The organism is Pseudomonas sp. LBUM1658 (assembly GCF_059716055.1).
In genome coordinates this window covers 1,724,778-1,782,448 of record NZ_CP166798.1, presented here as the reverse complement: position 1 = coordinate 1,782,448, position 57,671 = coordinate 1,724,778, and the positions used below count along the sequence as shown (strand labels likewise).

Sequence of the window (57,671 nt, the reverse complement as noted above, 5' to 3'; positions counted from 1 at the left end):
AATTGCCGCAACAGGTCAGCGTACGGGAAGTCAGCCCACTGCTACGGGCGGTGCTGGAACCCATGGCTATGGCCGGCTTCGACACCGACTGGGATCAAGGGAAATACGCCCATCTATTGGCGCTGTGCCTGTATGAAGTTCGCGAAGCCGCGCAGCAGCCGATGCTGCTGCCATTGCCACGGGACAAACGCCTGGCAGCGCTGCTCGCCGCACCCGAACAGCTGCCGCCGGAGCTTCAGGTGCTGGTGACCCGGGTCGGCGCCAGCAGTAAAACCATCGGGCGGATCTTTCAACGGGAAACCGGTATGGGCTACCAGCAATGGCGCCAACAATGGCGCTTGATGCGTGCCATCGAGCTGCTCGCCACCGGCCGCAGCATCGCCTACAGCGCCTTCGAACTGGGTTTTGCCAGCGACAGCGTGTTCATTGCCTTCTTTAAGGGCATGACCGGCACCACGCCCAAGGCCTGGTTCAAATAACGTCTCGCTGACGTGCACCTGATGACTGGTAGAGAAATTTACTTGTGACTGAATATTACATACGTCATATTATACACGTAATATAAGTCTGATTCCACAGGTGTCCTCCATGACCAGCTTCACTGCAGTTGAAGAACCCGCCGTCGCTGCCGCATTGACCCCACCGTGGCCGGCCCTGTTCAAACGCCTGCTGCTGTTGCTGTTGGTGGCTGCCGCGCTGGGGCTGATCGGGCTCTATGGATTGCATTGGTGGACCAGCGGACGCTTTATCGAAGACACCGACGATGCCTATATCGGCGGCGATGTCACGGTGATCGGGCCCAAAGTGCCTGGTTATATCGAGCAGGTGCTGGTGACCGACAACCAACAGGTGCATGCCGGTGACTTGCTGATTCTCCTCGACTCTCGGGACTACCGTGCCAGCCTGGCCAAGGCCGAGGGTGCGGTGGCCGCCGAAGAAGCCTTGCTGGCCAACCTCGATGCCACCGAACAACTGCAGCAAGCGGTGATCGCTCAGGCCCGGGCCGGGATCGACGCGACCGCTGCGGAGATGTCCCGTTCGCGGGACGATAATGCGCGCTACAAGCGTCTGGTCGGCAGCTCCGCGGTGTCGGTGGAAAGCGCGCAACGGGCCGATGCCACCTTCAAGACCGCGCAAGCCCTCAGTGCTCGGGCGCAGGCCGAACTGCTCGCCAGCCAGCGTCAGCTGATGGTCATCGCCACCCAGAAACAGCAGGCCAGAGCGGCGTTGATCCAGGCCCAGGCCGAGTGCGATATCGCCCGCCTGAACCTGGGCTACACCGAGTTGCGCGCACCGATTGATGGGGTGATCGGCAACCGGCGGGCGCGAGTCGGTGCCTATGCCCAGGCCGGTTCGCAATTGCTCTCGGTGGTACCGGCCAGTGGCCTGTGGGTCGATGCCAATTTCAAGGAAGATCAACTGGCGCACATGCTGCCCGGTCAAAGGGTCAGTATCCACGCCGATGTGCTGCCCGGGCGTGAATTCCACGGTCATCTGGACAGCCTGGCGCCGGCCACTGGCGCACAGTTCAGCGTGCTGCCGCCGGAAAACGCCACCGGTAACTTCACCAAAATCGTCCAGCGAGTGCCGGTGCGCATCATCCTCGACCCGGCCGACGCGGTGTTGGGCCAACTGCGTCCGGGCCTCTCGGTGACGGCTTCGGTCGATACCAAAGCCGAGGGTAAACAGCCCTCCCCAGCGCTAACCCAGGCCAGCGCACCATGAGTCGCGCCCTCGCCGCAGCGGCTGCGCCCTTCGATGCCACGACCATGGCGACCGCGACCAAAGTGTTCGCCTTCGCCACCATGTGCATCGGCATGTTCATTGCGCTGCTGGATATCCAGATCGTCTCGGCCTCACTGCGCGACATCGGCGGCGGGCTCTCGGCCGGCACCGACGAAACCGCCTGGGTGCAAACCAGTTATCTGATCGCCGAAATCATCGTCATCCCGCTCTCGGGCTGGCTGTCCCGGGTATTTTCCACGCGCTGGCTGTTTTGCGCCTCGGCGGTCGGTTTCACCCTGGCCAGCCTGCTCTGCGGCGCGGCCTGGAACATCCAGAGCATGATTGCCTTTCGCGCGCTGCAAGGGTTTCTCGGCGGTTCCATGATTCCGCTGGTGTTCACCACTGCGTTCTTTTTCTTTACCGGCAAGCAACGGGTGATCGCCGCCGCCACCATCGGTGCCGTGGCATCCCTGGCACCGACCCTGGGACCGGTGATTGGCGGCTGGATCACCGAGATCTCGTCCTGGCACTGGCTGTTCTACATCAACCTGGTGCCGGGGATTTTCGTCGCGGCAGCGGTGCCAATGCTGGTGAAAATCGACCAGCCGGAACTGTCGTTGCTCAAGGGCGCCGACTACTTGAGCATGCTGTTCATGGCGCTGTTTCTGGGTTGTCTGCAATACACTCTCGAAGAAGGTCCGCGCTGGAACTGGTTCAGCGACAGCACCATCCTCAGCACCGCGTGGATCTCCGGGCTGGCCGGCCTGGCCTTTATCGGCCGCACCTTGCACGTGGCCAATCCGATCGTCGATCTGCGTGCCTTGAAAGATCGCAACTTTGCCTTGGGCTGCTTTTTTTCCTTCATCACCGGCATTGGCCTGTTCGCGACCATCTACCTGACGCCGCTGTTTCTCGGCCGGGTGCGCGGCTACAGCGCGCTGGACATCGGCCTGGCAATATTTTCCACCGGAGTCTTCCAGATCCTGGCGATTCCGCTGTATGCCTTTCTGGCCAATCGCATCGACTTGCGCTGGATCATGATGACCGGCCTTGGACTGTTTGCCTTGTCGATGTGGGATTTCAGCCCGATCACCCACGACTGGGGCGCCAGGGAACTGATGCTGCCACAAGCCTTGCGCGGTATCGCCCAGCAATTGGCCGTACCGCCAGCCGTGACCCTGACCCTCGGCGGGCTGGCCCCCTCGCGGTTGAAACACGCTTCGGGGCTGTTCAATCTGATGCGCAATCTCGGTGGCGCGATTGGTATCGCCGCGTGCGCGACCATCCTCAATGACCGCACCAACCTGCACTTCACCCGGCTGGCGGAGCACTTGAACAGCAGCAATGAAGCGCTTAACCAATGGCTGACGCAGGTGGGCAGCAACTTTGCCGCCCTTGGCCAAAGCGCTGACCAGGGCGTCACCGCCAGCCTGCATCAGCTATGGTTGCTGACCTACCGTGAAGCCCAGACGCAAACCTATGGCGACGCGTTTCTGATGATCATGGCCTGCTTCATCATCGCCACGGCGATGGTGCCCTTGATGCGTAAGGTGCAACCACCCGCCGCGCCGTCAGCAGACGCTCATTGATCGCGGATCAGGCCTGCGGCATTTTGCGAAAGCCCACCGCCAGGCGATTCCAGGCGTTGATGGTGGTGATTGCCACCGTCAGGTCGACCATTTCCTTGGCATCGAACTCGGCGCTCAACTGCGCGTAATCTTCATCCGGTGCGTGAGTTTCGCTGAGCAGCGTCAGGGATTCGGTCCAAGCCAGGGCCGCACGTTCACGTGGAGTGAAGAAGGGTGTTTCACGCCAGACCCACACCGCATAAAGACGGCGTTCGGTCTCACCGCCCTTGCGCGCATCGGCGGTGTGCATGTCGACGCAGAAGGCGCAGCCGTTGATTTGCGAAGCGCGCAGCTTGACCAGTTCGATCAGCGTTTTTTCCAGCGGCAGTTTCGTCACCGCGGTTTCCAGCGCGATCATGGCTTTGAGGGCATCCGGCGAGGCGGTGTAGAAATCGATACGAGGTTGCATGATGTGCTCCATAACAAGAGGGGGTGCAGCTACGTTATCCCCGCCTGTGGTTTGCACAAATAGCCAATTATTGGGAAGTTGAGGATGCCAATTACAGCGGGCGAGCCAACCTCGGGTACCTGTCAACTCTGACAGTAGCCAGGGTTTTTTTTTCAAGGTCTACTTGGAAAACAACGTGAAACATCCGCGAAAAAAACTGGCTAATGCCCTATGCGCAGTGCCTTCATTGCATGCCTGAGTATCGTCTGATGAACTCGCCCACCATCAACCCACGAATTCTCGGCGAAGCCGCTGACTGGCTGGTGCAACTGCACTGCGGCACAGTCACAGCCGCCGATCATCAGGCAATTCAGCAGTGGCGCAACCGAAGCGCCGAACACGCCGAGGCCTGGCAACGGGCCGAAGCAATCCTTGGGGACTTTCGCAATGAGCCTGCCATGCAAACCTTGCAGCAGGCCGCCCGCCGCGTAGGCCTCAGCCGCCGTCAGACCCTACACCGCCTGGGTCTGCTGTTAATGGCCGGGCCACTGGGTATTGCCTGGCAGCACACACCGTGGGAGCAATGGACGGCCGATCAACGGACTGCCGTGGGTGAACAGAAGAATTGGCAACTACCGGATGGCAGCCAGGTGCTACTGAACACCGCAAGCTCGGTGAACATCGCCTTCTCCACTAAAGAGCGTCGGCTCCGGCTACTCGCGGGCGAAGTGCTGATCAGGACCGCCAAGGACTCCAGCGCCCGGCCGTTTATCCTCGAAACCCCACAAGGTACGACCCATGCTTTGGGCACGCGCTTCTGCGTGCGGATCAACGGTTCACGCAGCCAGGTCTCGGTGCTCGAAGGCGCGGTGCAAGTCCTGCCGCAACTGATGAGCCAGGGGCCGACGGTCAATGCCGGTGAGCGCCTGAGCTTTAAATTGGACCGGTTCGAACCACTGGAAAGCTTCGATGCCAGTGCGCTGACTTGGGACAACGGCATGCTGATGGCCAACAACATGCGCCTGGATGAATTGCTCGGCGAGCTGGCGCGCTATCGCCCAGGGGTATTGCGCTGCCATCCGGATGTGGCAGCTGTGCGGGTCTGCGGGGCATTTTCCCTGCGTGACAGCGACGCCAACCTGCGCCTGCTCAGTGACACCCTGCCGCTGAAAGTCAGCAGCCTGACGCGCTATTGGGTATCGGTGGAGCCACGGGCTTGAGGTGAGATACACCGCTGACTACTGTAGGAGCGAGCTTGCTCGCGATGGACTCAAGGGACTCGCGCCTACAGAACAAGCCCGGGAAAGCGTCAGACCAGACACCAGAAAAACACCAGGCAGTCCCTAAGTCCTGCTGCGCAACCACTGCAAAAAGCCCTTCTTCTCCACCGCTTTCGGCACTTCCCGGGTCAGGGTTTGCGCGGTATGCAGGCGGTAATCCAGCAGGGTTTTCATCGCATCGCCGATGTCACGACGGGCATCCAGGCAGGGTTTGAGGTATTCCTTCTCGATGCGATACAAGGTGCAAAAGGTCTTGGCCGAGAAATCCGCGGGCATCGCCCCTTCTTCGAGGATCCCGGCTTCGCCGATCACCTCTCCCGGCCCCATACGTCCCGCTTCGAATTTACTGCCGCCGCGGCTGAGCGCCACCGACACCACTCCGGATTCGATAATGAACAGATGATCGCTGACTTCGCCGCTGGGCAGGATCATCTCGCCGGCGCGAAAGGTTTGCAGCTTCATGTTCTGGCTGAAGATGTCTTTCTCCTCCTGGCGCAGGGTCGAGAAAATATTCGAGCTTTCCAGTAACGCCCGGGGCCGGGAAAAGTTGGCCGGCGCAGCGCTCTCCACCGTCGACAGCAGGCTCACCCCTGACGCCTTCAAGTGCCGATACGCCAGATCGAACAGCTGATTGCGCACTTCGCGCTTCTGCCCCATGGACGAGACAAATCCGCTGATTTCGTATTCCACCCCGCCGCTGCCGGAGCTTTTCAGCGTCACATTCGGTGCGGGTTTGCCGAGCAACTGCCGGCAGCCCTGCATGGCACGCTCCAGCGCCTCGATGACCGTTTGCGGGCGGGCATGAGGACTGATCTGCAGGCTGACGGACAGCCCGTGCATGTCGCTGGGTCGGCTGAAGTTGATGATCTTGGCCTTGGCCGCCAGGGAGTTGGGGATCACTGCCATGCTGCCTTGGGCAGTTTGCAGACGCGTCGCCCGCCAGTCGATATCGGTCACCCGACCTTCGGTGCCGTCGATGGAGATCCAGTCATCCAGTTGATAGGGTTTGGTGGTGTTCAGGACGATGCCGGAAAACACATCGCTAAGGGTACTTTGCAACGCCAGACCGACAATGATCGCCACCGCCCCGGAAGTCGCCAGCACGCCCTTGACCGGTAAATCCAGCACGTAGGCCAGTGCGGCGATGATCGCGATCAGGAAAATCACCGCGCCAAGCAAATCCTGCAACAGCCGCCCGGTATGCCCGACCCGCTGCATCATCAAGGCGCCCCCCAACACCGTCAGGGTCCGCGCGCCGAACAGCCACCAAGCGATCTGCAAGCCAGTGGCGGCCAGGTGCAACGGCACATTCTCCGGCCAGGGCGGCGGTTGCATCGGGTTCATGCCCTCGTTGAACAGCAGCACGCTGAACAGCGAGAAAATCACCAGCCGCACCGCCAGTCTCCAGTTGCTGCCACTGGCCGTGATCAGCCGCCACAACAGCAGGTCGAGAAGAATCAGGACCAAGGCACAGATCAGCGGGTGATTGGTGAGAAAGGACGGCATCAAACAACTCCGGCAAAGCCAATGGTGCGACGATGCCACACAGTGTAGGAGCTGGCGAAGCCTGTGATCTTTTGGCGATCATCCATTTATCCGGAGATCAAAAGATCGCAGCCTGCGGCAGCTCCTACGGGGCGATTGGAGTTCGCCGTTGATGATGCGGTCGGGCTATTTACTGTTGCTGAGGCTGTCGTAGCTGGTCATCAGGTTGCGGTAGTCGGGAATGTGGTTGGAGAACAAGGTGCCCAACCCTTCCACATCATTGCGCCAGTCGCGGTGCAACTCGCAGGCCAGGCCGAACCAGGTCATCAGCTGTGCGCCGGATGCCGACATGCGGTCCCAGGCCGATTGACGGGTGAGTTCGTTGAAGGTGCCGGACGCATCGGTGACCACGAACACTTCAAAGCCTTCCGCCAGTGCCGACAGCGCCGGGAATGCCACGCAGACCTCGGTCACCACACCCGCGATGATCAGTTGTTTCTTGCCGGTAGCCTTGATCGCCTTGACGAAGTCTTCGTTGTCCCAGGCGTTGATCTGCCCCGGGCGAGCAATGTACGGCGCATCCGGGAACAGTGCTTTCAACTCCGGTACCAGCGGGCCGTTGGGGCCGGTTTCGAAACTGGTGGTGAGGATGGTCGGCAGCTTGAAGTACTTGGCCAGGTCGGCCAGGGCCAGCACGTTGTTCTTGAACCGGTCCGGCTCGATGTCGCGCACCAGAGACAGCAGGCCAGCTTGATGATCGACCAACAGAACGGCGGCGTTGTCTTTATCCAGACGTTTGTAGGAGTTAGCCATTGTAGTAGTCCTCGCTTCTTATCGATGCCGAGTGAAATTCGGCGTGGGGTACTCGGTTAGCGCTGGGAGTCCAGCACTTCGTGTTCGTTCGCCACTTGCTGAGCCTTGAGGTAGCTCTCGATCAGCAATTGATAATGGGGCATGGCCTGGGCATAGACGGCGGCCCACTGCTCGGCGTCCGGGCGGTTCCACGAGCCTTGCAGCTCAGATAGCGTAGCCATGATGTCGATCGGCACCACTTCGGCTTGGGCCAATCGAGCGATTGTCAGATCAGTGGCAAGTTTCGAATGGAGTGTTTTATCGGCCGTGTATCTCACCGAACCGGCCGGACTGGAAGTCGGCGAACGCCTGATGGATTTCCTGCTCGGTGTTCATCACGAACGGGCCGTGGCCGACGATGGGTTCGTCGATCGGTTCGCCGCTGAGCAGCAGCGCCACTGCATCGTTATTAGCCTCCAGGCTGAGCTGGTCGCCGTTGCGTTCGAACAAGGCCAGCTGTCCTTCGCGAACCGTTTCCAGGCCGTTGACCTGAACCGTGCCGCGCAGCACCACCAGCGCCGTGTTACGGCCTTCGTGCAGGTCCAGGGTCAGCGCCTTGCCGGCGTTCAGGCGAATGTCCCAGACATCGATCGGGGTGAACGTGCGCGCCGGCCCGGTGTGGCCGTCGAATTCCCCGGCGATCAGCCTCAGGCTGCCGGCCTGATCCTTGAGCGGCAGGTTCGGGATATCGCCATCGAGGATGGTCTGGTAACCAGCGTCGGCCATCTTGTCCCGGGCCGGCAGGTTGACCCACAGCTGGACCATTTCCAGGGTGCCACCGCTGCGGGCGAATGCTTCGGAGTGGAATTCCTCATGCAGGATCCCCGAAGCGGCAGTCATCCACTGCACATCACCGGGGCCGATCTTGCCGCCGCTGCCGGTGGAATCGCGGTGCTCCAGCTCGCCTTTGTAAACGATAGTCACTGTCTCAAAACCACGGTGCGGATGCTGACCAACGCCACGCCGCTGACTGGTAGGGGTGAATTCGGCAGGGCCGGCGTGATCGAGCAGCAGGAATGGGCTGATGTGCTTGCCCAGGTTGTCGTAGGAAAACAGCGTGCGAACCGGAAAACCGTCGCCTACCCAATGGGCTCTTGGGCTGGTGTAGATACCGATGATGTTCTTCATGTCGGGCCTCCAAGTGGTTGAGTGAAACCATGGACACACCTTAAATCCGCTACCTTTGCTGCGCTAGACTGCAAAAATCACTCTTAGCGTTCTATTTGGAGAACGATGGTGGAAGACCTGAACACCCTCTACTACTTCACTCAAGTGGTGGAACACGGTGGTTTCGCCGCCGCCGGGCGTGCGCTGGACATGCCCAAGTCGAAACTCAGCCGGCGTATTTCACAGCTCGAAGAACGCCTCGGTGTGCGGCTGATTCACCGCACCAGCCGGCATTGTTCGCTGACCGAGATCGGTCAGGAGTACTACCAGCGTTGCCTGGCCATGCGGGTCGAAGCCGAAAGCGCGGCGGAAGTCATCGAGCGCAACCGCTCCGAGCCCCAGGGCCTGGTGCGCATCAGTTGCCCGACGGCGCTGCTCAATTCCTGGGTCGGGCCGATGCTGACCCGCTACATGCTCAAGTACCCGCGGGTGGAACTGTTTATCGAAAGCACCAACCGCCGGGTCGACCTGATTCACGAAGGCTTCGATATCGCCCTGCGCGTGCGCTTTCCGCCGCTTGAAAGCAGCGACCTGGTCATGAAAGTGCTGGGCAACAGCACCCAATGCCTGGTGGGCAGTCCGGACTTCCTGACGCGCCTGTCGTCACCGGCCTCTCCCGCCGACCTCAGCGGCCTGCCAAGCCTGCACTGGGGTGGGGCGCAGCGTGAATACCAGTGGGAACTGTTCGGCCCGGACGGCGCCAGCGCGGTGATCCGCCATCATCCGCGAATGGTCACCGATGACCTGATCGCCCTGCGTCACGCGGTGGTGGCCGGTATCGGCATCGCCCACCTGCCGGGCGTGGTGGTGCGCGAGGACCTGGCCGCCGGCAGGCTGGTCCAGTTGGTGCCGGGCTGGACGCCAAAATCCGGGATTATTCATGCAATCTTCCCCTCCCGACGTGGCTTGCTGCCGTCGGTGCGGACCTTGATCGACTTCCTGGGCGAGGAATTCTGCCACAGCGACATAGCCTGAGTCGCTGTAAAAGAGGTCGAATTGTCCGATTTGTGGCGGTTATGCCACTGGATCATATTATATTCCGGTCATAATATTTTCCTCTAGCTCTTCACTGAACCGCAGAGGAACTCTCCATGCAAAGCCCTACCCGCGAAGCAACCCTGGCCCAGTGGATCGCTCAGGAACAAGCCGTGCGCGCCCGTCTGGCCGAGCCCGGCAGCCTGTCCATGGCCAAAGTCGTAGCGTTGTCGCCAACGGAGTTTTTCGAGGGCATCGGTAACGGCGAGCTGCCCTCGCCGCCCATTGGAACGTTGCTGGACTTCATCCCCATCGAATGGTCCGCGGGGAAGTTCATCTTTCAAGGCACACCCGACTCTCGACACTACAACCCGCTGGGCAGTGTGCATGGCGGTTACGCCGCGACCTTGCTGGATTCCTGCATGGGCTGCGCGATCCACACCCAACTGAAAAAGGGTCAGGGCTACACCACCTTGGACCTGCGTATCAGCTATGTCCGCGCCCTCACCGGCAACAGCGGACCGGTACGCGCCGAGGGCAAGATCGTCCATCTGGGGCGGTCGACGGCCTTGGCCGAGGGGCGGATTTATGATGTGGATGGCCGGTTGTATGCGACCGGGTCGACGACTTGCATGATTCTTGAGGATCGGGGGTAAAGGCTGGATCAAAAAATCGCAGCTTGCGGCAGTTTTGGCGCGAAGCGCCGTCAGAAATAGAAGAGCCTGAAACAGAACCCTGTGGGAGCGGCGGTGCGGCGATCTGACTTGCTCGCGAAGCAGGCGATGCAGTCTTTCAGGTACGCCGCGTTATCGTTCTTCGCGGGCAAGCCACGCTCCCACAGGTTTTTGCGCCCTCACCCCAACAACTTACTCATCTGCCATTCTGCGCATAGGGCGCCGTTGCGCCTCCTTCACCGAGAAATATCTGCGGCGGCAACTTGAAGCCCCGCAACTTGAGCAGGGCCAGGATCACACCGGTCAGCAACAGCAGGCCAACCAACACACCCATCCCTACAGAGCGTCGAAACTGCATTCGAGATTCCTATTTCGAAAGTGGTGACACCGGCATCAACACCGTGCCCCAGAGTCCGGCCGTGGCAGCGCTGCCACCACTGAAAATGAATTGCGGCCCGGCGCCGCGCTCAATCGTCTGCGCCGCGGCAGCGATGGCCAGCCAAGGTGATGCTTGCCCCGGATGCCCAAGCAATGCATCGAGGTTGCACAAACCCTGCGGCTGCTTGACCGGCATGGGGACGTCAACCAACACGGTCGCAATGGCGGCATGACGTTGTGGATCGATACCCACCCGCCAGGCCTTCTCGATTGACTTCGCTTCAAGCGGCACCCAGTCGAGAGCTTGACGCGTGGCGTAGAGCAGATCCGCGTCGGTGGGCTTGCGCTCCTGCTCAGGACGGTGGAGGTAGGCGATCGGCGCCAAGGTGGTTTGCGTCAGACGATTGCCGAACAACAAGCCGACGGCGACTTCTGCCGTGCCCTCGGGCTTTTCCGTTGCAAGCTGCACTGCCAGCACCAGCAGCAAGGCCTGATCGCCGATGCGCTGGTCGAGCCACTGATCCAGCGCGGCCAGTCCTCTTCCCTCGACGGGTACCGTCGATTGGCGGATGCCGGACTCTCGCCATATCTTTCGCCACGCAGGGCGCCACTGGTCCTCTGGTAACCTGCAGTCGACCTCCAGTAACAGGGCCAAAGGTTTATCGTCAGACACTTGCGCCAGGATCGGCGCCAGTTCAGCGAGCCTCTGCTCCAATACACTCAACAGTACCGCTTCCAGGTCTTCACCTGAGTCTTCAAGTAAGCGGCTGTGACTCACAGTTGCACCGTCCATCCTGGACGGTTGGGCCTTCAGCGCCTCGGTCCCGCTTAGCAAAGCTTCGAGTTGGGCGGTTGGCTCGTCCGCTAAATCATGCAAGGCGGTATGCAAGCTCACCCCCAACACCTGCTGCGAGCGTCGCCCCTGACGAATCTTGCGGATCATGTCTTCTTCGCGGGCTTCATCCCAGCCATCGGCAGCAGACTGTTCGCCGATGTGAAATAGCACTCGCACGAAACCCAGCACACACCAGCCCAGGATCGGTAGGCATAAGGCCAAGCTCCAGAAATCAACAGGCCGCTGGCGCAATGGTTCATCGCCTAACAATAACGTCCCTCCCACACCCAGCAAAAAACACAGCAACAGCAAGCCGAGCCAAAGCCAGATGCGAGGTCGGGCAGGACGCAGCGCGAGAGCAGGTACTTTATCCAGTCTGACGGGCATGACTAACGCGCCCTCTTCCGGATGACACCTCTGGAGCACGAAGGCGCCGAAACGAATATCAAGTGCCGTTTATTCTTCACCACAGCCATCTACCTCATTAAAATTCAACGTCTCTTGCGATACCCACGCATCAGTTACTATTTTCCCGTGATAACGAACCTTAAACCACTCCCCATCACTATCAGAGTCAAGCACTGAGACAGCATCACCCTTAACAACATATGATTTTGTAATATCTAATAAAGAAGGAGACATTGATAAATATGCACGTTCTGAGGATACGCAGGCGACAGCAGCTGTACTTGTACCTAGGAAATTTATCGAAAATTTTGCTCCTCCGCTTTTATCGTAAGTTGTTACTCTCTCCAAGTCGGAATTTATAGCTTCCCTGAGTTTGTACCGATAAAACTCACCACGCTCACCCTTATACATTTCCACTTTTGAAAAAGGGCCATCATGCTTAACACTTACCAATTCCCTTTGATTATTAAAGTACGGCGAGCCAAAGACCTCGACGTGCTCAGAGAAAAAGACCAACCCATCTTTTAATTCGGTAATAAATAGAGCATACGTATTATTCGCACCAGCCTCGAACAACTTAACAAACACATCATTAATACTGTCGTCATTGACATCCATAAACAATACTTCCTTCGCCTCCCCCCTTCCAGAACACCACCCTTTAGCAAGATCCATTCATTATTACCCAACCGGTACCAATATCTAGCGCTTTCATACTTTACTTGGACCTCATAACCCTTCGCTAGCACCGAGCTAAAAACTTTAATATTTTTTTCGTCACTTGCAAAACACGGCATGCCTGACTGAAGAAGCAACAACAATAAAAATGAGAGAATGCTATTTTTTGAGTATTTCATCGTTTTCACCAAAATACCGCTTCCATATACTAAGCCCTAACGCACTCCCCATTAACGAGCCCTCTAAAATCTTGTACTTTTTAAACTTCCTCAATCCGTGTACCGGACAGGAAGCTTGAGGTCTGACTCCAACATTTCACATTCCTCATTAAGCTTCTTGCCAACTCGTTTATATAAAAAGATTGCGCACTAAAAAATCTCCCTATGTGACTGGACTATCTGGATTGAAGTCACTGCTAGCAACAACAAGTGAAACCCCAAAAAAAGGTAGAAAAATATGCTGTCAATCCCAACAGTCGCATTTAAACCTTCCCAAAAAGTCTAGCCTCACCTTCTCGGCGAGATATTAATCCCCCGAGCCCCGCGCGCACTCACTGTTGTTCGAAAGGACTGGAACAATGGAGGCTGCTCATTTTCCCGTTTGCGATTGGGATGGAGCATTTTCGTAGCTGCTCTCCCGTAGGCTCCAGCGGCGTAACGCTTAAAATTAAGTGAATCCCATCTTTTTCAAAGGTAATATCTTGGAATCCAGCGTAAGCAAATCCTGTTGAAAAAGGCTTGTCTTCGAAACTGCATAAATTCATGCGTTCTAACACTTTCAGTTTATCGTGAACATTTATGATTTCGATTACCAGGCATTCGTTTTCAAATGTTTTTATGTAGCGAGCAAGTACCCCTCCACTTCTACCCGAATTTATCTCTGATGCACTTGAATAATTTACCGTATCAGCACTTGCAAGATTAAACGGCGCTATAATCAAAAAAAGCAACAACCCTAATCGTATCACTTATTGACTCCTCATGTATTGAGCGCGCTTGTTAAATCTATCAGCCGGGACCGAGATCCAATTTTCACGAGCGCAAATAGCCTCTGAAAAACTAGCCAAGTCATTTTCAGCTATAAATAGCTGTATGATTTTTCTCGCCCCACCAGTATAGTCCCCTCGATATATCAGGTCGATTGACATATCTTTTATTTTCTCACTCAGTGTTTCCCACTTCACATCACCATACATTCTCGCGACATCTTCCTTGCGCGAAATGCGCAAAACTTCAGCCTTCATAAATTCATATATTGGAATAAATAGATCGTATTGCTGCTTCCGAGTAATAAAAGTGGCTTTTATCTCAGCGCTTGCACTATCCATGTAGCTTTTCGCTGCTTGACCTTTGAGTCCTTTGGCACCGATGAGCCAACTAAATAACGGCTCAGCTATACCTGCAGATAACAAATCTGCTTGGGGCGAGGGACGCTGCCCGAGGTCATACCCTCGTCCAATCGTCACTCCCGATGCGTCGCCAGGCCAATGTACTTTTCGACTGAAATAACGATGCCCAATGTGTGATGGATCTTCGATGTCATTGCCTTCCACATCGAAAGTAAGTTGGCCGTAAGGTACTTTTAACCACTTCAAATCATTGTCATCACTAACTGCAGAGAAGCACCCCACCAACCCCACCGGATGAAAGTGATACGCCTTCCCCCACGACGGCAACCCCACTTTCTCCGCGACCTCTCCCCACCAACTCAGTTGCTCGATCCGCTGCTTCTCCGCCAACCAGTTCAAGTGCGGAGTCGAGCCGCTATGGCCGAGCAATTCATCCAGCGCGTCCCACTTCTGCGGCTGGTGAAACCATTCGCTTTCTTTGCGGATGATCAACTGCGAGATCGCTTGCGCGTGGGCTGGTAGGTGGAGGACCGCTTGCAGTTCTTCGGCGGTCATCTTGCCGTCGCGGTTGCGGTCGATGATGTCGTACAACCGGCTCTTCATCGGCCCCTGGTCGTCTTTGTCGGCCAGGGGACGATAGCGTTCGCGTTGCGGCTTCGCTGAAGTGGACGACAGCACTGAGAAACGAGGCCATGGCGTGCTTGGGCGTGCTGTAGTCGAAAATAACGTCATAGCCCTCCCACGACCGGGGACTGAGCCAAGGCGTGACGCCTACTTCTTCGCGCACCCAGCCGTCGAGCAGCTTGTTGTCCGCGTCGTGCAGCAGCCCCTCCAGGCGAAACCAGTTGCTGGCTTTGCGGCCATCGTTCGCGGCCACCTGGATTTTTCTGTCGGCCGGCAAACCATCAAGCAAGCTTTTGGGGACTAGCAAGTCGGCAGCACTGAGTGGGCTGGCTGCACTCAACATTTTCAGTTGTGCGGCAGTGGCATTTTCTTGATGAGTCACCACAGCGGTGCCTTGGGCGAGCTTCAACCAGGTTCTGTCTTTTTCCGGCAGGCGCTGGGCCCAGGCGCGACTGGCTTCGATGAATAAATCGATGTCATTGCCACTGAATACTTCCAGATGCAGCTTTTTTTCCGGGCGGTCCGCGCCGCTGTCCTGATACCACCCGAGGTGACCGATCAACGCACCGGCCTTGATGGGAACAGGCTGGTCGAGCACCACCACGCGATCCGACGCCAGCGGTTCCTGCGCGCCTTCCAGCGAGGCGAAATGCACGTACTGGTTGATGCGCTCCAGTTTGCGGAAATCGCCCTCACCGCTGACCGTGACTACCGTGCCAGTCGGCAGTTCTATAAGTACCTGACTAGGAATGACAGGTTCAGCGCGAACGTAGACCCACTTTTTCGACGACGTGATGCGGTACTCGTTGCCGGCAATCGGTTGCAGAAGGCTGGCGGCGAGGTAGCCCTTTAGCGAACCATCGGCGTTGATCAGGTCGGCCGGGCCAAGACTGTTTTCCAGCTTGCGGTAGTCCCCGGTGCCACTGACGGTCACTTCTGCACCGCGCGGCAGGAGGTCAATCACCTTGCCCTGCCAATCCTTGTTGAACACATTCAGGCCAGGCTGCTCAAGTTGGCCGGGGCGGACATGGTTCACCGTCTGCTTGACGCGAAGGGTCGGGCTCTCGGGCCAGAACGCCGGGCGGGCCAGGGCGGCATCTTCCTGGTAAACCGCCCAGTCCTGCAGGTGCAGGTACAGGCTGTAGAAGGTCAGGCTCGGTGGTGTGTCCGGGCTGCCCTCGAGCTTCGGCGCTTCCAGGCGATGGCGGACCAGCACGAAATTGCGCGAGAAGGGTTTCTTTACGGACAGCTTGTGGACCCAGTAGGCCGTGGTCGGCGCGTGCTGGTCGATGCGATAAGCCACCACCTCTCCATCGGCCAGGCACTGCACGCTGGATTGATCCAGGCCGTTGGCGGTGCCGCTGTCGAAGTGCACGCCGCCGTGCCAGAGGCCATTGATCCCCAAGGGGTAGTAGCCCGCCGTCGCCTTGGCCAAGTGGGTCAACTGCTGCAGCGGGTTGCGCGGGTCCTTGAACGGATGGCTCCAGTTTTTCAGCGGTTGCAGTGCATCGGCGCCTGGTTCCGGGGACAAAGATGCGCGGACCGGGCCTGTGTCGGGCGTCGGCAGGATCGGGGCATCGCGCACATCAAACACAGAGTTCCGGTCAGTGTAGCGCCGGCCAAAAAGCCAAGTGGACAAGTTGCTCATGGGGTGTTCGCTCCTTGCAAAGGGGTTAGCCAGAGATATCCGTATGCCTCAGGGACTCGGTTGCATGCTCGGTCAAGTGAGGTAAAGGCTGCATTTCCAGTACCTTTCTGGCTGGGCCTTGAGCTTCGAAATGCGCCGCCTTGATGCTGTAGTCGCCTGCCGTGCCCGCTTCGATGCTGTGCGGATCGAGGGTGATGTAGCTGCCGCCGGCGTTGAGGGTGATTTTCTTCTTGGCGACGATGTGGATTTCGTCCTCGGTGCTGGTGATGTCCAGCCCGTGGCGGGCCAGCAGTTCCAGTTTGTCGTTTTGCGCCTGAACGCTCACCGGCCCCTGGTTGGCGATCAACTTGATGCCCAGCTTGCGCACGAACAGGCTGAGCCCCTTGCCCCACGCCGACGAACAGGCGCTTGACCACACTGATATCGGCCTCGGCGCCGGCGTTGAGCATCAGGTTGTGTTGCGCCGCCAGTTGCAGGTGCTGGCCGCTGCTCAGGGCGATGCCCTGGGGTGCGCTGAGCAGCAGGACGGAGGATTTGAGCTGCTCCAGGTCTTGCTTCAGCAGGTTCAGTTGCGCCTGCACATCCGCCGGATCGGCCTGGCTGGCCTGGGCATCGACCGAGAGGTTTTGCAGTTGTTCGCCCGCCTGTTGCAAGCGGCCTATCGCGGCGCTCATGTCGAGCACCTGGACTTGAGCTTTGGCCTGCCCCTCGGCACTGATGAACAGGCCCTTGCCAGCGCGAATCGCCCCCCAATCGTCAGTCCGCAACTCAAAGCCTTCACCACGTTTCTGCTTCTGCGTATCCACCACATGCCCCAGGTTCAGCTGGCTCTTGCCGCCGTACTCGGTGCTGAGCTTGATGTGCTCCTGGCCGCGGTTGTCCTCCATGCGCAGTTTGTTGTTGGCCGGGGTGCGCAGCACATTGCGCTTGTAGTTTTGCAAGGTGACGTGATCGGGGTGCTGACTGTCGTGCAGGGCGTGGGCGATGTAGGGGCGGTCCGGGTCGCCTTGTTCAAAGGCCACTGCCACTTCGGTGCCGGCGATCAGGGGCAGGTGCAGGCCGTGGGTGTCGCCGGCGTAGGGTCGCGCCAGGCGTAGCCAGCAGCTTTCACGGCCAGCGGGCCACTGATCGCGGTCGAACAGGAACTGCACCCGGTAGCGCCCTTGCAGGTCGATTTCGGCGTAGGGGTCGTGTGCCTTCGGGCTGCTGATGCGGGCCGGGACGGTGCCGGCGATTTGCGGTTTGGCCGGCAGCGGCGGGCGGAAGCACACGCTTTCCGAGTAGGGGATGGCCTCGAAGCTGGCTTCGAAACTGGCATCGCGGGCGGCGCAGGTGCTCAGCCGGGTGATCACCGCCCCGGGGGCGAAGGCTTGCGGCGCGCCGCCGGAGATTTTCAGCACCTGGCCGGGGGCCAGGCTGGCGCTGCTGCTGGTCCCGCTGAGTCGGGTCTGGTCGTTGAGGTAACGCTCGTGGCGCAGGCGCGCGTAGAAGTAGCCGCTTTCGCTGTGCAGGTCTTCGTCCAGGGCCAGCGGATCGCCGAGCACGCGGTAGGGTTCGGCGTAGTGGTAGGCCTCGCCGTAGGTGGTTTTCGCGCCGCGGCTGTGGTCGATGTCGCCGTCGAGCCAGGCGCGGGCGTCGTTGGCGTGGTAGGCGCGGATGTTGACGTGCTGTTCCACCACCTGGTGCTGGGTCTGCAGCTGCCACACGCCGTCCTGGCCGCTGCTCAGTCCGGCGGGCGGGCGGTACGGCAGCTTGACGTCGAACTGGTAGGCGCGCTGGTCGTCGTGGAACTCGACCACGTCGATGTTCAGGCGTTCGTCGCTGGTGAAGCGGTACCAGATGCCGACCTCGGCCAGCAGCCGGGTGATGAAGGCCAGGTCGCTTTCGCCGTACTGCATGACCTGTTCGCGCCTGGGGTATTCACGGTGCAGGTCGAAGAAGAAATCCTGGCCGCGGAAGTCGTGGCGGCTGCGCAGGATCTGGTCGACGATCTCCGGCACCGACTGGTGCTGGTAGAGACGAAACTGCCGGCCGCGGCCGAGCAGCGCCAGGCGCGGCTCGAGGGTAATTTCGTAGCGGGCTTCGTCGACGGAGCCGGACAGGCGCTTGAAGCCGCTGATCACTCCGTGCAGCGTGCGCAGCGGCTTGACTTTGGGCACGGGCAGGCCGAGGAACGGCAGCTTTTGCGGCGCGGCGTGCAGGCTGAAACGGGCGTCCTTGCCGAGCAGCTGTTCGGCGGCCAGGTCCTGCTGGGGGCAGGTGAATTCCACGCTGTAGTGGAACGGCTGGCTCAGGCATTCTTCGCCGTGGAAGGTCAGGACGTCGAGCGCTGCCTCGACATTGCGGACCCAGAGTTGATGCCGGCTGTGGTCGAAGAAAGTGCGCAGTGGGCTGGACATGTTCAGGCCTCCTTGGCGGCGGGCGACGCCACGCCCGGTGTGTGGGTGAAATGCTGAACTTCGTCATTGGCCAGGCACTTTCCATCGTCAGTTTCAGACGCGGAGAAAGCCCGGCCAAAACGCGGTCGAAGTTGTTCTGGTTAATAGTGACGGAGAACGGGCGCGGCTCTTTTTCATGGCCGCGCAGCTACTAAAAAGTTGCCGGCCACAGCACTCAATCTTTTTGCAAATACACGGGAAAGGTACCCACAAACAGTCACTGGTCGCGTCCCTTCAACCAACTATGAATCACCTTCAGCGACCGCTCTACCCCCTGAAGTATCAACAGGATCGTTCCTATGACCTTCGCCGAATGAGCCTACAATCGGTGGCTAGTTGAATGGGATGCCGCATTATTTTCGCGTGATCGCAGTAAGCCGGGCGCCTGCGAACAAGTCCAAAAGCATTAAGTGGCCGTTACCGCAGAAATGGATAGGTACACCAGCGAGAGATGGGGTGGCTGTCAGGTTGCCATCGCAGGCAAGCCAGCTCCCACATTTGATCGGTGTACATCCGCGAGAAACAGGCAGGCTGCCAGGCCGCCATCGCGAGCAGGCTCGCTCCCACAGTTGATCTGGGTATTTCCGGGAGGGACAGGTCGGCTATATGGCGAGCAAGCTTGCTTTTGCCGGGGGGTGATCTTTGCGGCCCGATTCGTGACTTGCGGTAAACATTGCTTTGCCATTTCGGCGGTTTTTCCAAGGGGTGCAGGCGGGGATACTCGTAGCCATTCCCACTGCAACCCCTGGAGTCATGCATGTCTATTCCCGCGTTCGGCCTCGGCACTTTTCGCCTGCAGGGCCAGGTGCTCATCGATTCGGTGAGCAACGGCCTTGAACTCGGCTATCGAGCGATCGACACCGCACAGATCTACGAGAACGAAGCCGAGGTCGGCCAGGCCATCGCCAACAGTGGCATCCCTCGCGAAGAGCTGTTCATCACCAGCAAGATCTGGGTCGCCAACTTCGCCCGGGACAAGCTGATCGACAGCCTCAAGGAGAGCCTGCAAAAACTGCAGACCGATTACCTGGACCTGACCCTGATCCACTGGCCATCACCGGAAGACCAGGTACCGGTTGCCGAGTTCATGGGCGCGCTGCTCGAAGCCAAGGAGCAAGGCCTGACCCGGCAGATCGGTGTTTCCAACTTCACCGTCGACCTGATGAAGCAAGCCATCGCGGCCGTCGGTGCCGAGAACATCGCCACCAACCAGATCGAACTGCATCCCTACCTGCAAAACCGTACCGTCGTCGAGTTCGCGCAAAGCCAGGGCATCCACATCACTTCCTACATGACCCTGGCCTATGGCGAAGTATTGAAGGACCCGCTGATCCAGCAGATCGCCGATCGACTTCAAGCCACCCCGGCGCAAGTCACACTGGCCTGGGCCATGCAGTCAGGTTACGCGGTGATCCCCTCCTCCACCCGCCGTGCCAACTTTGCGAGCAACCTCAAGGCCTGTGCCCTGACCTTGAGTCCGGCCGACATGGCGCTGATCGCCACCCTTGAACGGGGCCAGCGGCTGACCAGCCCCAAAGGCATTGCGCCGATCTGGGATTGACCCCCTCACCCGTCGCGATCAGCGCTGTTGCAGGAACAAAGCCAGGCGTTCCATAGCCTGTTGCAAGGCCGTGACCGCCTGGGTCAGCGACGCCATATCGTGCCCGCCAATGGCCGCTTCCAGACCTTCGCAACAGAGGATCAACTGCTGCGCCTTGACGATTCGGGCGCCGCCCTTGATCCGGTGCGCCAGATCCCTTAGGGCTCGGCGGTCATGGTTGGCGTAAAAACCCTGGAGCTGAATCAGGTCTTCTTTGTTGCTGGAAGCCAGGTCATCCAGCAGATTGTCGATCAGCGTCCGGTCAGCGCCGACCCATAGCTCCAGACCGCTCAGGTCAATTTCAGCGGATGTTTGCCCGGTGCTCTCTTCAAGCGGTATCGAGATTGTGCCTGGCGCTCTGGAGGCCAGTCGGGCGCTCAGGTCCTGCAGGCTGATGGGTTTGAACAGGCAGTCATCCATCCCCGCTTCCATGCAGCGAAGCTTTTCTTCGCGCTGGGCATTCGCGGTAAAACCGAGGATCAGGCAAGCCTCGAGACCCCGGGCCTGTTCTTCATCGCGAATGGCAGCGGCCAGTTCGTAGCCGCTCATGAGCGGCATATTGCAGTCGGTGATGACCACGTCGAACTGATGATTGCGCCAGCATTCAAGTCCCTGTTCGCCGTCCTCGGTTTCCACTATGCGATGGCCCAGATAGCTCAGTTGCTGGGTCAACAACAGACGATTGGCCGGGTAATCATCCACCACCAGGATATTCAGTGGTTGAACGCCCAGCAGATCATCCATGACCGGCAGCGTCGGTCGGGCCAGCGCCCGCAGCACCGGCACCTGCAGCCTGACTTCGATCTGCGTCCCCTGGCCGAGGACGCTGCTCAGTTGCAAGGTGCCCCCCATCATTTCACACAACGAACGGCTGATGACCAAGCCCAGGCCCGATCCACTGCGCCCCGATTGAGCAGGGTTGCCGACTTGCGTGAACGGACTGAACAATCGCTGCTGGTCGTGGATGCTGATGCCGATTCCCGTGTCCTCGACCCGCAGACAAATAGCCAGATGCCCCGGGTGAATGCCCGGTTCGACTTGCACCCTCAGGCGCACTTCACCTTTGTCGGTGAACTTGATGGCATTGCTCAGCACATTGGAAACAATCTGCTTGAAGCGCAGCGGGTCAATCAGCACCTCGCGGTCACTCTTGTGGTCCAGCTCCAGCACCAATCGCAGGTGTTTGTCCCGCGCCAGGCCTTCGAAGACTCTTACCACAGACTCGACCAGTGTCCGGAAATGGGCCCGCTCCGGGGTCAACGAAAGGTGCCCCGATTCGATCCGCGCGATGTCCAGAATGTCCCCGATCAAGCCCAGCAGGTCCCGCGCCGCGGCGGAAGCGACCCCTATCGAAAAGCGGTCCGTGATGCCCTGCGCGGCCCGTTTTGTGGCCAGTTCGAGCATACCTATCAACGCGTTCATCGGGGTTCGGATTTCATGGCTCATCGTTGCCAGGAACCGGGTCTTGGCCCGATTGGCATCGTCCGCGGCATCCTTGGCTTCTTGCAGCTGCTGCAACAGCTGCTGACGCGTGCGGATCAGCCGACGCTGATAGGCAATCCAGCTCAATGCCAGCAATAGCAATCCCGCAGCCAGCGCAAAACCCTGGACGATCGCCGTACGATTGCGCAACCAGTAGCTGTCGGCCACCGCCACTTCATTACGCCAGCGATTAGCCAGCTCATCCATTTCTTCCGGTGGAATACTCAACAATGCCTTGTTCATAATCGAATACAGCTCAAGGGCACCGCGGTTGGTGGCAAAGGAAATACGCGCAGGCTCAGTGCCCACGGTACTGGTGATGCGCAAGCGGTCTCGGTAGCGCCGGGAAATCATGTAACGCGCACTGATCAGCGAATTCAGCGCGGCATCCGCCTCTCCACTGGCTACCCGTTCCATCGCCTGGGCCTGACTTTGCACATCAATCAAGCGAATGCCTGGAGCCGCGGCCAGAATAAACTCACGCAGCCCATTGCCGCGAACAAGCGCCAGACTCTTGCCAGCCATATCGTCCAGAGTGTTCGGACTTGCGGCGCGAGTACTGGTGACTAACACAAAGGGGTTGACCAGGTAGGGCCGAGTGAAACGCAATTCGGCCTCACGCTCGGAGCTCGGGGTAATAGCTGCCAGCAGATCGGCTTCGCCGTCCTGTACCTTCTCGATTTGCTCGTTCAACGAACTGCCCCGCAGCACGTCGAACTTCAACCCGGTGCGCAGGCTGATCCTGGCCAGGACCTGGGCACTGAGCCCAAGGAACTTACCCTTTTCATCAACAAATGAAAGGGGCACAAAGTCATCGATAATCGCTACTTTCAGCCGCGGATGTTCTTCCAGCCAACGTTGCTCGCTGGCACTGAAATGCAACATCTGCTGGCCGCTGAAGCTGGTACTGCCGGAGCTCCAGCGGCGCAGGATGGTCATCCGCTCGCCGATTGGAATCACCGCCAGCGCTGCGTCGACAATTCGCCGCAGGCGCTGGTTTTCACGATCCATGGCGAAGGCAAAAGGGTTCATCTCCAGTCGGGAGAAGTCTGTCAGCTGGACATTGTTCAGATAATTATTGTTGATCAGATAATTGGCGCTGATGGAGTCGCCGAGGTAGACGTCGGCCTGACCAAAAGCCACCGCGCCGATGGCGCTCAGGGTCGAGGGGTAAAGCTGCAGACTGGCATCGAGGTAAAAGTCGCGCACGGCCTGAGGCGGCAGGTAGTGGTTGAGCATGGCCACGCGCTTGCCTGCCAGGTCGGGTGGCAACTCGCTGCTGTCGCCAATACGAGTGACCAGTGTCGGCAAATCTTCGGCGTACGCCTGAGACATGGCCAGCTGCGGGTCGGCGGCCTCGAAACCATTGGCCGTGCCTAACAGATCCAGCTCCCCGCGCTTCAATGCGCCAATGACCGCCTCACGTGACTCATAGCGCAGCACGTCGATCCTGATGTGCAGCAACTGCGCGAGCAGGTCTGCGTAGTCCGCGGTGATCCCTTCAAAGTCCTGGTTGTTGAGGGTCAGATCGAACGGCGCATAGTCCGGTGCCGAGGCTCCCAACCGTAACTCCCCTTTGCTTCTCAACCAGCGCCAGTCAGCCTCATCGAGCTCGACCCGGTAATCCTGAACCTTCGAGCGACCCAGCAGATGCAGGGCTTGCGACTCGGCATCGGCGCCGGACGAAAGCAACAGTTGGCCAAGCAGTATCCAGGCAGTCAGCCCCTTGCGCAGGATGGTTTTCATTCAGATCAGATGATTACGTATGGCGTAATCGCGCAAGTGGACCAGCGACGTGACCTTGAGCTTTTCGATCAATCGGGTTTTGTAAGTGCTGATGGTCTTGTGGCTCAAGTGCATCGAATCGGCAATGTCCTTATTACTCAGACCTCGCGCAAGGCCCTGGAAAATCGTCAGCTCACGGTCGGACAGTTTCTCGATCAGCTGCATTTCCGTGTAGTGCAGGTCGCCCAGATGCACCGAGCTGCAAGACAATTGAGGAAAGTAGGTATAACCCGACATCACTGCACTGACCGCTTTGCTCAACTCTTCGAGATCATTGGTTTTGGAGATGTAACCGAAGGCTCCATTACGCATGCAGCGCGGGGCATAGAAAATTGCCTCAAGGGCGGTATACACCAGTATCCGGCCGGACGACTGCAGATCCTTTAGCCGCCTCAAGACTTCCAACCCGTCCATTTTGGGCATGCTGATATCCAGTACCACAAGGTCGGGCGTATGTTCTTTGGCCGCTTGCACGGCCTCTACGCCGTTGCAGGCTTCCAGAATCTTCTGGAATTTTTCCTTCTGGAGAACCATTTTGACTGCTGCCCGAATGACTGGATGGTCATCCACAACCAGGGCTTTCAGGGTCTTCGAATGTTTATTCATTTGATCTCCTACAAAAACGCCGGTCTGTATCGGTGGCGAAAACGTCTTTGCCCCAACAGGCTTCAGCGGCTCAGCCGCGGGCGCTTGACAGGCTGGGCAACGCGTCAATCCCACGCCCTGCGCGGTTAATTTTCCCACGACAGCATTTGCTGCATCTACCTGTCAGAAATGACAGTTCAGACGAACGGCAACCTCAAAACTTGCGGGTTCAGAGGCGAAATGGCGAGAGATCAGGTGGGGAATACGACCTGAAGAAGGGAGGGTGAACAGGCCAGCCTGACCCCTTAGCCCGCATTGCTCTGGCAGGCATCGCGCAGCCGGGGCGTCGCTGCTACTTCGGCATATTGAGTGTGGGGATCGATATTTTTCATCAAACGCCTGACCGACTCGAAGTCCGGCGTGCGTGCCAGGCTTACCTGGATCTTCTGCCGGTGACGAGCCTGGATCGGTGCCAGTTGCGCGTGCTGGCCATCATAGATAAACCCGTGCCGAATCTGCTCGTTGTCGACGCAGAACGCCAGCAAGTCGAGATCGAATCCGGCGGTCATTGACGCACTCATCATCAGCAGATCGAACGGTTCACAGCCATATTCGACCAGGGATAAAAGCTCTTCGACGGTGTTCACCGGGGCTATCCGGAAATAGCCCAATTGATTCAACAGCCTCTCGACTTTCATTCGATGAAAATGCTGCCCATCGGCAATCAAGATGCGTAACGCTTTATTAAACATATTTGGCAACCAGGGCAATGACGTTCCAGCAGACCCGTGCCTGCCAACTTCCGATAGAAACCTAGGCTATGCGAGACCTTGCGGATTTAATGTAGGACTTTTCTCAAAAGCTCAGGGCATTTCCTTACGCGCGGGCCTCACCACCTGGACACAAGGTGGATGACCGGTGCAGTTGCACGCCATCAACCACTTTGCGAACCCGAGGCAGGCAGTAGTGGCGATTGGGGCGGCGGCTCGCGGAAGGACTTATTCCGCTGGCTTGTAGGAGATTTTCCAGTGAAAGGCTTTAGACGCTCATTGACCTGGGACCACTACTCAGTAGTACTCGGACTCCAGAACGCCTGCACCACCAGCGTCGAAGTGGAGATACGCGCCACCAGTTCATCCAGCTCGTCGCCGTCGACCGAAGTTGTGGCCAGGGTTGCTTCGATCTCCACCTCGTCCGCACCGAACGCATGCACGTCGACATCGCTCGCCGGGTAGTTGCAGCGTTCCAGCTCGGTTTCGAGCAACGCCAGCACAGCCTTTTGTTGCGAGCGCCGGGCGATGACGTAGACGATATTGGTCACCTCGGTCGACACCACATCCAGTGGCTGGCGGTTGATGTTATTGACGATCGGCCGCAACAAGGTGTTCGCCGCGAGGACGAACAAGGTGCCCAGCAGCGCTTCCAGGACCAGGTCGGCACCGGCACAGGCACCGACTGCCGCCGAAGCCCAGAGGGTCGCCGCAGTGTTCAGGCCACGGACGTTGCCCTCCTCGCGCATGATCACCCCGGCACCGAGAAAGCCGATGCCCGAGACCACGTACGCCACCACCTGCACCGCCCCTTCGGCGCCTATCAGCCGGTTGGCCATGTCGACGAAAATCGCCGCGCCCAGTGCCACCAGCACGTTGGTCCGCAAGCCGGCGGTGCGCTGGCGATACTGACGTTCGAAGCCGATCAGCCCGCCTAGAATGAAGGCCGCACTGAGGCTGACCAGAGTGTCGCCCAGTGAGGTCAAGTTGATGTTGTTGAGTGCTTGCATGGAAACATTTCTCCTTGATCGCCAAGGCTCTTTGTATCCCTCGAGCAACAAATCACAGTCCCGTCGATGGCGCTGCGATGACAGCACGAAGCCGTGCATCACGCCTGTTCAGCGTCGATGAGCAGGACGTCGGGATGCCGGTCGGGGACTTCCCACTACGGGTCTGTGCAATTGATGAAAACGCGCGATGCTTATGCCCCGATTTTCAGAGAGTAGACCGTTGAAAAGTGTCCGTAAGGCGAATCGAAAGATTCTTCAGGAAGGGTTCAGGTAGCAATATCCAGGTCGGCCGCAAAAAGATCGCAGCCTGCGGCAGCTCCTACACCGACCTCGTACATCCGCGAAATGGCAGGTGTACGAAAATCCTGTAAGAGCTGCCGCAGGCTGCGATCTTTTCAAGATTTCATCAATCTCAGCTGGCAGTCGCCAACAACAAATCCCGCACCGAACGACTGTGTCCGCGGGCCTTGCCATGCTCATACAGCGAAGTCGCAATCTCATCCGCACGGATCGGCAACACCGAGAGCAAGGTGTCACTCAACCCGTGACTGGCCTGGCAAAAGCCCTGCATGTAGATCCCCGCCTTGCAGCGCTCATCGGTGAGCAGCCGATAGTTGCGGTCCACCTCGAAGTCGCCCAGATATGCTTCAAGCGGTGCAAGCAGTTTGCGGTGCATCTGCCGCTCATAACCGGTGGCGAGCACCACCGCGTCATAGTGGCGAACATTCAGTTCACCGGTGGCGTTGTTGCGCACCGTCAGTTGCACCCCATGTTCGGTCGCCGTGGCTTTTTCCACGGTGGTCAGGGTATGGAAGGCGTGGCGGGCGATTCCGGAAACTTTCTGCCGGTAGAAGATGCCGTAGATACGTTCGATCAGGTCGATATCGACCACCGAATAGTTGGTGTTGTGGTACTCGTTGACCAAGCGTTCGCGCTCGCTGCTGGCTTGCTGGAACACCAGATCAGTGAACTCCGGCGAGAACACCTCGTTGACGAACGGGCTGTCATCGGCCGGTTTCAATGCCGAGCCGCGCAGGATCATATCGACCTGCACCGAAGGGAAACTGTCGTTCAGGTCGATGAAGGCTTCTGCCGCACTCTGCCCGCCGCCGATGATCGCGATACTCATCGGTTGGCCGTTGACGCAGGGTTGTTCGGCCATGCGCTCCAGGTACTGCGAATGGTGGAATACCCGCCCGTCATCCTTGAGCGCCTTGAACGCTTCGGGAATCCGTGGCGTGCCGCCGGCGCTGACCACCACCGCACGGCTGGTGCGGACGAACTCCTGACCCTGGGTATCCCGGGAGATCACTCGCAGCGCTTCGACCTGCTGGTTATGCAGGACCGGCTCGATGGCCAAAACCTCTTCCCCGTAGCGGCTCTGTTCGCGGAACTGCCCGGCGACCCAACGCAGGTAATCGTTGTACTCCATGCGGCACGGATAGAAGGTGCCCAGGTTGATGAAGTCCACCAGGCGACCGTGGGTTTTCAGGTAATTGACAAAGGAATAAGGGCTGGTGGGATTGCGCAGCGTCACCAGGTCCTTGAGAAAGGAAATCTGCAATTCGCTCTGGGTCACCAGGGTGTTGCCGTGCCAGCGGTAGTCAGCCTGCTTGTCGATAAACAGCACATCCAGCGCGCCTTGAGCCGGCCCGCGCTCTTGCAGCGCGATGGCCAGCGCCAGGTTCGAGGGGCCGAAACCGATGCCGATCAGATCGTGAACGAGAGTCGATGCAATTGCCTGTGTCATTTCCAGTGTCCTCTGGATAAGCCCCCCTCAACGCGGGGAGAAAGCCGTAGTGACCTGACCGGCCTGTGACAGGACAGCAGATCGTCTGTTGAGAGGAACGAGGACGATGAAAAAAAATTTAGCTGCCGCGGCTCAGTGTGCGTCCCACTGCTTTACCCGTACCCGGCAATGTTTCATGGCATTGACGATGTGCTTCTCCACCAAGCTGCGGGAGATACCCAGGCGTTCGGCGATTTCCGGATGAGACAGACCTTCGATCTTGCGCAGCAGGAAACTCTCGCGACACAGCGCGGGCAACTCGGCCAGCGCCCGTTGCAGCATGTCCAGGCGTTGTCCGTGATCGAGGGAGGTCTGGGGTGAAGGCGTGAAGAAACGCTCTTCAGTGTCGAGCACTTCCAGCGATTCGACCTGGCGCAAGGCATTGCGCCGGTGGCCGTCGATTACCAGATTCAGTGCCGTGCGATAGAGGAATGCCCGCGGCTGCTCGATCGGCGTGGCGCTGGAGCGCTCCAGCACCCGGACATAAGCGTCATGCACCACATCTTCGGCCACCTGCAGGTTGCCCAGCCTGGCGTTGAGGTAGCACACCAGTTCGCGATAGTAGTTTTCCAACATGACTCCCGGCCGCAGTCGGTGCGGCTGTTGTCCTTGAGCATGACCGACTGCCCCGAAACCTCCGGTGCAAGATGATGGCAGTTTGAAGTCGCGTAATTTATAGTAATTCTCATGTAGATTTAAAGAGTTGGTTACAAATGCTTGCGATATCCTCGGATAAACGGCGCTAACCACCTATATGAACAGCTAAATTCCAACCCCTCGTCCTCGTTTACCTGACAGCTCCCCGTATCTGTCGGTCCACCGACAGCGTTCAACGCTGCCTGAAGCCTGAACGACGGGCCGACTTCCATTGGCCGGAACCCTGCATGAAACGTCCCCGAAAAACCCGACGCGCCCTGCTTGTAACGCTCTGCCTGCTCCCCGTGATTGCCTTCGCCGCCTGGCAAGTCATCCCGCCGGGCCGCGACAAACTCGCCACCGTCCAGGTCAGCCGTGGCGACATCGAAAGCAGCGTTACCGCCCTTGGCACCTTGCAGCCGCGACGCTATGTCGACGTCGGCGCCCAGGCTTCCGGGCAGATCCAGAAGATCCACGTCGAAGTCGGTGACGAGGTCAAGGAAGGCCAACTGCTGGTGGAAATCGATCCGTCCATGCAAAAGGCCAAGCTCGATGCCGCGCGCTTCTCCATCGAGAATCTCAAGGCCCAGTTGCAGGAACAGCGCGCGCAATATGATCTGGCCCGACAGAAATACCAGCGTCAGCAAAACCTCGCTGCTGGCGGTGCCACTCGCGAAGAAGACGTCCAGACCGCCCAGGCGGAAGTGCGCGCCACCCAGGCGCGGATCGACATGTTCCAGGCCCAGATCCGTCAGGCCCAGGCCAGCCTGCGCAGTGACGAAGCCGAACTCGGTTACACCCGCATCTACGCGCCGATGTCCGGCACAGTGGTGGCCGTGGACGCCCGGGAAGGCCAGACCCTCAACGCGCAACAGCAGACCCCGCTGATCCTGCGTATCGCCAGACTGTCACCGATGACCGTCTGGGCCGAGGTTTCCGAGGCCGATATCGGTCACGTCAAACCGGGGATGAACGCTTACTTCACCACCCTCAGCGGTGGCAGCCGGCGCTGGACCAGCAACGTGCGGCAGATCCTGCCGATCCCGCCCAAACCCCTGGAGCAAACCAGTCAGGGCGGCGGTAGTCCGAGCAGCACCAGCAAGAGTGGCAGCGCTCGGGTAGTGCTGTACACCGTGTTGCTGGATGTCGACAACGCCGACCAGGCCTTGATGGCCGAGATGACCACCCAGGTGTTCTTTGTCGCCAATCGCGCGCAGAACGTGTTGACCGCGCCCATCGCCGCCTTGCAGGGCAGCTCGAAGCCGGACAGTCAGACCGCCCGGGTGGTCGCCAAAAACGGTGATATCCAGGCCCGCGAAGTGCGTACCGGTATCAGCGATCGTATGCGGGTTCAGGTGCTTGAGGGGCTCGATGAGGGCGAGCACTTGCTGATCGGTCCTGCCGCCGGCAGCGGAGGCTGAATGCAAACGCCGCTGATCGACCTGCGTGACATCCGCAAATCCTATGGGGGCAATGACAGCCCCTTGGTCGAGGTGCTGCGCGGCATCGACCTGTCGATCCATGCCGGAGAGTTCGTGGCGATAGTCGGCGCCTCAGGCTCAGGCAAATCGACCCTGATGAACATCCTCGGTTGCCTCGACCGCCCGACTTCCGGCGAATACCTGTTCGCCGGCGAAAACGTCGCGCAACTGGACAGCGACGAGCTGGCCTGGCTGCGGCGCGAAGCCTTCGGTTTCGTGTTCCAGGGCTACCACCTGATCCCTTCCGGCTCCGCCCAGGAAAACGTCGAGATGCCGGCGATCTATGCCGGCACCCCGGCAGCCCAACGCCACGCCCGCGCCGCCGCCCTGCTGGATCGCCTGGGGCTGGCCGAACGTACCGGCAATCGCCCGCATCAACTGTCGGGCGGGCAACAGCAGCGAGTGTCGATTGCCCGCGCCTTGATGAACGGCGGCCATATCATCCTCGCCGACGAACCCACCGGCGCCCTCGACAGCCATAGCGGCGCCGAGGTCATGACCCTGCTCGACGAACTGGCGAGCCAGGGCCATGTGGTGATCCTGATCACCCATGACCGCGAAGTCGCTGCCCGCGCCAAGCGCATCATCGAAATCCGCGATGGGCTGATCATCAGCGACACCGCCCGGACCGATGCCGGAGTGTCAGTCCCGATCAATCCCGGAGCGCTGCAAGCCGTCGATCTGCGCAAGCGCCTGAGCGAGGGCAGCGAAGCCACCGGCGCCTGGAAAGGCGAACTGCTGGACGCGGTGCAAGCCGCCTGGCGAGTGATGTGGATCAACCGTTTCCGCACCGCATTGACCCTGCTCGGAATTATCATCGGTGTCGCTTCGGTGGTGGTCATGCTGGCCGTGGGCGAAGGCAGCAAGCGTCAGGTCATGGCGCAAATGGGCGCCTTCGGCTCGAACATCCTCTACCTCAGCGGCTCCTCACCCAATCCACGCACGCCGCCGGGCATCATCAAGCTTGACGAAGTCGCCGCCCTGGCCGCCCTGCCCCAGGTCAAGCGGATCATGCCGGTCATTGGCAACGAAGCCGTGGTGCGCTTCGGCAACGTCGATCACACCGCCTACGTCGGCGGCAACGACACCAACTTCCCGGCGATCTTCAACTGGCCGGTAGTTGAAGGCAGCTACTTCTCCCAGGCCGATGAAAACACCGCAGCCGCCGTGGCGGTGATCGGGAAAAAAGTCCGCGACAAGTTATTCAAGGATGTCGCCGATCCGATCGGCCAATACATCCTGATCGAGAACGTGCCATTCCAGGTGGTCGGCGTGCTGGAAGAAAAAGGCGCCAGCTCCGGTGATCAAGACAGCGACGACCGGATCGCCATCCCCTATTCGGCCGCCAGTATCCGGCTGTTTGGCACCTATGATCCGGAATATGTGGCCATCGCCGCGGCCGATGCGCGCAAGGTCAAGGAGGCCGAGCTGGCCATCGACCAGTTGCTGCTGCGCATGCACAACGGCAAGCGCGACTTTGAACTGACCAACAACGCCGCGATGATCCAGGCCGAAGCCCGCACCCAGAACACCCTGTCGCTGATGCTCGGCTCGATTGCCGCGATCTCGCTGCTGGTAGGTGGCATCGGGGTGATGAACATCATGCTGATGACCGTCCGTGAACGCACCCGCGAGATCGGTATCCGCATGGCCGCCGGCGCCCGGCAACGGGACATCCTGCGCCAGTTCCTCACCGAGGCGGTGATGCTCTCGGTGGTCGGCGGGATTGCCGGGGTCGCTCTGGCGCTGATGGTGGGCGGTGTTTTGCTGCTCAGTGACGTGGCGGTGGCCTTCTCTCTGCCAGCCATTTTCGGCGCCTTCGGCTGTGCCCTGGTCACCGGTGTGGTTTTCGGTTTCATGCCCGCCCGCAAAGCTGCCCGGCTCGACCCGGTCACGGCCCTTACCAGTGAATGATCGCCCTATGAAACCCCCTCTGAGTCTCCTTGCCGCCTGCCTGCTGCTGAGCGCTTGCAGCAGTCCTGCGCAGCGCCTGGACAGCGGCATTCAACCGCCCGCAGCCTGGCATTCGCCCGCTGCCGCAGCCACCCGACAAACCAGCGAACAATGGTGGACGCACTTCGGCAGTAGCGAGCTGGACCGACTGATCGGACAGGCACGCCTGGGCAGCTTTGATTTGGCCGCGGCCATGGCGCGGGTACGCCAGGCGCAAGCGACGGCGGTAATCGCCGGCGGACCGCTGCTGCCGGAGATCAAGGGCGGGGTCAACGCCAACCGGCAAAAACTGCTGCGCGGCGATGGCTACAGCCAGCTGGATGCCGACAGCAGTAACAAGGCCGTGGATTACTTCGATGCGAATCTGAGCGCCAGCTACGAGATCGATTTCTGGGGCGGCAAACGCGCGGGCCATGACAGTGCCCTGCAAGGCGTGCGCGCCAGCGAATTCGACCAGGCCACCGTAGAGCTGACATTGCTCAGCAGCGTGGCCAACAGTTATGCCCAGGCCCTGTCGTTGCGTGAGCAAGGGCGGATTGCCGAGTTGAACCTGGCCAACGCGCAAAACGTTTTGCAACTGGTGCAGACCCGCTACGACGCAGGCTCCGCGACCGCCCTCGAACTGGCTCAGCAAAAGAGTCTGGTAGCCGCCCAGCAGCGGCAATTGCCAGCGGTTCAGCAGCAAGCCGAGGACGCCCTGATTACCCTGGCTGCCTTGCTCGGCCAACCGGTGCAAGCACTGACACTCGGCGAGCAGCGCTTCGAGCAATTGAGCTGGCCGAGCATCGGCGCAGGCCTGCCCAGCGACCTGCTCAGTCGCCGCCCGGACATCGCTCGCGCCGAAGCCCAGTTGGCTGCCGCGCAGGCTGACGTCAGCGTCGCCCGCGCCGCCATGCTGCCCAGCGTTACCTTGAGCGCCAACTTCGGCTCGGGCGCCAACAACGCCGCGGATATTTTGCGCAGCCCGTTTTACAACCTGACTGCCGGGCTGGTGGCGCCGATCTTCAACAACGGCCGCCTGGGTGCCGAACGCGACAAGGCCACGGCCCGCCAGCAAGAACTGCTGGAGACTTACCGCGGCTCGATCATCAACGGTTTTGCCGACGTCGAAAAAGCCCTCAACAGCATCTACGGCCTGGACCGGCAACGGCAGTGGCAAAGCGAAGAACTGAGCCAGGCGCAAACCGCCTTCCGGATCGCCGAAAGCCGCTACCAGGCCGGCGCCGAAGACCTGCTGACGGTACTCGAAACCCAGCGCACGCTGTATGCCGCGCAGGATCTGAATGTGCAGCTGCGACTGGCGCGGGTACAGGCCAGTGTTGCGCTGTACAAGGCATTGGGTGGGGGGTGGTCGGTGCTGTGATTCTTGCTTCAAGAGATGTAGTGATTGTCCTATCGTCATCGCGAGCAAGCTCGCTCCCACATCAGATCGTCGGTGTGCACATTATCTGCGAAACACAGGAGATCGAGTGTGGGAGCGGGCTTGCTCGCGAAGAACGATAACGCGGTCGACCTGCCGATTTACAACTGACGCCCTTTGACCTTCATATTCCGTGCATACCACGGCCTCTGCGGCACCTTGCGCAACAGGTCAGCGACTTTCTTTTCATCACCAAAGGTGATGCGCAGCGCCAGCTTCATGGTCTCCGGATCCATCTCCACCGACTTGCCAGCCTGCAGGCCCGGAGTGGTGCTGCATCCATGGGTGGTCGGCCCCAGCCAAGGGTCGGCGATTTCGACCCAGCGTCCCGGTGCGAACCAGGGCACGCCGTTGACTTGCAGTCGACTGAGCTCGCCGGGATGGAAGCGTTCGTGGGCCCGAAACCAGTCTTCCAGACGGTCGTCGATCCAACCGTGGAAGTGCCAGAACACCGGGTTTACGTGGGAGGAAAACGGGTCGCCGAGAAAGTCGTTTTCCGCCGAGTACCAGCGCGCGGCGAAGTCCGAAGGATCGCGGGCAAACGGCACCGGCACGCCGTTCGACGGATCGCGCGGCACCGAGGCCCAGCGCATGTGCAACCAGTCATGCAGGCCCAGTTCGACCTCCGAGCCGAACTGGCCGAGGGTCAGTTTCGCCAGGTAACGCGGATCGCGATACTGCGACTCCCACACCTGGAAATTGCTGTGATAGGTCTCGGCCGCCTTGATATCGCGGACCCATTGGCTGTACTCGGTATCTCCCTCGGCCAGCCAGGTCGGTGGCAAGGCAAAACCGTCGTGGTTGTCGAAATATCGCGCGAAACCCTGCCGGTCGCGTTCAAGCTCCGGCTGCGGCACGGGAAAGTCCGGCCAGGAGGGCAAGTCCTGCATCGAGCGTGCGGTGCCGAGCATGTGCCGGTGCATGAAAAAGAAATCGATCCCCGAGCCGTTGCGGTCTTTGCGCGGCCCCCGGGCGTCACGCTCCCGGTCCCGCGGGCCGGGCTGCCAGCCAATGCCGCGCAGTGCGCCGCGTTGCTCTTCGGAAAGGTTGTGCCACTTGTCCCGCGAAGCATGCCAGAGCTGATGGAACAGTCGGTGCTCGGGAGAAATCAACCACGCCCGAAAGCCCGGGTTCAGGGCAATCCGTTCACGGGCTTCGGGGAAGCGGCGCTTGGTGGCGACAAATCGATTGTCCAGCTCGGGCAGACCCAGGGGCCGATCCAGGCGCAGGATCCGCCCGCTGAGGGTGGCGCTGCCGGCATTGCCGAAATCGGCCCAGACTTCATCGAGGCTGACATTGAACTCGTAGGCCGGTGAGCCGGCGCTATCGACGCTGACCAGTCGCCAATGCAACTCGGCGGGATTGGCCTGCAGCAAATCTCCGACGACTCGGAACCGCGGCTCGTCGGACGCTCGCAAGCGTTCGGCACTATCCAGATAGCCACGCAGCCCGCGACCACGATGGGCGATATCCAGAAACAGCTCCAGACCGTGTAGCGGCAAGCCGTCGAGACCGGCATCCCGGCCCTCGAAACGAATCTCCCAAACGCCGCGCAGACTGTCCGCCAGATGCTGTCCGGCGGTGTCCGCCAGATCGACCGTGGCCTCCCCCGGGGTGATTGTCTCGTCTACCCGCGTCAACTCGCGATGCGCATAAAAAGCCGCAGGCACGGCGGCGCCGGTCAGCGCCAAGCCCGCGATGAACCCTCGTCGAGAAATTGTCATTGCCCTACCTGTGTCAGCCATGAAGCTGGCTTTATCCAAGCTAGAACGTTTGTTGGGTGGGGAAATTTAAGCGCGGCGGGCGGTGCAAAAAGATCGCAGCCTTCGGCAGCTCCTACGGATTTGTGTTCGCCTGCAAATCCACGACTGCACTCGATCGGTGTAGGAGCTGCCGCAGGCTGCGATCTTTCCGGGACCAGCCTAAATTTCCAGGCCTTCTCCTCGTTCTTCCCAGATACCTCGACGGCGAACCTGACTGAGATGGCAATGACAAAACCACGTTCGAAAAAGGCTCTTTATATCGGCCTGCCGCTGGCCCTGGCCGTCACCGCCGGCGCAGGTCTGCTGGCCTGGAATTACTGGTTCAAGGACAACCCCGGTTATCCGGTCAGGGTGATGAAGCAGGCTGATGAACTGCATGAACGGATGATTTCCTTCGACAGCCACATCACCGTGCCGCTGGATTTTGGCACTGCGGGCAACGAAGTCGACAAGGACGGTTCCGGGCAGTTCGATCTGGCCAAGGCCAACCGTGGACGCCTGTCGGGTGCGGCACTGACGATCTTCGGCTGGCCGGAAATGTGGAACGGCCCCAATGCCCCACACAAGCCTACCGCCGGTTTCGTCGATGAGGCCCGCAACCAGCAGGAGGTTCGCTACAAGATCATCTCCGGCATCGTCCGCGACTTCCCCAACCAGGTCGGCATCGCCTACACCCCGGAGGATTTCCGGCGCCTGCACGGCGAAGGCAAGTTCGCGATCTTCATCAGCATGCTCAACGCCTACCCGCTGGGCCACGACCTGAGCCTGCTGGACAAGTGGGCTGCACGCGGCATGCGGATGTTCGGCTTCAGCTATATCGGCAACAACGATTGGGCCGACTCCTCGCGCCCGCTGCCCTTTTTCAACGACTCACCGGACGCCCTCGACGGCCTCTCGGACATTGGCAAACAGGCAGTGCAGCGGCTCAACGATCTGGGGGTGATCATTGACGTGTCGCAAATGTCCACCCAGGCCCTGACCCAGGTTGCCCAACTGAGTCGCACGCCAATGGTCGCCTCGCACTCGGCACCCCGGGCCGCGGTCGACATCCCGCGCAACCTCAGCGACAAGGAGTTGCAGCTGATCAAGAACAGCGGTGGCGTGGTGCAGATCGTCGGCTTCTCGGCCTACCTGCGGCCATTGAGCCAACCGACCCAGGACAAGCTCAATGCCCTGCGCGCACGCTTTGACCTGCCACCGCTGCCAAATCTGGCGATGGCCCTGATGCCCGGTGACCCGATCATCGCCGCCTGGCCGGAACAGAAGTTCGGCCAGTACGCCGGCGAGCTCTACGGCATTCTCGAGGAGGAACCCAAGGCCACGCTCAAGGACCTGGGTGACGCCATCGATTACACGGTGAGAAAAATCGGTATCGATCACGTTGGCATTGCCTCGGACTTCAACGAGGGTGGCGGGGTCAAGGACTGGGAAAACGTCGGCCAGATTCGCAACGTGACCGCCGAACTGATCCAGCGCGGTTACTCCGAGGCGGATATCGCCAAGCTTTGGGGTGGAAACTTCCTGCGGGTCTGGGATCAGGTGCAGAAAGCCGCCAAACCCGCCCTGACTTCTGCCAAGTGAACAATACAGCCATGAGTGATCGTCGAACCTTTCTCAAACAGGCCGGGATCCTGGCCGCCGCCCTGCCCCTCGGTGCCGGGATCAACAGCCAGGCCATGGCCGACACCCTGCAAGCACTGTCCAAGGACAAATGGGCGCAACTGCGCCAGCTGTTCCTGCTCGATCCCGACTACATCCACTTCTCGAACTTTCTGGTCACCTCCCACCCAAGGCCGGTGCGTGAAGCCATCGACCTGCACCGCGCCTGGCTCGACCGCAACCCGGGCCTGGCGATGGATTGGGACCGCGAAGAAACCTGGAAGCACGAAGCCGAGGTCCGCAACCGGGCCGGCCAGTACCTGCAGGCCAAACCCGGGCAAATCGCCCTGACCGGCAGCACCACCGAAGGCCTGGCGATGATTTATGGCGGGATTCATGTGCGCCCGGATCAAGAGATCCTCACCACCGAACACGAGCATTACTCGACCCACAGCATTCTCGAGTTCAGAGCGCAGAAGCAGCAGACCCGCGTGCGCAAGATCAGGTTGTTCAAGGACCCGCAACAGCTGTCGACCGATGAGGTGCTCGACTCGATCCGCCGCAATATCCGGCCCGAAACCCGGGTCCTGGGGATGACCTGGGTGCACTCGGGCAGCGGGGTGAAACTGCCGCTGGCAGAGATCGGCAAACTGGTGGACGAACACAACCGTGATCGTGACGACCAGGACCGGCTGCTGTACGTCGTCGACGGTGTACACGGCTTTGGCGTCGAAGACCTGAGCTTCCCGGAAATGAACTGCGACTTCTTTATCGCCGGCACCCACAAGTGGCTGTTCGGCCCGCGCGGTACCGGCATCGTTTGCTCGCGCTTCGAGGAGCTGAAATACCTCACCCCCAGTGAGCCGACCTTCTCCGAAGACAACAACTTCGCCACCAGCATGTCCCCCGGCGGCTACCACGCCTTCGAGCATCGCTGGGCCCTCAACGAAGCCTTCAAATTGCATTTGCAACTGGGCAAGGCCGAGGTTCAGGCACGTATTCATCAACTCAATAGTTACCTCAAGCATCGCCTGCAGGAACATTCGCGGATCGAACTGGTGACGCCCCTCAGTCCCGAGCTGTCGGCCGGTTTCAGCTTCTTCCGGATCAAGGATCAGGACAGCGACCAGGTAGCGGCTTATCTGATGCAGAACCGGGTAGTAGTCGATGCCGTGGAGCGCGATGTCGGCCCAGTGATCCGGACCGCTCCGGGCCTGCTCAACAGCGAAGCGGAGGTCGACCGCTTCATGGCCTTGCTGAGCAATAGACTTTGATTCCTTGAAGCTTTCCAGGATGCCATTTCCCTTGATCGAGATGACTCATGACCAATGACCCGCTCACCTCCCGCCCGCACACCCTTGCCTTAAAGGCGCTTGCCGCGCTGGCCTTCAGCACCCTGCTCGGCGGCCTGCTGCCGAGCACCGCCATGGCGACCGCACCGCCACAACCGGGCAAAGTGTTCAAGGACTGCAAGGACTGCCCGGAAATGGTCGTGCTGCCTGCCGGCACCTTCACCATGGGCACTCCGGACGGCGAAGCCGGCCGCGAGCCTGACGAGGGTCCGATGCATGAAGTGACCTTCGCCAGACCTTTCGCCATGAGCCGCTTTCAGATCACCGCCGGTGAATGGGAGCGCTATGTGCGGGAAACCGGGGTCAGGATTGCCGACGGCGATACCCGGCCAGGCCGCGAATGTGTGGCCAGCAAGCCCCGTTATGCACAGGCCCCGCGCCAGCCGGCAGTCTGCATGGACTTCGCAGACGTACAGGCCTATGTCGCCTGGCTGTCGAAAAAAACCGGGCAGAACTATCAAATGGTCAGCGAGGCTCAACGCGAGTACGCCGCCCGCGCCGGCTCCAGCGGCCCCTTCCCGTTCCCCTTCGATGAAGGGACCGAGTACAGCATCGCCAAACATGCCAACACCTATGGCCCGACTGATGGCTACAGCTTCAGCTCGCCGGTCGGCAGCTATCCGCCCAACGCATTCGGTATGTACGACATGCACGGCAACGTCTACGAGTGGATCGCCGACTGCGAGCACGCCAACTACGTCGGCGCGCCAACCGATGGCAGCGCATGGGTCGAGCCTGGATGTGAAGCGCTGCAGATTCGCGGCAACGACTGGGGGGAAGCGCCGGTGTTTTCCCGCTCGGGCAACCGCAACAACATCTATCCGCAAACCCGCGGAGACTGGATCGGCTTTCGCGTTATACGTGAGCTCTAGACTATAATCCCGCCCGCCCCTGCATACAGGTCGCCGCCAATCGGCGGCCTTCTAAATTAAGCGCCTGACCAGACGTTCTACTGGGTATCTGCCTCTACGACCCAAGGAACTGTCCCCTCATGACCCAGCCTACGCGCGGTGCAATTCATGAATTGTTCACCCTCCTCAAACCCTTTCGGCTAGTCGTCGCGCTGTCGATCATTCTCGGCATGGTCGGCGGCTTGAGCGTTACCGTGTTACTGGCAACCATCAACACTGCCCTGCACTCGGAAAGCGGCCTGACCCAGGGAGTCGTGGCGCTGTTTGCCGGCCTGTGTCTGCTGGCGTTGTTCAGTTCGATCTGCTCGGACATCGGTACCAACTACGTCGGCCAGCACATCATTGCCAAGCTGCGCAAAGAACTGGGAGAAAAGGTGCTCTCGGCGCCCATCGAACAGATCGAGCGTTATCGCAGCCATCGGTTGATCCCGGTGCTGACCCATGACGTGGACACCATCAGCGATTTCGCCTTCGCCTTCGCCCCGCTGGCGATTTCCCTGACCGTGACCCTGGGCTGCATGGGCTACCTGGCCATGTTGTCGTGGCCAATGTTTCTGATGATGGTCGTGGCGATCATCATTGGCACGGGCATTCAGTACTTCGCCCAAAGCCGGGGTATCCAGGGTTTCATGGCCGCCCGGGACGCCGAAGACGAGTTGCAAAAGCACTACAACGCCATTGCCGAAGGCGCCAAGGAACTGCGTATCCACCGGCCACGTCGCCAGCGCATGTTCGTCTCCGGGATCAAGGCCACCGCCGACTTCATCTGCAATACGCAGATCCGCTCGATCAACACCTTCGTCATCGCCAAGACCTTCGGTTCGATGCTGTTCTTCGTTGTCATCGGTCTGGCCCTGGCCCTGCAATCCTTCTGGCCCAGCGCCGACAAGACGGTAATGAGCGGCTTCGTGCTGGTGTTGCTGTACATGAAAGGCCCGCTGGAACATCTGGTGGGCACCCTGCCGATTGTCAGCCGGGCACAGATCGCCTTTCGCCGGATCGCCGAACTCTCCGAGCAGTTCTCTTCCCCCGAGCCGCACCTGTTGCTGGATGACCAGGGCAGCCAGGCCAAATCAGTGCATAGCCTGGAACTGCGCAACGTCAGCTACACCTTTCCCGCTGTACCGGGCAGCGAGGCATTTCGCCTGGGGCCGGTGAACCTGAAGATCGAACAAGGCGAAATCATCTTTATCGTCGGCGAAAACGGCTGCGGCAAGACCACCCTGATCAAGTTGCTGCTGGGTCTCTATCCGCCGCAGCAGGGAGAAATCCATCTCAACGGGCACCGCATCGACGCCGAGAACCGCGACGATTACCGTCAGTTGTTCACCACGATTTTCGCCGACTACTACCTGTTCGATGACGTGGTGCAAGGCGACCAGCACATCCCCGAAGACGCCAACAAGTACCTGCAACGCCTGGAGATCGCCCACAAGGTCAGCGTCGAAGGCGGCAGTTTCACCACCACCGACCTCTCCACCGGCCAGCGCAAGCGCCTGGCACTGGTCAACGCCTGGCTGGAAGAGCGCCCGGTGCTGGTGTTCGACGAATGGGCGGCCGACCAGGACCCGACTTTCCGCCGGATCTTCTACACCGAGCTGCTCCCGGATCTGAAACGCCTGGGCAAGACCATCATCGTCATCTCCCACGACGACCGCTACTTCGATGTCGCCGACCAGTTGGTGCGCATGGAGGCCGGTCAGGTGGTCACGGCGCTGAGCCCGGCCTGAACCGCTGAAAGCGCGGTCCGGCATGGTTCCGTGACCGCGCGGTAGCACCGATTCAACGTTTGTGGATTTATTTTTTCCGGTTTCACGAACGTGTTGCGTCTAATAATAATTATCATTAACTAAAAAACTGCACACTTCGCTTCAGGAGCATTTAGAGCAATGCAAAGCCCTTCCCTGTCCCGCACACCTCTGGCAAAGGCGATCCACCGGCAAAAATCTCGCAGAGCAGTCCTGCCGGGCGCTCTGTTGACCCTACTGTTGCTCGGGGTCTCTGAAGTGCAGGCAGCACCGGTCGAGGTGAATATTCCCGCGCAGTCGCTGGCCAGCGCCCTGCAGCAACTGGGGCAACAAGCCAACCTGCAGATCCTCTACAGTCCGGACATGGTCAAGGGCATCAAATCCACCGCGGTTGCCGGGAACCTTGAGCCTGAGCAAGCGCTCAACACACTGCTGCTGGGGAGCGGCATTACCTTTGAACTGACCGGCAGCACGGTCTCGCTGATCCCGGTCGCGGGTGCTTCCAGCGCCGTGGAACTGGGCGCGGTGTCTATCTCCGGCAAGGCGCCGGGATCCACCACCGAAGGCACCGGCCTGTACACCACTTACTCGTCCAGTAGCTCGACCCGGCTCAACCTGACGCAGAAAGAGACCCCGCAGTCGGTCACCGTAATGACCCGTCAGCGCCTGGATGACCAGCGACTCACTAATCTGACCGATATCCTCGAAGCCACCCCGGGCGTCACCGTGACCCGCCTGGGCCTGGGCACCGAGAACGACACCTATTGGTCCCGCGGTTTCCAGATCCAGAACTTCGAGATCGACGGCGTACCGACCTCCACCCGCCTCGATAACTACACTCAAAGCGCGGCCATTTACGACCGTGTGGAAATCGTCCGCGGCGCCACCGGCCTGATCAGCGGCATGGGTAACCCATCGGCGACCATCAACCTGATCCGCAAGCGTCCTACCGCTGAAGCACAGGCGAGCATTACTGGTGAAGCCGGCAGCTGGGATCGCTACGGCAGCGGTTTCGATGTTTCCGGACCACTGACCGAAAGCGGCAATGTTCGCGGGCGCCTGGTGGTCGACTACAAGAACCAGCAATCCTGGGTCGATCGCTTCAAGCAGGACTCCCAGCTGATCTACGGCATCACCGAATTCGACCTGAGCGAATCGACCATGCTGACCGCCGGTTTCAGCTACCAGAAGACCCAGGTCGATGCGCCGCTGCGCGGGGGTTACCAGACCAAATTCAGCAATGGCAACAAAACCCACATGCAGCGCTCGCTCAACCCGGCGCCGAACTGGGCCTACAACGACCACGACCAGACCAACTACTTCACCTCCATCGAACATCAATTCGATAACGGCTGGAGCGGCAAGATCGAATACGGCCACACCGAAAACAAATTCGACGAGTTCTTTTCCTACACCATCGGCAGCCTCGACCAGGCCACCGGCTCCGGCGCCGTGCTGCTGCCCGTGCGCTGGTCGGGCACACCGCGCCAGGACAACATCGACGCCTACCTGACCGGGCCGTTCTCGGCGTTCGGTCGCGAACATGAGCTGATCCTCGGCGTCACCGCCACCGACTATGAAGAGAACACCCCGAACTATAACGACTGGCTGTGGGACTATGGCTTCCAGATTCCGGACTATAGGAGCTGGAACGGCGACGCGCCGAAACCCGCCACACCGATAGTTGGCAAAGGCAGCATCAAAGAGAAGCAATACGCCGCCTACCTGACCTCGCGCTTCCACGTTACCGACGATCTGAGCGTGATTCTCGGAGGCCGTCTGACCGACTGGAAACGCGACACCGATACCAACATTTACGGGCAAGGCACCACCACCGTCGAAGAGAAGGAAAGCGGCGTCTTCATTCCTTACACCGGCGTGGTCTACGATCTGGACGACAACTGGTCGCTGTACGCCAGTTACACCAAGATCTTCAACCCGCAGGCTTCCTACGTTCGCGACGTCAACCGCAAAGCCCTCTCTCCACTGGAAGGCACGGGTTACGAAGTCGGTATCAAGGGCAGTTTCTACGACGAAAAACTCAACGCCAGCCTGGCCCTGTTCAAGCTGGAACAGGACAACCTCGCGGTATGGCAGTCGGACACCATGGCGTACATCACCGAGGAAAGCACCAGCACCGAAGGTGTCGAGTTTGAAATGAACGGTGAGCTGGCAGAAGGCTGGCAGGCATCTGCCGGTTATGCCTACAGCGTCACCACCAACTCCGAAGACCAGCGCATCGTCACCAACCTTCCACGCCATATGCTCAAGACGTTCACCGCCTATCGCCTGCCCGGCATGCTGGACAAGCTTACTGTAGGTGGTGGTGTGAACTGGCAGAGCAAGACCGGCGAAAACCTGCACTACTACGAGCAGGGCAGCTATGCGGTTACCAACCTCATGGCCCGTTACGACATCTCGAAAAACCTCAGCGCCTCGGTCAACGTGAACAACGTGTTCGACCGTGAGTACTACTCCAGCGTCTACGCCGAGGGTGTCTATGGCGCACCACGTAATATCATGACCGGCTTCAAGTACAACTTCTGAGTTCTGGCTGAACGAGCCATGAAGGAAAAAGCGCACCTGTTGTCAGGTGCGCTTTTTTTGTGCCTGGAACATCGACTGAACAGCTAAAACGACAAAGCCCGGCGCCAAGGCCGGGCCCAAAAAAACCGGAGGGGATAAATCCGCTCCGGCTCTTTACCTGCGCAGTTGTTTTCAATGTTTCGGATACAGCGCCCGGTGCAGTACTTCGGCCAGCTCCCGGTAAACCGCTTCAACCTCGGCAGTCACCATCGGCATACGCAGGAAGTCGTGGACCAGACCGCCGTACTCGCGGCACTCCACCACACTCCCCTGCATCGCAAGTCGCTGTGCGTAGGCGCGCCCTTCATCGATCAATGGATCGAAGCCTGCCAGGGCAATGAAGGCCGGTGCCACGCCCTGCAGGTCTGGTGCGAGCAACGGCGAGAAACGCCAGTCATCGCGGTCTTCGGGAGTCCGTGCGTAGTGGTCGTAGAACCACTCCAGGGTCGGGCTTTCCAGCAGATAACCTTCGCTCAGCAGTTCCATGGATTCGCTGCGCCGCGAGGCGTCGGTCACCGGGTAGCAGAGCAATTGCAGGCAGGGCTTGAGTGCCGAAGGATCGGCGGCGGCCTCGATGGCCAGGACGGTGGCCAGCGTCGCGCCGACACTGTCGCCGCCATAGGCCAGCCGATCGGTATCCAGCGCCAGTCCTTCGGCGTTTACAGCCAGCCAGAGCAAGGCATCGGCGGCATCGTGCACAGCGGTCGGGAACTTGTACTCCGGCGCTCGCCGGTATTCCACCGCGAGCACCGCACAGGGGGTCCGCCCACAGAATTCGCGGCAGACCCCATCGTGGGAGTCGAGACTGCCGACGACAAAGCCACCGCCATGCAAGAACACCAGCACCGGCAGGGTTTCCTGGCTTTCCCCCAAGGGTCGATAAAGCCGCATTGGCAATGAGCTGCCATCGCGGGTCGGATAATTCAGGTCGAGGCAATCGACCCCAGGCGCCGGCCAGCGCATCCGCGCCGAAGACTGCTCGAACGCCTGCCGCGCCTGCTCCGGCGTCTGCCGATGCAAGGCCATGGAGTCGCCTGTCTGATTCGCGTCGACGAGGTCGAGAAAGGCCGCGATTTCTGGATTCAATGACATGAAATGCATCCCGGGGCGGCCACACGGGCCGCCCCTCAATCGAAAGTTAAAAGAGCGTCAGGCAGTCTGGACCAGACAATGTTCGATCAGCGCTTGCAACTCCGCCTGATAATCTTCCATCAGCCTGTCGACGGTGCTGGTGCGATAGCGACGGGTGCTGTAGATGCAGCGGAACGACAGCCGACCGTTGAACACCTGCCCCACCAGCTCCAGCCAGTTGGCCATGCCGGCATCCAGGCTGTAGCTGTCGCCGATGTTGTCATCGGCCGGCAGCAGCAACGCCTGCTCATCGAAGCTCTGGTCGAACTGCCCGAGGTAGTTGAACGTCACCCGTGCCTGGGGCAACGCCGCCAATCGCTGGCTCAGCTCGGGTCCGGCCATATAACGCAAGGCGCCGTAACCGACCCCCTTGTTCGGCAGACTGCCCAACTGATCACGCACCGCGACAATCGAAGTGCCGATGTCAGCACTCAGCTGCGGAGCCAGGCGAATCGGGAACATGGTGGTGAACCAGCCCATGGTCCGGCTCAGATCCAGCGTTTCGAACAGATCCTCGCGACCATGGCCTTCGAGCTGCACCAGTACCGATGACTCATCGCTCCAGCGGCACAGCACCCGGCCCAGCGCCGTCAGCAACAGGTCGTTGATCTGCGTCTGGTAGACCGCCGGCGCCTGCTTGAGCAACTGCGCGGTATAGGTTTCGTCGAGGTGCATGGTCGCTTCGGCCCGGTGGCGCACCAGGTTTTTCCCCCGCGGGTTGTCGCACGGCAGTTCCTTGCCCGGCTGATCGAGGGCCTCGAGCCAGTAGCCCAGTTCCTGGTCGATCAGGGTCCGGGTATGGCCGCTGAGGTTTTCTGCCCAGTCGCGGAAGCTGCTGGTGCGCACCGGCAATTGCGGCTCGCGCCCCGCGCAATAGGCGTCGTAGGCTACTTGCAGGTCCTGCAGCAACACTCGCCACGACACCCCGTCGATCACCAGGTGATGGATCACCAGCAGCAGGCGCGCCTCGCCATCCGGCAAGGTCGCCAGCAGGCCACGTACCAGCGGCCCCCGCTCCAGGTCGAGGCTACGCTGGGCCTGGTTAGCCAGCACTTCAAGTTCGTGCTTGTCGGCCACCTGATGCACCCAAAGCAGCGGCGTCTCCTGAGCCTGGCGCAGGCACTCGTCCAGCGCCTGATAGTGCTGCGACCATCCGCCTTGATCGCGGACGAAACGCAGGCGCAGTGCATCGTGCTGCGCCAGCATGCACAACAGGGTCTGCTCCAGTGCCACCGCATCCAGCGCCTGACGCGAGCGCAGGATCAACGCCTGGTTGAAATGATGCGGCTGGTCCATCTGCTCGGCGAAGAACCATTCCTGGATCGGAATCAGCGGGAAGCTGCCTTCACGGGCGACCTGGGTCTGGTCCTGGGCCTGGCTGGAATGAGCCACCAGCTGCTGGTCGAACAGATTGCCGATGGTCTGATAGCGCATCAGGTCGCGCAGCTTGATATCCAGCTTGAGCAGCGGATGGTTGCGCGCCTTCGAGATGACTTGCAGGCTGAGAATCGAATCCCCGCCCAACTCGAAGAAATTGTCGCTGATACCGACCTGCTCCACCTGCAGCACTTCGCCCCAGATCTCTGCCAGCAATCGCTCCTCGGCAGTGCGCGGTGGTTGGTACTGTGCGGTCTGCAATTGCGGCTCCGGCAAGGCCTGGCGATCGAGCTTGCCGTTGGGCGAAATCGGCATCCGCGCCAGACAGATGATCTGCAGCGGTACCATGTAGTCAGGCAGCCGCGCCCGCAACTCGGCCTTGAGCCGATCGCCCTGGCCGGCATCGCCGTCGCTGACCACATAGCCGATCAACTGCTTGCCCCCCAAGCCGTCGCGGGCAATCACCACCGCATCGCTGACTCCCTCCTGCAGACGCAGGCAGGCCTCGATCTCGCCGAGTTCGATACGAAAGCCCCGCACCTTGACCTGATGATCGACGCGCCCGACATAGTCCAGCAGCCCTTCGGCGCGCAGCCGCACCAGATCGCCGCTGCGATACAGGCGGCTGCCAGGCGCACCGAACGGATCCGGCACAAAACGCTCGGCAGTGATCGCCGGGCGCCCGTGATAACCCCGGGCGACGCCATAACCGCCGATATGCAGTTGCCCCGCCAGCCCGGCGGGCAAAGGGTTGAGATCGTCGTCCAGGACCCACAGCGAGCGCTGACCGACCACCCGCCCGATAGGGGCATAGGCGGCGCCGCACGGTTCCTCGTTCGGCGCCTTCCAGAGCATCGGCGTGACCACGGTTTCGGTCGGGCCGTAGCCATTGGTGATATAGCGCGGGCGCAGGATGGTCCTGACCTGTTCCAGGGTTTGCTCGGGCACGGCGTCGCCGCCCAGGCAGTAGATGCGCACCGCCGGTGCCGCTACGCCGCTGGCTTCGACATACTCGGCGACCTGCTTCAGGTAAGCCGGCGGGAAGCAGGCAATGTCGATAGCACCGCGCTGCAAGGCCTCACAGGTTTGCTCCGGGGTCCAGAGCTCATTGTCCCGCAGCACCAGGGTGCCGCCGAAGGCCAGGGTGGTCAGCCAACGCTCGTGAGCTCCGTCGAAGGCGAACGACATGAAGTGCAGCTCGCGGGTGCTCTGGTCCATTTCATAGAGTTCAGCAATGGCCTGGCAATGCATGCTCAACGGCCCGTGGGTGACTGCCACGCCCTTGGGTACACCGGTCGAACCGGAGGTGTAGATCAGGTAGACCAGACTGTCATCGGATACCCGCACCCGCGGTTCGTCCTGTGGATAACTCGCACCGTCGAAGCCATCCAGATCGAGCAGCGGCAGTTCGGCCGGCAGCGGCAGGCGCTGGCACAGCTGACCGCGGCTGATCATCTGCGCCATGCCCGAATCCTCGATGATGAATGCCAGGCGTTCGGGCGGGTAATCGATGTCCAGTGGTACATAGGCCGCGCCGCTCTTGAGCACGGCCAGCAGCGCCACCAGCATGTCCAGCGAACGTTCCAGCGCGACGCCGATCAGCACCTCGGGACCGGCACCGCAAGCGATCAAGTGGTGGGCCAGGCGATTGGCGCGGATTTCCAGCTGTGCATAACTCAAGACCTGCCCGGCGCATTCCACCGCTGCCGCGTGCGGACGCTGTTCGGCATGCCGGGCGATCAGCGCCGGCAGCCATTGACGCTGATGCACCTGGGCCGGTTCCGCTCCCCACTGCTGCAAGGCCTGCCATTGTTGCGGCGCCAGGCGCTGCAGATTGCCGAGGCGCTCGTGGGGCGCGTCGAGCATCGATTGCAGGGTGACTTCCATGGTCTGGCGAATCCGCTCCACCGCTTCGACGCTGAAGCAGTCGCGCAGGAACAGGTACTCGATGGACAGTTCCTCGTTCAGATGCACCGCCAGGTCCATCGGGAAGTTGGTCACGTCATGGTTGGCCGAGGCACCGAAGCGCAAGCCGCCCTTGGCTTCCTCCAGACGCCGATCGATCGGGTAGTTTTCGAACACGATGATGCTGTCGAACAACGCCTGGCCACCCTGGCCCGACCAGCGCTGGATATCGGCCAGCGGCGCATGGGCGTGATCCCGCAGGTCGAGGTTGTAGGCTTGCAGCCCGGCCAGCCAATCGCTCAGGCGCTGGGCCGGATCGAGGGTCTGGATCACCGGCAAGGTGTTGATGAACAGGCCGAGCATGCTGTCGGCATTGGGCAGCCCTTCCGGACGCCCGGCGACCGTGGCACCGAAGGCCACGCTGTGCTGGCCGGTGAACCGCTGCAGGACCAGCAGCCAGGCACCCTGGATCAAGGTGTTGGCAGTGATTCCCTGGGCACGGCAATGTTGCTGCAGTGTGCTGGTCTGTTGCGCGTTCCAGCGAGTGTAGAGCGCTTCATGCCCCGCCAAATTTGCGCTATGGCGCGGGTACATCGCCTGGCTCAGCGCAGTCGGCTCGGCCAGGGTCTGCAGATGACCTCTCCAGAACTGTTCCAGGCGGCTTTGGTCCTGGGCTTGCAGCCACTCGATGAAGTCGCGGTAACACCCGCTTTCACCGCTGACCTGGCCACTGGCGTAATGCTGCAGCACCTCACCGAACAGCTGCGAACTGCTCCAGCCGTCCATCAGGATATGGTGGCTGGTCCAGATCAATTGGTGGCTGTCTTCAGCAGTACGAATCAGCACCAGACGCTGCAACGGCACCCGGCTCAACTCGAAACCGCGGGTGCGCTCCTCCCTGGCACACTCGGCAAGCTGCGCCGGATCGACCGGGCGATCACGCCAGTCGAGGACCCGCAAGTCGACCTCGGCCTGACGCTGGACCACCTGGATCGGTGAGGTCTGGCCGCCCTGCCAATGGAACGAGGTGCGCAGGATGGCGTGGCGCCCGATCACGTGCTGCCAGGCCCGGCGGAAACGCTCGACCTCAAGCCCCTCGACCGGCAGGTTGATCTGGTTGACGTAAAGGTCGTCGCCGTCATCGGACAAGGTATGAAAGAGCATGCCCTGTTGCATCGGTGACAGCGGATAGATGTCCTCGATCTCGGCCACCGGCACCGGCAAGGCATCCAGTTGCGCCTGACTCAACTGCGCCAGGGCAAAGTCCGAAGGCGTCACCCCGCTGTTGACCGGGTCACAGCAATGCTCGATCAAACTCGTCAGCTCTGCCGAGTAGTCGTCGGCCAGACGCTGGATGGTCGCCTCGTCGAACATCTCGCGACTGAAGGTCCAGCCCAGGCTCAACTCGCCAGCGTAAACCTGGCCATTGAGTTCCAGCCAGTTGCCCAGCGGTGCCAGCGGGCTCTGCTCGCGTCCGGCGCTTTCTGCCGCCGGGACCAACAGCGCCGAGGGGTCGAACTGAGTGTCGAACTGGCCGAGGTAGTTGAAGGTGATGCGCGGGCTCGGCAACTCACGCAGGGCGGCCTGGGTCTGTTTATCGCCCAGATAGCGCAAGGCGCCGAAGCCGATGCCCTTGTTCGGGATCGAGCGCAACTGTTCCTTGACCTGCTTGATCGAGCTGGCGAACTGTTCCGTCGGCGTCAGTTTGACCGGGTAGAGACTGGTGAACCAGCCCACGGTGCGGCTCAGATCAATGCCCTCGAACAGCTCTTCGCGACCGTGGCCCTCCAGCTGAATCAGGGTCGAAGCCTGCCCGGTCCAACGACAGATCACTCGCGCCAGGGCGGTCAGCAGCAGATCGTTGACCTGGGTCCGGTAGGCCGCCGGCGCCTGCTGCAGCAACTGCCGGGTCAGTGCCCGGCTCACGTGGCTGCGCACGCTCAGCGCCTGACTGTTGCGCAGGCTGCCTTCGGGGTAGTCCCACGGCAAGTCCGTCGGGGTTTCGAGCAATTGCTCGCGCCACCAGGGCAATTCACCGGCGAGACTCGCCGTATGCTGTTGCAACTGCTCGGCCCAGGTTTTCAAGGCGCTGGTCTTGGCCGGCAGTCTCAGCGGCTGTCCGGCCTGCAATTGCTGATAAGTGCTCTGCAAATCTTCGAGCAGCACCCGCCAGGACACCCCGTCCACCGCCAGGTGATGGATCACCAGCAACAGGCGCTGACTGCCATCGGCCAGGTTCAGCAGCATGCCGCGCAGCAGCGGACCCTGGGCAAGATCCAGGCTGCGTTGGGCCTCTTCACAGGCCGCTTCGACTTCGCTGCCAGCGTCCAGGGCGGTCTGCCAGAGCAAGGGCTGCACGGGGTCAAGCCCTAGGTAATGGGCGCTCCAGCCATCGGCACCCTGGTTGAATGACAAACGCAGCGCATCATGCTGACGCACCAGCACCTGCAAGGCCTGCTCCAGCAGTTCACCGTGCAGCGGCTCGGACGGTTTGAGCAGCAGTGACTGGTTCCAGTGATGACGCTCGGGGATCTCGGTGTCGAAGAACAGTTGCTGGAACGGCAGCAGCGGCGTGCTGCCGCTGACCGGCCCCTGATCGATGCTCAAGACGCCATCGTCGAGTTGGGCGACTGTCGCCAACCCGCGCACCGTCTGGTGCTGGAACAGGTCCTTGGGGGTAAAACGCAGACCCGCCTGGCGGGCCCGGCTAACCACCTGAATGGAGATAATCGAGTCACCGCCGAGGGCAAAGAAATTATCGGTCACGCCGACTTGGGCCAGCCCCAGCACAGCCTGCCAGATCTCCACCAACTGCTGTTCGAGAGCATTACCAGGCGCCTGATAATGCGGCTGCAGATCAGCCGCATCCGGCTTGGGCAAGGCCTTGCGATCGAGCTTGCCATTGGGGCTCAGGGGCATCTGCGGCAGCACCAGCCATTGCGCCGGAACCATGTACTCGGGCAGCTGCTGTTGCAGATGAGCAGCCAGAGTATCGCGCCAACCTTGTGGCTCCTCGTTCAACACCAGGTAGGCCACCAGCTGTTTGCCGTCGACTACCAGCACCGCGGCTTCGCGCACATTGTCGTGTTCCAGCAGGCGCGCCTCGATCTCCCCCAGCTCGATGCGCAGGCCGCGAAGTTTGACCTGGTGGTCGATCCGCCCGGCATACTCGATCACGCCATTGCTGCGATAACGCGCCAGATCACCGGTGCGGTAGAACCGCTCGCCGTGGCCAAAGGGGCTGACCACAAAGCGTTCCGCGGTCAAGGCCGCACGCCGATGGTAACCCCGCGCCAGGCCCGCGCCCGCCAGGTAAAGCTCGCCCAGCACGCCGACCGGCACCGGCTCGAGATTATCGTCGAGGATGTAGCACCCCAGGTTGGCGATCGGCTGGCCGATCGGCACGCTGTCGCGGCCCTCCTCCACGCAGGTCCAGTGAGTCACATCGATGGCGGCCTCGGTCGGACCATAGAGATTGAACAGACCCGCTGCCGGCAGCTTGGCGAACACCTGTTGCTGGGCGTCCACCGGCAAGGCTTCGCCGCTGCAGATGATCCGCTTGAGGCCGCTACAACTGGCGACGTCGGCGTCCTGCAGGAAGGCCTGGAGCATCGATGGCACGAAGTGCAAGGTGCTGACCCGCTCGCGCTTGATCAGTTCGACCAGCCGCCCGGGGTTCCGATGATCACCCGGTAAAGCGACCACCAGCCGCGCGCCGGTCATCAGTGGCCAGAAGAATTCCCAGACCGACACGTCGAAGCTGAATGGGGTTTTCTGCAGGACTACATCGCTGCCGTCCAGCCCGTACGCCTGCTGCATCCAGCACAGCCGGTTGGTCAGCGCCGAATGGCGGTTGCCGGCGCCTTTGGGTTTGCCGGTGGAGCCGGAGGTGTAGATCACATAGGCCAGATTCTCGCCGGCCACGGCCACCTGCGGATTGTGCTCGCCATAGCCTTGCAGCCAATCGCCTGGCTGATCCAGCACCAGGGTCTGCCCGCCGGCGCACAGCGGTAGATGCGCGAGCAAGTGCGCCTGGGTCAGCAGCAACTCGACGCCACTGTCTTCGAGCATGTAGCGCAGGCGCTCCGGCGGATACTCCGGGTCCAGCGGCACATAAGCGCCACCGGCCTTGAGAATCGCCAGCAGGCCGACCACCATCTCGATCGAACGCTCGACGGCAATGCCGACCAGGGTGTCCGGGCCGACACCCTGCTCGATCAGTTTGTGGGCCAGGCGGTTGGCCCGGGCATTCAGTTGCGCGTAATTCAGCACCTCGCCGGCAAATACCAGCGCCGGTGCATCCGGGGTTTTCAGCACTTGCGCTTCGATCAACTGCTGGACGCTCAGGTCCAGCGGATAATCAGTGCCAGTGTGGTTCCAGTCCTCGAGAATCACTCGTCGCTCAGCGGCACTCAACATCGGCAGTTCGGCGATGGATTGCTGCGGCTGCGCGACTATACCCTGCAGTAATGCCAGCAGGTGCCGACCCATGCGCTCGATGGTCGCGGCATCGAACAGGTCGGTCGCGTAGATCAATGCCGCCGCCAGGCCGTCCGGCGACTCGTGGGTTTCCAGGGTCAGGTCCAGCTGTGCCAGGTTGGCGTCCCAGCTCAGGCTTTCGACGCGCAACTGCGGCAATTGCAGCGCCGACCCGGTCTGGCGGGCGGAAGTCTGATGGTTGAACATCACCTGGAACAACGGGCTGCGGCTCAGGCTGCGCTCCGGTGCCAGGGCCTCGACCAGTTGTTCGAACGGCAGGTCCTGATGGGCCTGGGCGCCCAACGCGGTGTGCTTGACCTGTTGCAGCAGCTGGTTGAACGGCAGACGCCCATCCAGCTCGGCACGCAGTACCTGAGTGTTGACGAAGTAGCCGATCAGCTGCTCGGTCTCGGTCCGGTTGCGGTTGGCATTCGGCACGCCGACGCGAATATCGCCCTGACCACTGTAGCGGTATAACAAAGTCTGGAACGCCGCCAGCAACAGCATGAACAGGGTTACGCCCTCGCGTCGGGCGACTTCCAGCAGTGCGTTGTTCAGGGCCCCATCGAGGACGATATCCAGCCGCGCTCCGCGATAACTCTGCAGCGCCGGACGCGGCCGGTCCAGCGGCAACGCCAGCTCCGGTTGCTCGCCCCCCAGGCGCTCGAGCCAATAGCTCAGCTGTCGCTCACGCTCGCCGGCTTCCATCCAGCTGCGTTGCCACAGCGCATAGTCGGCGTACTGGATCGGCAGGGGCGCAAGCTCGATCGGCTGGCCACGACTGTAACCGGCATAGAGCCGGATCAGCTCGTCGACCATCAACTGAATCGACCAGCCATCGGAGACGATATGGTGCTGGATCAGGATCAGCACATGGTCATCGGCCGCCAGACTCAGCAGCTTGACCCGCAACAACGGCCCCTGCTCCAGGTCGAACGGCTGCTGTATTTCGCGCTCGACGCAGGCCTTGAGTTCGGCCTCGCTGGTATCGGCCGCCAGGGTCTGCCGGGCGATGGTCAGGGCGAACGCTGCCTGAATGATCTGCTGGGGCCGATGCTCGGTGTGGCTGAATGAAGTACGCAGGGATTCGTGACGCTCGATCAGCCTATCGAAGCTGTGCTGCAGGGACTGGAAGTCCAGGGCGCCGTGCAGTCGCAGGGCCATGGGGATGTGATAGGCCGCACTGCCCGGCTCCAGCTGCCAGAGAAACCATTGGCGTTCCTGGGCGTAGGAAAGCGCAATCTCCTCGAACGCCGACTGCACCTCGGGGATCGGCAGGTTGGCCGGTGACACGCCCTCGGCCAGCATCTTCAGCAGGTATTCCTTGCGTTTCTCCAGTGGCAGGGTGATGAAGCGTCGGGCAATTCGCGTCGCGACGTTAGTGTCCATTCACGCTTCCTCCATTTCGTCGAGCAGGTCTTCCAGGGCACTCAGTTTCGAGGCCGTGACCTGTTCGCCGTTTTCTTGCAGTTGCGCCACCAGATCGCCGAGGACCGGGTACTGGAATATCGTTTGCGGGACCAGCTTCATTCCGAGCTCAAGTTGAATGCGCGACACAATGTTTATCACCAGCAGGGAGTGACCTCCCAATTCAAAGAAATTGTCGGTCAAGCCGACCCGTGCAAGCTTCAGCACATCTGCCCAGATCGCCGCCACCTGCAGTTCCAGCTCACTGCGCGGTGCCACATAGGCTTGCTGCATCAGGCTGGCATCGGGCTCGGGCAATGCGCTGCGATCGAGCTTGCCGTTGGCGGTCAGGGGCAGGTTTTCCAGCAGCAACAGATGCGCCGGTAGCATGTAGTCGGGTAGCTGCGCCTTGAGTTGCAGGCGGATCTGCTCGCGCCACGGGCCCTGGTCGGATACCTGCAGCGGCTCTGATGGGACGAGGTAAGCGACCAGTTGCGGGCCGTTCGCCCCGGGGCGATCCAGCACCACCGCCTGCCGAACCTCGGGCAGCGCCAGCAAGCGCGCCTCGATCTCGCCCAGTTCAATGCGGAAACCGCGAATCTTCACCTGGTGGTCGATGCGACCGATGTATTCGACTGTGCCATCGGCCCGGTAGCGCGCCAGATCGCCACTGCGATACAGGCGCTCACCGCGAGTGCCGAATGGATCGGGTATGAAGCGCAAGGCGCTGAGCCCGGCACGCTTTAGATAACCCCGCGCCAGACCGGCGCCGCCGATATAGAGTTCACCGATGCAGCCTCTGGCAACCGGATTCAGATCGCCGTCGAGCACGTACCAGGACAGATCCGCGATCGGCTCGCCGAGGGGGCTGCTGGAGTCACCGTCGAGGTCAGCCAGGGTCAGCGCGCGATAGGTCACATGCACGGTGGTTTCGGTGATGCCGTACATGTTGATCAGCTGCGGCGATTGCTCACCGAAGCGCTCGAACCAGGGCCGCAGGCTGTTGATCTCCAGCGCCTCACCGCCGAACACCACATAGCGCAACGACGGCTGCAGACTTTGCCCGGGCTCGCAGGCGACCTGCAGCAATTGTTTGAACGCCGACGGCGTCTGATTCAATACCGTGACTTTCTCCCGGCACAACAGTGCATAAAACTCCTCGGGCGAACGGCTGATTTCATGGGGCACGATCACCAACCGGCCGCCGTACAACAGCGCACCGAAGATTTCCCAGACCGAGAAGTCGAAGCCAAAGGAGTGGAACAGCGTCCAGCTGTCCTCAGCGTTGAAATCGAACCCGCCTTCCGTGGCCTGGAACAGCCGCAGCACATTCTGGTGGGCGAGCAGCGTGCCTTTGGGTTTGCCGGTAGAGCCGGAGGTGTAGATCACATACGCCAGATTGGCGACATCGACCTCGACCTGCGGATCAGCCTCGCTGCTGCCTTGCAGCCAGTCGTCATCGGCACTCAGCAGCAGGGTCGACAGACTCTCGTCGATCGGCAGGCGTTCGAGCAGGCCTGGCTGGGTCAATAGCAGCTTGATGCCGCTGTCCTGAATCATGTAACGCAAACGCTCATCAGGATATTGCGGGTCCAGCGGCACATAGGCGCCACCGGCCTTGAGAATCGCCAGCAGCCCCACCAGCATCTCGATCGAGCGCTCGGCGGCAAGGCCGACCAGCACATCGGCGCCGACGCCCAGTTCGATCAGGCGGTGCGCCAGGCGGTTGGCCCGCTGATTCAGTTCGGCATAACTCAGGTGGCGCTCGCCCAAGGTCAGCGCAATGGCCTGCGGTGTCTTGTGTGCCCGGGCTTCGATCACACGATGCAGCGGCTGCTCAAGTGGCTGGCTTATCGGAGGTTTGTTCCATTGCGCCAGGGTCTGGTTACGCTCGGCCTCATCAAGCATCGGCAACTCACCGATGCGCTGCTGTGGCTGCTGACTGATGCCCCGCAGCAAGGTGCGCCAATGCCCGGCCATGCGCTCGATGGTCGAAGCCTCGAACAGGTCACTGGCATAGACCAGGGACGCATGAATGCCATCCACCGATTCCTCGGTATTGAGGGTCAGGTCGAACTGCGCCATGAGGCTGTCCCAGTTGACCTCGGCAATGCTCAGGCCCGGCACTTGGCGGATTTCTATGTTCCGCCGGGTAGCGGCCTGGTGATTGAACATCACCTGGAACAACGGACTGCGGCTCAGGCTGCGTTCCGGTTGCAACGCTTCCACCAGCTGTTCGAACGGCAGGTCCTGATGGGCCTGGGCACCCAGGGCGGCCTGCTTGACCTGTTGCAGCAGTGCATTGAACGCCAGGCCGCCATCGAGCTCGGCGCGCATGACCTGAGTGTTGACGAAAAAGCCGATCAAACACTCGGTCTCGACCCGGGTGCGGTTGGCAATGGGCACGCCGACGCGGATATCGCCCTGCCCGCTATAGCGGTGCAACAGGGTCTGGAACGAAGCCAACAGCAGCATGAACAGGGTCACGCCTTCGCGGCGAGCAACGACATGCAATGCATCGCTCAGATCGCCATCCAGGGCAATGTCCAGGCGTGCGCCGCGATAACTCTGAGTAGCCGGACGCGGATGATCCAGCGGCAACTCCAGCACCGGCTGTTCGCCTCCCAATTGATCGCGCCAATAGAGCAGTTGCCGATCGCGCTCACCCGCCTCCATCCACTGGCGCTGCCAGAGGGCATAGTCGGCGTACTGGATCGGCAACGGCGGCAAGTCTGGGGTTTCGCCGCTGCGGTAAGCGGCGTAGAACCGGACCAGTTCCTCGACCATCAGTTGCATGGACCAACCATCGGAAACGATGTGGTGCTCGATCAGCACCAGCACATGATCGTCTTCCCTCAGGCGCAGCAATCTGGCCCGCAGCAACGGACCTTGGCGCAGATCGAAACTGCGGCCGATCTCGGTTTCGACCAGCCGCTGGAGCGCGGCATCGTCAGTGTCCGCGGCAATCTGCTGATGCTCGATCTGCAGCGCGAACGGCGCCTGGATAATCTGCCGGGTGCCCTGGGGGTCGTGCAAGAAGCAGGTGCGCAGGCTCTCATGGCGGGCGATCAGCGCATCGAAACTGCGCTGCAGGGCAGACAGGTCAAGGCTGCCGCGCAGGCGCAATGCGGTCGGAATATGGTAGGCCGAGCTGCTCGGGTCCATGTGCCAGAGGAACCACTGCCGCTCCTGCGCATAGGACAGCGCCAGCGGTTCACCGCGGGGCACCGGGGCAATGGTGGGTAACTGTTCCTGATGGCTGGCCCGGGCCAGATAGTCGGTGAAATCCCCCAGGCTGCTGTGCTCGAACAGCGCCTTGAACGGCACCTCCAGCTGCAGCGCCTGGCGGACCCGCGATACCACCTGGGTCACCAGCAGCGAATGCCCGCCCAACTCGAAGAAGTTGTCAGTCAGACCGACTCGCTCAAGCTTCAGCACCTCGGCCCAGACCTGAGCGACTTGCTGCTGCAGTTCACTGACCGGTGCCACATAAGCTTGTTGCAACAGGCTCGCGTCGGGTTTGGGCAGGCCTTTGCGGTCGAGCTTGCCGTTGGGTGTCAGGGGGATCCGCTCAAGCACCAGCAGCCAGGCGGGAACCATATAGTCGGGCAAGCTTTGCTTCAGGCAGCTGCGCAGCTGTTCACGCCATGGCCCCTGCCCGGCAGCGTCGATAGCCTGGGTGGGTACGACGTAGCCGACCAGTTGCGCGCCATTCGGACCGTCCTGGGCCAGCACTACCGCTTCGCGCACCGAGTCCTGGGCCATCAGCCGCGCCTCGATTTCTCCCAGTTCGATACGAAAGCCACGGACCTTGACCTGATTGTCGACCCGCCCCTGATAATCGAACACCCCGTCCTGGCGTAGTCGCACCAGGTCGCCACTGCGATACAGACGGGCGCCGGGCTCGCCGAAGGGGTCCGGGACAAAACGTTCAGCAGTCAGCCCCGGGCGATCGAGATAACCTCGCGCCAGACCATAACCACCCAGGTACAACTCACCGGTCACGCCTTGGGGCAGCACGTTGAGCTGCGCACTCAGGACCCAGGTGCTGCGCTCGCCGACCCGCGTACCGATTGGCGCATAGGCCGCGCCGCACGAGGTGTTGCGATCGGCCTTCCACAGCAATGGGGTAACCACCGTCTCGGTCGGGCCGTAGCCGTTGATGATGTGTTCCGGCGCCAGGGCGCGGCGGACTCGCTCGAAACTGTCGTTGGGCACCGCATCGCCACCGAAGCAGTAGATCCGCACGGGCGGTGGATTGCCCTGCACTTCGGCTTGTTCAGCCAGTTGTTGCAGATAGGCCGGCGGAAACGCCGCCACAGTGACGCCGTGGCGGTGCATCGCGAGCAAGGTTTGCTCCGGGCTCCACAG

At 60.7% G+C, this 57,671-nt stretch carries 35 protein-coding genes and 2 pseudogenes (2 of these 37 cut by a window edge); 15 read left to right on the top strand and 22 right to left on the bottom strand.

The genetic code is table 11. The features are described from left to right. The 3 genes from ACA064_RS08035 to ACA064_RS08025 all read left to right on the top strand — a co-directional run. Positions 1-479, top strand: partial view of an AraC family transcriptional regulator gene (locus tag ACA064_RS08035; protein WP_497672896.1) — the 3' portion only. 286 nt of this gene lie to the left of the window's left edge; 479 of the gene's 765 nt are visible here — the last part of the coding sequence; its start codon lies off the left edge, out of view; the stop codon is at positions 477-479. Between the two features lie 109 nt (positions 480-588). Beyond that, on the top strand, positions 589-1,725 hold the full coding sequence (locus tag ACA064_RS08030) for an HlyD family secretion protein (RefSeq protein WP_497672895.1): 1,137 nt from the start codon (positions 589-591) through the stop codon (positions 1,723-1,725). Beyond that, entirely contained in the window at positions 1,722-3,314 is a 1,593-nt protein-coding gene (locus tag ACA064_RS08025; RefSeq protein WP_497672894.1) for a DHA2 family efflux MFS transporter permease subunit, read from the top strand. The genes ACA064_RS08030 and ACA064_RS08025 overlap by 4 nt, the downstream gene beginning before the upstream one ends. A 7-nt stretch (positions 3,315-3,321) precedes the next feature. On the opposite strand, the gene ACA064_RS08020 is transcribed toward ACA064_RS08025, so the two are convergent. Continuing rightward, on the bottom strand, positions 3,322-3,762 hold the full coding sequence (locus ACA064_RS08020; protein ID WP_497672893.1) for a carboxymuconolactone decarboxylase family protein: 441 nt from the start codon (positions 3,760-3,762) through the stop codon (positions 3,322-3,324). 248 nt (positions 3,763-4,010) lie between these two features. On the opposite strand from ACA064_RS08020, the gene ACA064_RS08015 reads away from it, so the two are divergent. After that, positions 4,011-4,961 (top strand): FecR domain-containing protein, encoded by a 951-nt coding sequence (locus ACA064_RS08015; protein WP_497672892.1) that lies wholly within the window; start codon positions 4,011-4,013, stop codon positions 4,959-4,961. A 123-nt stretch (positions 4,962-5,084) separates the two neighbouring features. On the opposite strand, the gene ACA064_RS08010 is transcribed toward ACA064_RS08015, so the two are convergent. The 4 genes and pseudogenes from ACA064_RS08010 to ACA064_RS07995 form a co-directional block, all read right to left on the bottom strand. After that, complete coding sequence (locus ACA064_RS08010; RefSeq protein ID WP_497672891.1) at positions 5,085-6,527, bottom strand: mechanosensitive ion channel domain-containing protein; 1,443 nt, start codon at positions 6,525-6,527, stop codon at positions 5,085-5,087. A gap of 165 nt (positions 6,528-6,692) precedes the next feature. After that, positions 6,693-7,319, bottom strand: coding sequence for an isochorismate family cysteine hydrolase YcaC (gene ycaC / locus ACA064_RS08005; RefSeq protein ID WP_497672890.1), 627 nt, complete (start codon positions 7,317-7,319; stop codon positions 6,693-6,695). A gap of 56 nt (positions 7,320-7,375) precedes the next feature. Next, positions 7,376-7,609: pseudogene (locus tag ACA064_RS08000) on the bottom strand (hydrolase); the annotation flags it as partial. Positions 7,610-7,616: 7 nt separating this feature from the next. Beyond that, positions 7,617-8,486: a pirin family protein gene (locus tag ACA064_RS07995; protein WP_497672889.1), complete on the bottom strand. Its 870-nt coding sequence runs from the start codon at positions 8,484-8,486 to the stop codon at positions 7,617-7,619. A 105-nt stretch (positions 8,487-8,591) separates the two neighbouring features. Here ACA064_RS07995 and ACA064_RS07990 point away from each other — a divergent pair, with 105 nt between their 5' ends. After that, positions 8,592-9,500 (top strand): LysR family transcriptional regulator, encoded by a 909-nt coding sequence (locus tag ACA064_RS07990; protein ID WP_497672888.1) that lies wholly within the window; start codon positions 8,592-8,594, stop codon positions 9,498-9,500. A 116-nt stretch (positions 9,501-9,616) separates the two neighbouring features. Next, complete coding sequence (locus ACA064_RS07985) at positions 9,617-10,156, top strand: PaaI family thioesterase (protein WP_497672887.1); 540 nt, start codon at positions 9,617-9,619, stop codon at positions 10,154-10,156. Positions 10,157-10,370: 214 nt separating this feature from the next. Here the strand turns inward: ACA064_RS07985 and ACA064_RS07980 are convergent, their stop codons facing one another. The 7 genes and pseudogenes from ACA064_RS07980 to ACA064_RS07950 all read right to left on the bottom strand — a co-directional run bounded on the left by ACA064_RS07980 (position 10,371) and on the right by ACA064_RS07950 (position 18,492). Next, a complete protein-coding gene (locus tag ACA064_RS07980; protein WP_497672886.1) occupies positions 10,371-10,532 on the bottom strand; it encodes a hypothetical protein in 162 nt (53 codons plus the stop codon). 9 nt (positions 10,533-10,541) lie between these two features. Beyond that, on the bottom strand, positions 10,542-11,774 hold the full coding sequence (locus ACA064_RS07975) for a KPHS_23130 family T6SS system protein (RefSeq protein WP_497672885.1): 1,233 nt from the start codon (positions 11,772-11,774) through the stop codon (positions 10,542-10,544). Between the two features lie 69 nt (positions 11,775-11,843). Further along, a complete protein-coding gene (locus tag ACA064_RS07970) occupies positions 11,844-12,413 on the bottom strand; it encodes a hypothetical protein (protein ID WP_497672884.1) in 570 nt (189 codons plus the stop codon). 610 nt (positions 12,414-13,023) lie between these two features. Next, positions 13,024-13,440: a hypothetical protein gene (locus ACA064_RS07965; protein WP_497672883.1), complete on the bottom strand. Its 417-nt coding sequence runs from the start codon at positions 13,438-13,440 to the stop codon at positions 13,024-13,026. After that, the gene (locus ACA064_RS07960; protein ID WP_497672882.1) at positions 13,441-14,313 is read right to left on the bottom strand and encodes a DUF8812 domain-containing protein; all 873 of its coding nucleotides are present in this window, start codon (positions 14,311-14,313) and stop codon (positions 13,441-13,443) included. Continuing rightward, entirely contained in the window at positions 14,252-16,093 is a 1,842-nt protein-coding gene (locus tag ACA064_RS07955) for an SH3 domain-containing protein (RefSeq protein WP_497672881.1), read from the bottom strand. The genes ACA064_RS07960 and ACA064_RS07955 overlap by 62 nt, the downstream gene beginning before the upstream one ends. A gap of 25 nt (positions 16,094-16,118) precedes the next feature. Further along, positions 16,119-18,492: pseudogene (locus ACA064_RS07950) on the bottom strand (type VI secretion system Vgr family protein). A gap of 796 nt (positions 18,493-19,288) precedes the next feature. Between ACA064_RS07950 and dkgB the strand changes: the two are divergent. Next, a complete protein-coding gene (gene dkgB, locus ACA064_RS07945; protein ID WP_497672880.1) occupies positions 19,289-20,092 on the top strand; it encodes a 2,5-didehydrogluconate reductase DkgB in 804 nt (267 codons plus the stop codon). 18 nt (positions 20,093-20,110) lie between these two features. Here dkgB and ACA064_RS07940 read toward each other — a convergent pair whose 3' ends face one another. From ACA064_RS07940 to ACA064_RS07915, 6 genes are all read right to left on the bottom strand, one after another. Beyond that, a complete protein-coding gene (locus ACA064_RS07940) occupies positions 20,111-23,359 on the bottom strand; it encodes a transporter substrate-binding domain-containing protein (RefSeq protein ID WP_497672879.1) in 3,249 nt (1,082 codons plus the stop codon). Continuing rightward, the gene (locus ACA064_RS07935) at positions 23,360-24,004 is read right to left on the bottom strand and encodes a response regulator (RefSeq protein WP_497672878.1); all 645 of its coding nucleotides are present in this window, start codon (positions 24,002-24,004) and stop codon (positions 23,360-23,362) included. 284 nt (positions 24,005-24,288) lie between these two features. Then, positions 24,289-24,735 carry a PleD family two-component system response regulator gene (locus ACA064_RS07930; RefSeq protein ID WP_497672877.1) on the bottom strand — a complete coding sequence of 149 codons (447 nt, stop codon included), beginning with the start codon at positions 24,733-24,735 and terminating at the stop codon, positions 24,289-24,291. A 311-nt stretch (positions 24,736-25,046) separates the two neighbouring features. Continuing rightward, on the bottom strand, positions 25,047-25,763 hold the full coding sequence (locus tag ACA064_RS07925; RefSeq protein WP_497672876.1) for an MgtC/SapB family protein: 717 nt from the start codon (positions 25,761-25,763) through the stop codon (positions 25,047-25,049). Between the two features lie 412 nt (positions 25,764-26,175). After that, positions 26,176-27,513 carry a lysine N(6)-hydroxylase/L-ornithine N(5)-oxygenase family protein gene (locus tag ACA064_RS07920; RefSeq protein ID WP_497672875.1) on the bottom strand — a complete coding sequence of 446 codons (1,338 nt, stop codon included), beginning with the start codon at positions 27,511-27,513 and terminating at the stop codon, positions 26,176-26,178. A gap of 132 nt (positions 27,514-27,645) precedes the next feature. Further along, on the bottom strand, positions 27,646-28,128 hold the full coding sequence (locus tag ACA064_RS07915; protein ID WP_497672874.1) for a sigma-70 family RNA polymerase sigma factor: 483 nt from the start codon (positions 28,126-28,128) through the stop codon (positions 27,646-27,648). Positions 28,129-28,436: 308 nt separating this feature from the next. Between ACA064_RS07915 and ACA064_RS07910 the strand changes: the two genes are divergently transcribed. The 3 genes from ACA064_RS07910 to ACA064_RS07900 are packed head-to-tail and all read left to right on the top strand — an operon-like array spanning position 28,437 to position 32,985. Continuing rightward, on the top strand, positions 28,437-29,609 hold the full coding sequence (locus ACA064_RS07910; RefSeq protein ID WP_497672873.1) for an efflux RND transporter periplasmic adaptor subunit: 1,173 nt from the start codon (positions 28,437-28,439) through the stop codon (positions 29,607-29,609). Next, the gene (locus ACA064_RS07905; RefSeq protein ID WP_497672872.1) at positions 29,610-31,583 is read left to right on the top strand and encodes a MacB family efflux pump subunit; all 1,974 of its coding nucleotides are present in this window, start codon (positions 29,610-29,612) and stop codon (positions 31,581-31,583) included. A gap of 7 nt (positions 31,584-31,590) precedes the next feature. Beyond that, entirely contained in the window at positions 31,591-32,985 is a 1,395-nt protein-coding gene (locus ACA064_RS07900; RefSeq protein ID WP_497672871.1) for an efflux transporter outer membrane subunit, read from the top strand. A gap of 158 nt (positions 32,986-33,143) precedes the next feature. Here ACA064_RS07900 and pvdP read toward each other — a convergent pair whose 3' ends face one another. Next, positions 33,144-34,766: a pyoverdine maturation tyrosinase PvdP gene (gene pvdP, locus ACA064_RS07895; RefSeq protein ID WP_497672870.1), complete on the bottom strand. Its 1,623-nt coding sequence runs from the start codon at positions 34,764-34,766 to the stop codon at positions 33,144-33,146. 264 nt (positions 34,767-35,030) lie between these two features. Here pvdP and pvdM point away from each other — a divergent pair, with 264 nt between their 5' ends. From pvdM to ACA064_RS07870, 5 genes are all read left to right on the top strand, one after another. Further along, positions 35,031-36,386 carry a pyoverdine-tailoring dipeptidase-like protein PvdM gene (pvdM, locus tag ACA064_RS07890; RefSeq protein ID WP_497672869.1) on the top strand — a complete coding sequence of 452 codons (1,356 nt, stop codon included), beginning with the start codon at positions 35,031-35,033 and terminating at the stop codon, positions 36,384-36,386. Positions 36,387-36,397: 11 nt separating this feature from the next. Beyond that, a complete protein-coding gene (gene pvdN, locus ACA064_RS07885; RefSeq protein WP_497672868.1) occupies positions 36,398-37,678 on the top strand; it encodes a pyoverdine-tailoring periplasmic protein PvdN in 1,281 nt (426 codons plus the stop codon). A gap of 47 nt (positions 37,679-37,725) precedes the next feature. Next, positions 37,726-38,628, top strand: coding sequence for a dihydropyoverdine dehydrogenase (gene pvdO / locus ACA064_RS07880; protein WP_497672867.1), 903 nt, complete (start codon positions 37,726-37,728; stop codon positions 38,626-38,628). Between the two features lie 119 nt (positions 38,629-38,747). Next, entirely contained in the window at positions 38,748-40,397 is a 1,650-nt protein-coding gene (locus ACA064_RS07875; protein WP_497672866.1) for a cyclic peptide export ABC transporter, read from the top strand. A 159-nt stretch (positions 40,398-40,556) separates the two neighbouring features. Further along, positions 40,557-42,962 (top strand): TonB-dependent siderophore receptor, encoded by a 2,406-nt coding sequence (locus tag ACA064_RS07870; protein ID WP_497672865.1) that lies wholly within the window; start codon positions 40,557-40,559, stop codon positions 42,960-42,962. Between the two features lie 171 nt (positions 42,963-43,133). On the opposite strand, the gene ACA064_RS07865 is transcribed toward ACA064_RS07870, so the two are convergent. The 3 genes in view from ACA064_RS07865 to ACA064_RS07855 are tightly spaced (at most 57 nt apart) and all read right to left on the bottom strand, a layout consistent with a single transcriptional unit that may run on beyond the window. Then, positions 43,134-44,093: an alpha/beta hydrolase gene (locus tag ACA064_RS07865; protein WP_497672864.1), complete on the bottom strand. Its 960-nt coding sequence runs from the start codon at positions 44,091-44,093 to the stop codon at positions 43,134-43,136. 57 nt (positions 44,094-44,150) lie between these two features. Further along, the gene (locus ACA064_RS07860) at positions 44,151-53,282 is read right to left on the bottom strand and encodes an amino acid adenylation domain-containing protein (protein ID WP_497672863.1); all 9,132 of its coding nucleotides are present in this window, start codon (positions 53,280-53,282) and stop codon (positions 44,151-44,153) included. Beyond that, on the bottom strand, positions 53,283-57,671 hold the 3' portion of the coding sequence (locus ACA064_RS07855) for an amino acid adenylation domain-containing protein (RefSeq protein WP_497672862.1). 2,151 nt of this gene lie beyond the right edge of the window; 4,389 of the gene's 6,540 nt are visible here — the last part of the coding sequence; the start codon falls outside the window, past its right edge; the stop codon is at positions 53,283-53,285.

Coding starts and splice junctions, on each gene's coding strand:
- dkgB (WP_497672880.1), top strand. CDS start 19,289: ATGTCTATTCCCGCGTTCGGCCTCGGCACTTTTCGCCTGCAGGGCCAG.
- ACA064_RS07940 (WP_497672879.1), bottom strand. CDS start 23,359: ATGAAAACCATCCTGCGCAAGGGGCTGACTGCCTGGATACTGCTTGGC.
- ACA064_RS07985 (WP_497672887.1), top strand. CDS start 9,617: ATGCAAAGCCCTACCCGCGAAGCAACCCTGGCCCAGTGGATCGCTCAG.
- ACA064_RS07905 (WP_497672872.1), top strand. CDS start 29,610: ATGCAAACGCCGCTGATCGACCTGCGTGACATCCGCAAATCCTATGGG.
- pvdP (WP_497672870.1), bottom strand. CDS start 34,766: ATGACAATTTCTCGACGAGGGTTCATCGCGGGCTTGGCGCTGACCGGC.
- ACA064_RS07920 (WP_497672875.1), bottom strand. CDS start 27,513: ATGACACAGGCAATTGCATCGACTCTCGTTCACGATCTGATCGGCATC.
- ACA064_RS08025 (WP_497672894.1), top strand. CDS start 1,722: ATGAGTCGCGCCCTCGCCGCAGCGGCTGCGCCCTTCGATGCCACGACC.
- ACA064_RS07875 (WP_497672866.1), top strand. CDS start 38,748: ATGACCCAGCCTACGCGCGGTGCAATTCATGAATTGTTCACCCTCCTC.
- ycaC (WP_497672890.1), bottom strand. CDS start 7,319: ATGGCTAACTCCTACAAACGTCTGGATAAAGACAACGCCGCCGTTCTG.
- ACA064_RS07900 (WP_497672871.1), top strand. CDS start 31,591: ATGAAACCCCCTCTGAGTCTCCTTGCCGCCTGCCTGCTGCTGAGCGCT.
- ACA064_RS07955 (WP_497672881.1), bottom strand. CDS start 16,093: ATGAGCAACTTGTCCACTTGGCTTTTTGGCCGGCGCTACACTGACCGG.
- ACA064_RS07925 (WP_497672876.1), bottom strand. CDS start 25,763: ATGCAAGCACTCAACAACATCAACTTGACCTCACTGGGCGACACTCTG.
- ACA064_RS07910 (WP_497672873.1), top strand. CDS start 28,437: ATGAAACGTCCCCGAAAAACCCGACGCGCCCTGCTTGTAACGCTCTGC.
- ACA064_RS08015 (WP_497672892.1), top strand. CDS start 4,011: ATGAACTCGCCCACCATCAACCCACGAATTCTCGGCGAAGCCGCTGAC.
- ACA064_RS07995 (WP_497672889.1), bottom strand. CDS start 8,486: ATGAAGAACATCATCGGTATCTACACCAGCCCAAGAGCCCATTGGGTA.
- ACA064_RS07865 (WP_497672864.1), bottom strand. CDS start 44,093: ATGTCATTGAATCCAGAAATCGCGGCCTTTCTCGACCTCGTCGACGCG.
- ACA064_RS07970 (WP_497672884.1), bottom strand. CDS start 12,413: ATGGATGTCAATGACGACAGTATTAATGATGTGTTTGTTAAGTTGTTC.
- ACA064_RS07935 (WP_497672878.1), bottom strand. CDS start 24,004: ATGAATAAACATTCGAAGACCCTGAAAGCCCTGGTTGTGGATGACCAT.
- ACA064_RS07975 (WP_497672885.1), bottom strand. CDS start 11,774: ATGCCCGTCAGACTGGATAAAGTACCTGCTCTCGCGCTGCGTCCTGCC.
- ACA064_RS07860 (WP_497672863.1), bottom strand. CDS start 53,282: ATGGACACTAACGTCGCGACGCGAATTGCCCGACGCTTCATCACCCTG.
- pvdN (WP_497672868.1), top strand. CDS start 36,398: ATGAGTGATCGTCGAACCTTTCTCAAACAGGCCGGGATCCTGGCCGCC.
- pvdO (WP_497672867.1), top strand. CDS start 37,726: ATGACCAATGACCCGCTCACCTCCCGCCCGCACACCCTTGCCTTAAAG.
- ACA064_RS08010 (WP_497672891.1), bottom strand. CDS start 6,527: ATGCCGTCCTTTCTCACCAATCACCCGCTGATCTGTGCCTTGGTCCTG.
- ACA064_RS07930 (WP_497672877.1), bottom strand. CDS start 24,735: ATGTTTAATAAAGCGTTACGCATCTTGATTGCCGATGGGCAGCATTTT.
- pvdM (WP_497672869.1), top strand. CDS start 35,031: ATGACAAAACCACGTTCGAAAAAGGCTCTTTATATCGGCCTGCCGCTG.
- ACA064_RS07915 (WP_497672874.1), bottom strand. CDS start 28,128: ATGTTGGAAAACTACTATCGCGAACTGGTGTGCTACCTCAACGCCAGG.
- ACA064_RS07990 (WP_497672888.1), top strand. CDS start 8,592: ATGGTGGAAGACCTGAACACCCTCTACTACTTCACTCAAGTGGTGGAA.
- ACA064_RS07980 (WP_497672886.1), bottom strand. CDS start 10,532: ATGCAGTTTCGACGCTCTGTAGGGATGGGTGTGTTGGTTGGCCTGCTG.
- ACA064_RS08020 (WP_497672893.1), bottom strand. CDS start 3,762: ATGCAACCTCGTATCGATTTCTACACCGCCTCGCCGGATGCCCTCAAA.
- ACA064_RS08030 (WP_497672895.1), top strand. CDS start 589: ATGACCAGCTTCACTGCAGTTGAAGAACCCGCCGTCGCTGCCGCATTG.
- ACA064_RS07870 (WP_497672865.1), top strand. CDS start 40,557: ATGCAAAGCCCTTCCCTGTCCCGCACACCTCTGGCAAAGGCGATCCAC.